Annotated in this window: 57 protein-coding genes and 1 pseudogene (2 of these 58 only partly in view); 30 read left to right on the top strand and 28 right to left on the bottom strand. The window is 62.2% G+C overall.

Going from position 1 to position 56263, the window contains the following annotated elements:
- The 5 genes and pseudogenes from A7X65_RS41710 to A7X65_RS43125 form a co-directional block, all read right to left on the bottom strand.
- On the bottom strand, positions 1 to 50 hold the beginning of the coding sequence (locus tag A7X65_RS41710; RefSeq protein ID WP_156527811.1) for a hypothetical protein. The gene continues 460 nt to the left of window position 1, outside the view; the window shows 50 of its 510 coding nt (coding positions 1-50); it begins with the start codon at positions 48 to 50; the stop codon falls past the left edge of the window.
- 4 nt (positions 51 to 54) lie between these two features.
- Positions 55 to 567 (bottom strand): SHOCT domain-containing protein, encoded by a 513-nt coding sequence (locus A7X65_RS14895; protein ID WP_167358247.1) that lies wholly within the window; start codon positions 565 to 567, stop codon positions 55 to 57.
- Positions 568 to 1263: 696 nt separating this feature from the next.
- A pseudogene (locus A7X65_RS14885) lies at positions 1264 to 1698 on the bottom strand (SOS response-associated peptidase family protein); the annotation flags it as partial.
- Positions 1699 to 1704: 6 nt separating this feature from the next.
- A complete protein-coding gene (locus A7X65_RS14880) occupies positions 1705 to 2301 on the bottom strand; it encodes a hypothetical protein (RefSeq protein ID WP_063685971.1) in 597 nt (198 codons plus the stop codon).
- A gap of 1 nt (position 2302) precedes the next feature.
- Positions 2303 to 2716 carry a hypothetical protein gene (locus A7X65_RS43125; protein ID WP_082884947.1) on the bottom strand — a complete coding sequence of 138 codons (414 nt, stop codon included), beginning with the start codon at positions 2714 to 2716 and terminating at the stop codon, positions 2303 to 2305.
- A gap of 270 nt (positions 2717 to 2986) precedes the next feature.
- On the opposite strand from A7X65_RS43125, the gene drt3a reads away from it, so the two are divergent.
- The 5 genes from drt3a to A7X65_RS40595 all read left to right on the top strand — a co-directional run bounded on the left by drt3a (position 2987) and on the right by A7X65_RS40595 (position 10275).
- Positions 2987 to 4150 (top strand): antiviral reverse transcriptase Drt3a, encoded by a 1164-nt coding sequence (drt3a, locus tag A7X65_RS40600; protein WP_167358246.1) that lies wholly within the window; start codon positions 2987 to 2989, stop codon positions 4148 to 4150.
- Between the two features lie 68 nt (positions 4151 to 4218).
- A complete protein-coding gene (gene drt3b / locus A7X65_RS14875) occupies positions 4219 to 6168 on the top strand; it encodes an antiviral reverse transcriptase Drt3b (RefSeq protein WP_082884945.1) in 1950 nt (649 codons plus the stop codon).
- 192 nt (positions 6169 to 6360) lie between these two features.
- Positions 6361 to 7158: a hypothetical protein gene (locus A7X65_RS41705; protein WP_156527810.1), complete on the top strand. Its 798-nt coding sequence runs from the start codon at positions 6361 to 6363 to the stop codon at positions 7156 to 7158.
- A 187-nt stretch (positions 7159 to 7345) separates the two neighbouring features.
- Entirely contained in the window at positions 7346 to 9004 is a 1659-nt protein-coding gene (locus A7X65_RS14870; RefSeq protein ID WP_082885003.1) for a recombinase family protein, read from the top strand.
- 446 nt (positions 9005 to 9450) lie between these two features.
- Positions 9451 to 10275, top strand: coding sequence for an outer membrane protein (locus tag A7X65_RS40595; RefSeq protein WP_082884944.1), 825 nt, complete (start codon positions 9451 to 9453; stop codon positions 10273 to 10275).
- Positions 10276 to 10469: 194 nt separating this feature from the next.
- Here A7X65_RS40595 and A7X65_RS14865 read toward each other — a convergent pair whose 3' ends face one another.
- The 3 genes from A7X65_RS14865 to A7X65_RS40590 all read right to left on the bottom strand — a co-directional run bounded on the left by A7X65_RS14865 (position 10470) and on the right by A7X65_RS40590 (position 14056).
- Entirely contained in the window at positions 10470 to 11135 is a 666-nt protein-coding gene (locus A7X65_RS14865) for an HK97 family phage prohead protease (protein ID WP_063685966.1), read from the bottom strand.
- Complete coding sequence (locus tag A7X65_RS14860) at positions 11132 to 11701, bottom strand: hypothetical protein (RefSeq protein WP_156527809.1); 570 nt, start codon at positions 11699 to 11701, stop codon at positions 11132 to 11134. Before A7X65_RS14860 ends, A7X65_RS14865 begins: the two co-directional genes overlap by 4 nt.
- Before the next feature lie 150 nt (positions 11702 to 11851).
- Positions 11852 to 14056, bottom strand: coding sequence for an AAA family ATPase (locus A7X65_RS40590; RefSeq protein WP_167358245.1), 2205 nt, complete (start codon positions 14054 to 14056; stop codon positions 11852 to 11854).
- A 163-nt stretch (positions 14057 to 14219) separates the two neighbouring features.
- On the opposite strand from A7X65_RS40590, the gene A7X65_RS41700 reads away from it, so the two are divergent.
- Positions 14220 to 14771: a hypothetical protein gene (locus tag A7X65_RS41700; RefSeq protein ID WP_156527808.1), complete on the top strand. Its 552-nt coding sequence runs from the start codon at positions 14220 to 14222 to the stop codon at positions 14769 to 14771.
- 543 nt (positions 14772 to 15314) lie between these two features.
- On the top strand, positions 15315 to 16097 hold the full coding sequence (locus A7X65_RS14850) for an alpha/beta fold hydrolase (protein ID WP_063685960.1): 783 nt from the start codon (positions 15315 to 15317) through the stop codon (positions 16095 to 16097).
- A 160-nt stretch (positions 16098 to 16257) separates the two neighbouring features.
- On the opposite strand, the gene A7X65_RS14845 is transcribed toward A7X65_RS14850, so the two are convergent.
- Positions 16258 to 16467 carry a hypothetical protein gene (locus A7X65_RS14845; protein ID WP_063685958.1) on the bottom strand — a complete coding sequence of 70 codons (210 nt, stop codon included), beginning with the start codon at positions 16465 to 16467 and terminating at the stop codon, positions 16258 to 16260.
- A gap of 94 nt (positions 16468 to 16561) precedes the next feature.
- Complete coding sequence (locus tag A7X65_RS14840) at positions 16562 to 17005, bottom strand: TspO/MBR family protein (RefSeq protein WP_082884942.1); 444 nt, start codon at positions 17003 to 17005, stop codon at positions 16562 to 16564.
- 43 nt (positions 17006 to 17048) lie between these two features.
- On the opposite strand from A7X65_RS14840, the gene dinB reads away from it, so the two are divergent.
- Together dinB and A7X65_RS14830 are read left to right on the top strand one after the other, a co-directional pair.
- Complete coding sequence (dinB, locus tag A7X65_RS14835) at positions 17049 to 18149, top strand: DNA polymerase IV (protein WP_063685956.1); 1101 nt, start codon at positions 17049 to 17051, stop codon at positions 18147 to 18149.
- Between the two features lie 106 nt (positions 18150 to 18255).
- The gene (locus tag A7X65_RS14830) at positions 18256 to 19668 is read left to right on the top strand and encodes a sensor histidine kinase (protein WP_063685954.1); all 1413 of its coding nucleotides are present in this window, start codon (positions 18256 to 18258) and stop codon (positions 19666 to 19668) included.
- Positions 19669 to 19715: 47 nt separating this feature from the next.
- Here the strand turns inward: A7X65_RS14830 and A7X65_RS14825 are convergent, their stop codons facing one another.
- The 3 genes from A7X65_RS14825 to A7X65_RS14815 form a co-directional block, all read right to left on the bottom strand.
- Positions 19716 to 20009 (bottom strand): hypothetical protein, encoded by a 294-nt coding sequence (locus A7X65_RS14825; RefSeq protein WP_063685952.1) that lies wholly within the window; start codon positions 20007 to 20009, stop codon positions 19716 to 19718.
- A gap of 205 nt (positions 20010 to 20214) precedes the next feature.
- The gene (locus A7X65_RS14820; protein WP_063685950.1) at positions 20215 to 20508 is read right to left on the bottom strand and encodes a DUF1330 domain-containing protein; all 294 of its coding nucleotides are present in this window, start codon (positions 20506 to 20508) and stop codon (positions 20215 to 20217) included.
- 25 nt (positions 20509 to 20533) lie between these two features.
- Positions 20534 to 21223: a DNA-3-methyladenine glycosylase I gene (locus A7X65_RS14815; RefSeq protein ID WP_063685948.1), complete on the bottom strand. Its 690-nt coding sequence runs from the start codon at positions 21221 to 21223 to the stop codon at positions 20534 to 20536.
- A 214-nt stretch (positions 21224 to 21437) separates the two neighbouring features.
- Between A7X65_RS14815 and A7X65_RS14810 the strand changes: the two genes are divergently transcribed.
- Entirely contained in the window at positions 21438 to 22265 is an 828-nt protein-coding gene (locus tag A7X65_RS14810) for a metallophosphoesterase family protein (RefSeq protein ID WP_063685946.1), read from the top strand.
- On the opposite strand, the gene A7X65_RS14805 is transcribed toward A7X65_RS14810, so the two are convergent.
- From A7X65_RS14805 to A7X65_RS14785, 5 genes are all read right to left on the bottom strand, one after another.
- Positions 22204 to 22689: a Crp/Fnr family transcriptional regulator gene (locus A7X65_RS14805; RefSeq protein WP_063685944.1), complete on the bottom strand. Its 486-nt coding sequence runs from the start codon at positions 22687 to 22689 to the stop codon at positions 22204 to 22206. The genes A7X65_RS14810 and A7X65_RS14805 overlap by 62 nt on opposite strands.
- 77 nt (positions 22690 to 22766) lie before the next feature.
- On the bottom strand, positions 22767 to 23309 hold the full coding sequence (locus tag A7X65_RS14800; protein WP_063685942.1) for a GNAT family N-acetyltransferase: 543 nt from the start codon (positions 23307 to 23309) through the stop codon (positions 22767 to 22769).
- Positions 23310 to 23430: 121 nt separating this feature from the next.
- Positions 23431 to 24171, bottom strand: coding sequence for a di-trans,poly-cis-decaprenylcistransferase (locus A7X65_RS14795; protein WP_063685940.1), 741 nt, complete (start codon positions 24169 to 24171; stop codon positions 23431 to 23433).
- Between the two features lie 30 nt (positions 24172 to 24201).
- Positions 24202 to 24576: a winged helix-turn-helix domain-containing protein gene (locus A7X65_RS14790; protein ID WP_063685938.1), complete on the bottom strand. Its 375-nt coding sequence runs from the start codon at positions 24574 to 24576 to the stop codon at positions 24202 to 24204.
- Positions 24563 to 25180, bottom strand: coding sequence for a hypothetical protein (locus tag A7X65_RS14785; protein WP_063685936.1), 618 nt, complete (start codon positions 25178 to 25180; stop codon positions 24563 to 24565). The genes A7X65_RS14790 and A7X65_RS14785 overlap by 14 nt, the downstream gene beginning before the upstream one ends.
- A gap of 202 nt (positions 25181 to 25382) precedes the next feature.
- On the opposite strand from A7X65_RS14785, the gene A7X65_RS14780 reads away from it, so the two are divergent.
- Positions 25383 to 26627, top strand: a complete 1245-nt coding sequence (locus A7X65_RS14780) for a S1C family serine protease (RefSeq protein ID WP_063685934.1) — start codon at positions 25383 to 25385, stop codon at positions 26625 to 26627.
- A gap of 207 nt (positions 26628 to 26834) precedes the next feature.
- On the opposite strand, the gene A7X65_RS14775 is transcribed toward A7X65_RS14780, so the two are convergent.
- The 6 genes from A7X65_RS14775 to A7X65_RS14750 all read right to left on the bottom strand — a co-directional run bounded on the left by A7X65_RS14775 (position 26835) and on the right by A7X65_RS14750 (position 30259).
- Complete coding sequence (locus A7X65_RS14775) at positions 26835 to 27569, bottom strand: DUF899 domain-containing protein (RefSeq protein ID WP_063685932.1); 735 nt, start codon at positions 27567 to 27569, stop codon at positions 26835 to 26837.
- 19 nt (positions 27570 to 27588) lie between these two features.
- The gene (locus A7X65_RS14770; protein ID WP_245323528.1) at positions 27589 to 27933 is read right to left on the bottom strand and encodes an SRPBCC family protein; all 345 of its coding nucleotides are present in this window, start codon (positions 27931 to 27933) and stop codon (positions 27589 to 27591) included.
- Positions 27933 to 28385: an ArsR/SmtB family transcription factor gene (locus A7X65_RS14765; protein WP_063685930.1), complete on the bottom strand. Its 453-nt coding sequence runs from the start codon at positions 28383 to 28385 to the stop codon at positions 27933 to 27935. Before A7X65_RS14765 ends, A7X65_RS14770 begins: the two co-directional genes overlap by 1 nt.
- A gap of 99 nt (positions 28386 to 28484) precedes the next feature.
- Complete coding sequence (locus A7X65_RS14760; protein WP_063685928.1) at positions 28485 to 28739, bottom strand: DUF3551 domain-containing protein; 255 nt, start codon at positions 28737 to 28739, stop codon at positions 28485 to 28487.
- A 125-nt stretch (positions 28740 to 28864) separates the two neighbouring features.
- A complete protein-coding gene (locus tag A7X65_RS14755; RefSeq protein ID WP_063685926.1) occupies positions 28865 to 29137 on the bottom strand; it encodes a DUF3551 domain-containing protein in 273 nt (90 codons plus the stop codon).
- A gap of 147 nt (positions 29138 to 29284) precedes the next feature.
- Positions 29285 to 30259 (bottom strand): Bug family tripartite tricarboxylate transporter substrate binding protein, encoded by a 975-nt coding sequence (locus A7X65_RS14750; RefSeq protein WP_063685925.1) that lies wholly within the window; start codon positions 30257 to 30259, stop codon positions 29285 to 29287.
- 124 nt (positions 30260 to 30383) lie between these two features.
- Here A7X65_RS14750 and A7X65_RS14745 point away from each other — a divergent pair, with 124 nt between their 5' ends.
- Together A7X65_RS14745 and A7X65_RS14740 are read left to right on the top strand one after the other, a co-directional pair.
- Positions 30384 to 30794, top strand: coding sequence for a VOC family protein (locus A7X65_RS14745; protein WP_063685923.1), 411 nt, complete (start codon positions 30384 to 30386; stop codon positions 30792 to 30794).
- 190 nt (positions 30795 to 30984) lie between these two features.
- Positions 30985 to 32562, top strand: a complete 1578-nt coding sequence (locus tag A7X65_RS14740; protein ID WP_063685921.1) for an AMP-binding protein — start codon at positions 30985 to 30987, stop codon at positions 32560 to 32562.
- A gap of 174 nt (positions 32563 to 32736) precedes the next feature.
- Here A7X65_RS14740 and A7X65_RS14735 read toward each other — a convergent pair whose 3' ends face one another.
- Entirely contained in the window at positions 32737 to 33831 is a 1095-nt protein-coding gene (locus tag A7X65_RS14735; protein ID WP_063685919.1) for an HD-GYP domain-containing protein, read from the bottom strand.
- Positions 33832 to 34152: 321 nt separating this feature from the next.
- Here A7X65_RS14735 and A7X65_RS14730 point away from each other — a divergent pair, with 321 nt between their 5' ends.
- The 4 genes from A7X65_RS14730 (at position 34153) to A7X65_RS14715 (ending at position 36760) form a co-directional block, all read left to right on the top strand.
- A complete protein-coding gene (locus A7X65_RS14730; protein ID WP_063685917.1) occupies positions 34153 to 34914 on the top strand; it encodes an alpha/beta fold hydrolase in 762 nt (253 codons plus the stop codon).
- 22 nt (positions 34915 to 34936) lie between these two features.
- Complete coding sequence (locus A7X65_RS14725; RefSeq protein WP_063685915.1) at positions 34937 to 35272, top strand: hypothetical protein; 336 nt, start codon at positions 34937 to 34939, stop codon at positions 35270 to 35272.
- 162 nt (positions 35273 to 35434) lie between these two features.
- On the top strand, positions 35435 to 36109 hold the full coding sequence (locus A7X65_RS14720) for a dienelactone hydrolase family protein (protein WP_063685913.1): 675 nt from the start codon (positions 35435 to 35437) through the stop codon (positions 36107 to 36109).
- Positions 36110 to 36280: 171 nt separating this feature from the next.
- Positions 36281 to 36760 (top strand): hypothetical protein, encoded by a 480-nt coding sequence (locus A7X65_RS14715; protein ID WP_063685912.1) that lies wholly within the window; start codon positions 36281 to 36283, stop codon positions 36758 to 36760.
- A gap of 1 nt (position 36761) precedes the next feature.
- On the opposite strand, the gene A7X65_RS14710 is transcribed toward A7X65_RS14715, so the two are convergent.
- The 3 genes from A7X65_RS14710 to A7X65_RS14700 form a co-directional block, all read right to left on the bottom strand.
- Positions 36762 to 37493: a polysaccharide biosynthesis/export family protein gene (locus A7X65_RS14710; RefSeq protein WP_063687699.1), complete on the bottom strand. Its 732-nt coding sequence runs from the start codon at positions 37491 to 37493 to the stop codon at positions 36762 to 36764.
- A 204-nt stretch (positions 37494 to 37697) separates the two neighbouring features.
- Positions 37698 to 38354, bottom strand: coding sequence for a peptide-methionine (S)-S-oxide reductase MsrA (gene msrA / locus A7X65_RS14705; RefSeq protein ID WP_063685910.1), 657 nt, complete (start codon positions 38352 to 38354; stop codon positions 37698 to 37700).
- Between the two features lie 176 nt (positions 38355 to 38530).
- Positions 38531 to 38848 carry a hypothetical protein gene (locus A7X65_RS14700; protein WP_063685908.1) on the bottom strand — a complete coding sequence of 106 codons (318 nt, stop codon included), beginning with the start codon at positions 38846 to 38848 and terminating at the stop codon, positions 38531 to 38533.
- A gap of 361 nt (positions 38849 to 39209) precedes the next feature.
- Between A7X65_RS14700 and rpsT the strand changes: the two genes are divergently transcribed.
- The 13 genes from rpsT to A7X65_RS14635 all read left to right on the top strand — a co-directional run.
- A complete protein-coding gene (rpsT, locus tag A7X65_RS14695; RefSeq protein WP_027563963.1) occupies positions 39210 to 39476 on the top strand; it encodes a 30S ribosomal protein S20 in 267 nt (88 codons plus the stop codon).
- Between the two features lie 1243 nt (positions 39477 to 40719).
- Positions 40720 to 42132 (top strand): chromosomal replication initiator protein DnaA, encoded by a 1413-nt coding sequence (gene dnaA / locus A7X65_RS14690; RefSeq protein WP_063685906.1) that lies wholly within the window; start codon positions 40720 to 40722, stop codon positions 42130 to 42132.
- A 268-nt stretch (positions 42133 to 42400) separates the two neighbouring features.
- Complete coding sequence (gene dnaN, locus A7X65_RS14685) at positions 42401 to 43519, top strand: DNA polymerase III subunit beta (protein WP_063685904.1); 1119 nt, start codon at positions 42401 to 42403, stop codon at positions 43517 to 43519.
- A gap of 108 nt (positions 43520 to 43627) precedes the next feature.
- Positions 43628 to 44764: a DNA replication/repair protein RecF gene (gene recF / locus A7X65_RS14680; RefSeq protein ID WP_063685902.1), complete on the top strand. Its 1137-nt coding sequence runs from the start codon at positions 43628 to 43630 to the stop codon at positions 44762 to 44764.
- 119 nt (positions 44765 to 44883) lie between these two features.
- Positions 44884 to 45627, top strand: coding sequence for a hypothetical protein (locus A7X65_RS14675; RefSeq protein WP_063685900.1), 744 nt, complete (start codon positions 44884 to 44886; stop codon positions 45625 to 45627).
- 136 nt (positions 45628 to 45763) lie between these two features.
- Positions 45764 to 47908 carry a hypothetical protein gene (locus tag A7X65_RS14670; protein WP_063685898.1) on the top strand — a complete coding sequence of 715 codons (2145 nt, stop codon included), beginning with the start codon at positions 45764 to 45766 and terminating at the stop codon, positions 47906 to 47908.
- A gap of 198 nt (positions 47909 to 48106) precedes the next feature.
- Positions 48107 to 48739 carry a hypothetical protein gene (locus A7X65_RS14665; protein WP_347336379.1) on the top strand — a complete coding sequence of 211 codons (633 nt, stop codon included), beginning with the start codon at positions 48107 to 48109 and terminating at the stop codon, positions 48737 to 48739.
- A 274-nt stretch (positions 48740 to 49013) separates the two neighbouring features.
- Positions 49014 to 51449, top strand: a complete 2436-nt coding sequence (gene gyrB, locus A7X65_RS14660) for a DNA topoisomerase (ATP-hydrolyzing) subunit B (RefSeq protein WP_063685894.1) — start codon at positions 49014 to 49016, stop codon at positions 51447 to 51449.
- Between the two features lie 226 nt (positions 51450 to 51675).
- Entirely contained in the window at positions 51676 to 52314 is a 639-nt protein-coding gene (locus A7X65_RS14655) for a phospholipid scramblase-related protein (RefSeq protein WP_145657403.1), read from the top strand.
- 105 nt (positions 52315 to 52419) lie between these two features.
- Positions 52420 to 52887, top strand: coding sequence for a hypothetical protein (locus tag A7X65_RS14650; protein WP_063685889.1), 468 nt, complete (start codon positions 52420 to 52422; stop codon positions 52885 to 52887).
- A 264-nt stretch (positions 52888 to 53151) separates the two neighbouring features.
- The gene (murA, locus tag A7X65_RS14645) at positions 53152 to 54447 is read left to right on the top strand and encodes a UDP-N-acetylglucosamine 1-carboxyvinyltransferase (protein ID WP_063685887.1); all 1296 of its coding nucleotides are present in this window, start codon (positions 53152 to 53154) and stop codon (positions 54445 to 54447) included.
- 211 nt (positions 54448 to 54658) lie between these two features.
- Positions 54659 to 56053, top strand: a complete 1395-nt coding sequence (locus tag A7X65_RS14640) for an MATE family efflux transporter (protein ID WP_063685874.1) — start codon at positions 54659 to 54661, stop codon at positions 56051 to 56053.
- Positions 56050 to 56263 carry the 5' portion of a DUF2867 domain-containing protein gene (locus A7X65_RS14635; protein ID WP_063685872.1) on the top strand. Its footprint extends 275 nt past the window's final position, so the window shows 214 of its 489 coding nt (coding positions 1-214); its start codon is at positions 56050 to 56052; the stop codon falls past the right edge of the window. The genes A7X65_RS14640 and A7X65_RS14635 overlap by 4 nt, the downstream gene beginning before the upstream one ends.

Raw genomic sequence — 56263 nt, 5'->3', positions numbered from 1 at the left:
GACTTTTCTTCTGTCAGCTTCTTCGGCGCTTGAATTTCCAGCCTCACCATCTTGTCATTCCATAAGCAGAAGCTTCGCCTTCTGTGCGTTAAACTCGTCTAGGGTGAGCAGGCCACGATCAAGCAATGCAGCCAGTTTCTCCAGTTGCTCGGCAACAGTAATCCGCCGCTCTACCGTCGGCGAAGCAGGAGGATGGCTCGTAGCCTCGATCTTTTTCTCTATAAACTGTCGTGCCTTTGCGAACTCAATTTCACTGGAAAACAGAACGGTATTCTCATCGTGAGCGCCAGACAAAACGCCACCCGTGCTCTCGACAGCGCCGCTAAGCGTGAACTGTATGTAGCCCTTTATAAGACCGGGCACCTTGAACTGGACAGCACTAATTGAAGAGAAAGGAATTCGCTTATCGCCCTTAATTCCGCTCTGAAAGACAAGTCCCCAAACCAGTCCGCGCCGGATGACTACGCTATCTTCGTAAAATTCCAGGTCTGCCCCACGTCCCCTGCAAACTAGAACAGACGCTCGATCTTGCTGCGCCGATTCCCGTTCTGTAGCCTTAGCTTCCAACGCAAGAATCTTCTGCCATCGTGGCTTGTTACTCTCAGACCTCAACTCTATTCCCCTAAGTTTCGGATATGGAACCGCGACGCCATGTTGCAGGCGTTATCTTTGCGCGGCTCGTCGCGCTTGCCGCCGTGCTTCTTCTCGGGCTTCATCTCGGGCGGCGTTTCGCGCCTCATCGGCGGCGGCGTCAGCTTGTCGTCGCGATCCCTCAAGCTGGGCCCGACAAGTAACATAGGCATCGGTGCCCGGCTTAGCGCCATAGGACAAGCAAGCCTGATCATCCTTGGCGTTGTTGGCGGCAAGCCTCTCCTCGCTACTCATGCAGCTTGCTAGCAGCAAAAGATTTAGCAGCACGATGCTTTTAGATACCTTCCCGGCCATTTGCCCCCCAGCAGACCTGTTCACACCGCTCCCAGCGTACAACCTAACAATGACCAGTTCAACTTCGCGCTGCACCTTGACCATCGTCCACGTCTCGACAGAAAGCTACGCATGATCGGCTGATGACGCCGGTGAATGTCCCCTCGGACGCCATTAACATCTGAAATACATCCGAGGCCAAAGCGGCATTTGCGGCGTCAACGTCTTAAGCAGCAGCACCATTGCCGTCACCGCGATCGCGCGCTTTGCGATTCTCTTCCGCGCCAATTGCGAACCATTCACGATCAAGCTCGCGTAGCCTTAACCCAGGTCTGCTCCCGGCTTGGATTTCGTCCCACGATTACCTTTGAAGGAGGTCCAGATCCCCGCAAAAACCGTGGGGGGCTTCTCTTCGCTGATGGCAAACCAAACAACGTCTTTCTTTTTGGTCTGAGGGTTTGGCTCGGGTGCATACTCCGCGAAGCTGTTGAACGGCACCAGACACCGGTTCTCAGGCTTCAACCAGCCGCGCCAATGCGGTGATGATGTGTTGCGAATGTTTGTGACCGGTGGGCCGCCTGTTCGAGGCGGAGGCGGCATGCCCCAGCGCATCAGTACAAGCTCAGTGCCATTATCAGTATTGCGCACCACCGGCGCTGGATAGTCGGGAAACACGCCCGGCATTGGAGCGAGATTGCCGACGTATCTGTTGACGACACGAAAGAGCGAAAGAATGGCAGCTTGGTTTGTCGTGATGCTGTAGAGGTTACACATATTAAGTCATGCATCAGTGCGATTTGATTGCCAAAGCATCAAGTCGAGCTTTTTCGTGCCCGTGAAATGCGTAAACTCTGGGAACGCCACGTTGAACTCGCCGGTCAACGCCGAGAACAAGGGTTCATCTTTCGCCAGATTATGGAAGCGGCATATTGCCCGGTATCGCTCAGCACCTCGTTCCATCCGAGCAGCTACGCTTCCTCCCGCATAACTTGATAATCGAAGCCGCTTCAGGACCTCGCGATCATATACGGGCAGATCGGCGTTCACGGTGGCCAAGAGCTTTGATGCAAAAGACGCGTGGACCTGGTTGCAATCATCCAAGATTGCCTGAAGGACGCGCTCGAAGTCGGAATTCTTTTCGGTCTTTTCCGTATTCAGCAAAGCGAAATAGCTCTTCCTGAAGCTCCGCGATCCGCGCAATCTATAGAAGTCAGCGAAATCGCGCTGGTATCCCTGATCTATCGAAACATCCGTTTCATAGAGCGTCTTTTGTAGCCTATCATATTGAGCAAGGCGCTTGACCGGCATTCTTTGGAATATCGCGGGCAAGTTGCTGCGCAGCTCCGTCAATATGTCAGCGACAATTGCAGCTTTCATCCTATCGCTTCCCCGGCCACCACGTTGACGGCGGATGGCTCGCCGAAATCTTCGTCGGCCTAAGCGCCACCAGGGCGCTTCGCTTATATGGATATCGTCGCACTGCCGAGCAGTCTTTGCAACGAAGGTAGCGCTCTAACTCATGAACCGGTGTCGTCTTCGCGCGCCGAATAATGTCTAGCGCCACTGTCTGGTTAGTATCGCACCCAAGACACCGAATTTCGAGATAGAGATAACCGGCATTTATTGCATCGCCGATTGTCGGTGAGGGTTGCGCCGGTCCCTTGTACCCAAGCATACGATAGTTCCACGCTTCGCAGGCCAACTTGTCGGCTTCCTTCCGCGCCTCTTTGGCGCGTTCGGCTGACATCTTGATTTGGGTACTGAACAGGTATTGGCGCGACTTGGTGGACATGCGAGAGAGAACCGCGCTCGCCGCATCGATGCAAATCGTCAATCCCTAGGGCACCGCGGCCAAGCTGGGCTACCTTCTGTCGTGGGTGTGCACAACTTTCATGACCGAAGCTTAGCGATACCGTCGATCCGTCGGCGCTCGCGTGATTCGTTGCCGTTATTGCAATGCAACTTTTGCCTGATGCCATTCTCCCACACAATTATTGATTTCGCTCGCTGGTTGAGCTTGGATGGTGATCAATGATCAACTCAAGAACATCTGGGGAAATCGGTGCTATCGGGGCTAAATAAGGACCTCCTGTCGCGGTGCATCACTTCGACTGATCTTCAAAACCCCGACATCCTCGCAAACCCCTGCGATGAAGAAGGCCTAGTTCAGCGGGCTGAGCTTGTTATCAAGTTTGGGTTCGCCAGTTTAAATATCGAGCCAATTTCAATCAGAGGAAATACTGCACATTGCATTCGATCAACGCCGCACACACTCGTTCTTCGCGGACTTAATCAAATACTGCGGAAAACGGCTAATATCCAACCCTCTGATAGAGACACAATTATAAGACGCCTCATCACCATTCTCGGAGAAGGTGTCCAGCACCGGGTCTATAAATTCGACATCAGATCGTTCTTCGAAAGCCTCGACGCGGGCTTGCTCCTAAAAGAACTATGGCTCGTTCCGGCGATTCCTCGAAACGCTGTAACTACATTGGCGAATTATTTCCAAGAACTGCATGATCGGGGTATCTCGGGTCTTCCAAGAGGGGTTCAATTGAGTGCCACGCTGTCTGAGTTTGCTCTCAGGCAATTTGATCGCGAGATTTCCTTACTTCCTGACGTGTACTTTCATGCACGATACGTTGACGACATCATTATCATCACAGGCGCACGCGAGAACGCCAATGACTTCACGCGGTCCGTCCGCGACCTGTTGCCCTATGGACTGAAATTCAACAACGAAAAGACTAAGCGGATCGATCTCCCAGCCTTCACCAAGGGCCAAGCAAATGGCTTAGTAGGACAGTTTGACTATCTCGGTTATAGTTTCCTGATGCACCCCGTGGAGAGGTCTTCCACGGATAATCGCTTTCATCGCAAAGTCGGGGTGACAATTGCCGACAAGAAGGTTCGAAGAATAAAGTCGCGCATTTGCCTTGCGGTCTGCCAATATTTGCAGGACAGCGACTCCGTCGCCCTCGAACAGAGACTTCAACTCCTAACCGGAAACCACAATCTGCAAGACTTTTCGACTGGCAGATCAAGAAATGTTGGTCTGTGGTCAAACTATAGGCGCGTCAATTCCTTTGAGGCGCTAGCTCAACTCGATTCTTTCCTCCGGTCAGTCTTGGTTGGAAACAAAAGCCATATCGCGGATCGATTTGCGCTTTCGCGCTCCTATCAAGGCGCGGCGATACCTGCTGCGCTACGGGTTCGTGGATAATTTCAAAACGCGTCCGTTCTACAATTTTCCCATGTACAGACTTTCAGAGCTTCGGCGATGTTGGCAGAATGTCTAAGTCAGTGAGGAAGCGAGGAAACATTCAACGCTCCGACTTCGACAGGGCGTTGCTTACGGACACCGCCCCTACGGACGTTCCAATCGTTTTCTCAAATGACGGCTACCACGTAAACCTGCGACGCAGGCCAGTTTCGGAAGGGCTTCGGCGCGTTCTAATTGCCTTGGTGAAAGAGAACGATCAACGATACACGATACCGTATCGATATCGCATTAGACTTTCCAATACGACCAGCCGCCAGCTAAGCTTGGCGCATCCGGCCGCTCAATATCGTGCGTGCGAGTTTTATCGAGAATACGCGCACTTGATTCCGTACTTTTGTCGTCACGAAGCTGTTTCCTTGCGAAGGCCGACCAAAGTCGGGAGCACGTTCTTCTACGTGAACTCGGGCGCGGAAAGAAAGCAGTATAAGGGCGCCGCCATCGACTTGCTCTTGCATGATCAGACCGTTCGCAACCCTGGCTCGTTCTTTGCCTATAAAGGGTACGACCGCTTCTATAAGTTCTTCAATTCGGAGGAGTTTATAGGCCTCGAAAAGACCTTCGCGATCATGCGGCTTACCGACGTTTCCAAATGCTTTTCGTCAATTTACAGTCACACACTCGCTTGGGCCGTCAAGGACGTTCAGCACGGCAAGGAGTCTACGCAGGCTGCGTCGTTCGCGAACGACTTCGATGCGTTGATGCAATTCTCCAATTACAATGAGACTAACGGCATTCCAGTTGGAGCGGAATTATCCAGGATTTTTGCCGAGATAATACTGCAATCTGCTGATGCGAGCGTACTTCGAAAGTTGGGGCCTGAGCTAGAACACGGCTCTAGCTATGCAATCCGACGATACGTGGACGATATTGTTATCTTTGCGAACAAGCATGACGTGCTTGATGCGGTGCAGCGCGCAGTTTCAGATTCGCTGCTGATGTTCAACCTCCACTTAAATGAGGCCAAAACGTTTACAAAATCGCGCCCTCTTCAAACGCGCAAATCGCAAATCACATCGGGGGCGACTCCTGCGGTTCAAAAATTCCGTGATGCAGTGCAGGAACGTGACTTAAACTACATATCCCGACCTAAACGCGTTCGCGATCCGAAGGCATTGGTGCGAGCCTTGGCCAACGATGTGAGAGTTGCTTGTACCAATGGCGAAGCAGGCTACGAAGACGTAAGCCAATTCATTATCGGCTCGATTGCTAACACCATAGAGTCTCTTATCGCGGGGTACGGTTCCACCCCGACCGAAATTCAGCAAGACAGTGAAAGGTACGCGCGTGCTTTTGAAGCGCTACTGTCGTCTCTTTACTATTTTTTCGTCGTACATGCGACCGTGGGCAGCTCTTATCAGGTCGCAAAGGCTACGGTCCTTTCGATTCGGTTCTTCAGGGACAACCTTCCGAGTGCGGCTGATCATATAAACGAACTCGTTCGGCTTCTCATTCAGGATGTAATCAGCAATCCAAGCTTGCTGAGCGTTGCGATGAGCGAATGCGTACCAATTGAGATGCTAAATATCATCCTAGCATCTACGGAGTTGCCGGAGCATTACCGAACCAATGTATTCCCAATTGGCTGGCGCGTTCTTCGGGAAGATAATGTCGATTACTTCTCAGTAGTGTCTCTTCTGTTCTACTTCGGTCGAGCAGATCGAGATTTCGCCTTGCAGGTCGAACGGAAGCTCGAGAAGCACTTTCTCCCGAAGGCCGCACCAATTAGAAACTCTCATGATGCGCACTTTCTTTTGGACCTCATTGCCTGTCCGTATTTGACCAATAGTTTTCGAAAGCAATGCGCGGAGACGTTATTCAAAGGTCTGAACCTCTCAGCCAATCGACTGTATTCATTGTTATTCTTGAAGGAAGTGGAGAAGTTTTCCTGGTTTGTGAATTGGAAGGAAATCGATCTCCTGAATCACCTGAGAAAGAAGGAGTTGAGCGCCGTTTACTAGAGCGCTAAGATGCAGGCGAGAGGGTTGCCAACAGAGCATCTTAGCGAAGCTAATCACTTCGCTACCACGGGCAAAACCATAGCAGGGAGAGTAATTACTCGCTGCCTTAGGTTCGTTCGGGCGAGCGCAAGCCGCACACACTTCATGCTTGAGGTGATCCTCTCACCCCCATAAAGTTTAGGCATTTCCGCTTTGGACGATCTGCACCAATCCATTTCAGACGCTCTTCATTCGCTAATGAGCAGCGCCGTCCGCGGCATCGGTCGCGCGGTTCGCCCAGTGTATTACGCTACTGGCAGTGGCAGGCCGGATCATCTTGGGTCGTGCATTCTCCTCAATACCGGCTCCAAGCGAATTCTTCTCACTGCCGCACACGTCATTGATGAGAACAAGGTTGCGTCGCTCTACATACCCGTGAACGGCACTCTGCAACGACTTGAAGGAAGTGGAATCATCACAGTTGCCCCTAAGGGAAAGCGCGATGACGATCACTACGACTTCGCTGCCCTTGATCTTCCTCCGAAGCTCGCAAATTCACTCGGAGCTGTTCGATATGTTGAGCCCCACGAGATTCAGATGACAATCGCGAGCCGAAAGCCGCACATGGCGCTCGGCTTTCCAACTTCAAAGAATAGGAAACGCATTGATCATCAGAGTCGCCGCGTTAATCCGCAGCGGTTTAGTCACGGCGGCCCCTTGTGGCTACCGAATATGGGCGAGACGGCCGAATATCTTGAGCCACATCTGCTGCGATTGATATACGAGAAGCAATCTCGTGCTTTTGACGGCAGCATCGTAAATTCTATAGGTCCGAAAGGCCTAAGCGGTGGAGGCCTCTTCTGCCTGGGTCAAATTGACACCACGGGCACCCCGCAAGAAGAAGCAAAGTTGGCTGGCGTTTTGATCGAGAAACGACGAGGCGAAAAATCGATACTTGCGACAGATATTAGCTTAGTTCTGGACATGTTAGAGGCGCCAGTTGGGCCTTAGTGAAGACTTCCCATTTTGTGGATACGTGAATTTGCCCATGAGCCGGTCTAGGAACTGTTTCGCTAAGGATTCCGCCGCCCCCTAGTCTGAAGGGTGCCCCAGCGCTCAGGGCGAAGGGCCGGACCGCTTTTCGCACTTGATCGAAGCCACACTCCAGCGTCTGATTGCGGGTCAGCGAGAGCATCTAATGGGCAACGAACTCGTCGTTCGAAAGTCCAGCCTTCCAGCGGCTCAGAGGGCCTGTCAAGCAGCGCAGTACGTCCGTATGTCAACGGACAGGCAGCAATATTCCATCCAGAACCAAGCAGCGGCGATTGCCGCGTATGCACACGCGCATAATTTGATCATCGTCCGCACATACCGCGACGAAGGCGAAAGCGGACTCAGGATCAAGAACAGGGCCGGCTTGTCTCGTCTCATCGAGGACGTACAAGCAGGAACCGCGGACTTCGGACACATTCTGGTTTACGACGTGAGCCGATGGGGCCGCTTCCAGGACATGGATGAGAGTGCCCATTACGAATTCGTATGCAGGCAGGCGGGCATCAAAGTTGCCTATTGCGCCGAGCAGTTCGACAACGACGGAAGCATGCTGTCGAGCATTCTGAAGAATCTTAAGAGAGTCATGGCGGCCGAGTATAGTCGAGACCTATCAACAAAGGTTCACGCGGGCGCTTGCCGGTTCGCTCGCATGGGTTTTACGCCTGGTGGTCCATCTATCTACGGACTCCATCGTATTTTGGTCGATGAGAATTGGAAGCCGAAGGGCGTCGTACTCAAACGTGGTGAGCGAAAGTATCTAACGACCGATCATGTCCGGTTCGTCCCCGGCGCAGACGAGGAAGTCGCTGTCGTAAAATGGATTTTCAATGAGTTTCTGAAAGTGAAATCCGAACTCGCTATCGCTCGAAGACTCAACAAGGCCCGAATCCCAACTGGAAATGGCGGTCTTTGGGACGGTACAGCCATAGGACGGCTCATCCGAGATGAACGCTATATAGGAAATCTCCTTTACAATCGAAGCTCGCACAAACTCGGTACAAAGTTAGGACCCAATCCTCCTGATGTTTGGATTAGGACGGAGGGCTGCATAGAACCTATCGTTGACAAGGACGTATTTCTTAAAGCCCGGCAGATTATTCTGCAGCGACGAATACACTGGTCAAATGAACAGATGCTGTCGGGGCTCCGTCGAACGCTGGCCAAGAAAGGCCGTCTGGGCCCGAGGATAATCGATGCGGCGCCGGGTATCCCATCTTGGAGTGTGTACCATCGACGCTTCGGCGGCCTTCGGAACGCTTACAAATTGATCGGCTATGCTGGAGAACGCAATTGCGACTATGTGGACTCGCGTCAGACATGGGAGAATCTAAGAGCCAAGCTCGTTTCCGACATCGTGGCTGAAATTGAGAAGATGGGCGGCCGCATCCAAACAAGCCAGATCACCGGGTGCATGCATGTCAAGGGATCAGCAAGCGTTGTTGTTCGGGTGGCACGGTGGTACAAAAAGCAGGGAACCTGTCCTATATGGTCGATTCAACGGCAATCGCTCCATCCTCTACCGCCGGGCTGGATCGCCGCCATCCGACTGGCGGAAGACAATAAGTCGGTTCAAGATTACGTGTTGCTGCCGATAACCGGACGCGAGAGACAACAAACAAGGTTCTCGGAGAAAGTACGAGTTAGGCGGGCGATAGAGCGGTTCGACACCGCCCTCGCCTTGGCTCGTTCGCTCAGCCGCCGCCTAACCAAGTCAAGCCGTGCTTCCCGAGCCATGCCAGCGCCGCCGAGCAAGCCACAGAAAAGAGGCCAGCCAAAAACCAAGAGCGGCCGCGTGCGGCGTTGATTGATCGCAAATACAGGAACGCACCGAGCAACGTCCCGTAGTTCCGTTTGAAATCCCCGTTCAGCCTCGCAATCTTGGACAGTTCCGAAGGTTCAGCGTCGTTCGACATAGGCTGGCTCCATTCACCAGCGCCCTATGAACCACTGTTTTGCCCGACGGAGCAAGAGACGACTTCGCTTAATCAGAACCATTTCCAGAATCGATCTTTTGAACTCAAAAGTGGTTGGCCGCGCTATCCCTTGTTCCGAACGACTGGTGGCGGCTTCAACCGCCCACCACCACAGCGTCGCAAGTAGCCGCAAAAGGCGCCAGGCGTCACTCGTCGGTTTATAAACCGCTATTCGCAAACAGCGTCGATTTTTTCTTGCTTTCGCCGCTCTCTTTGATGCTTCAGTTTCGGTACGTGGTCGTCGGTGCCGCAATCGGTTCAATGGGGAGCTTTTGAAATGAGATTTGTACTCACAACGCTGTCGATAGTCGCCCTCAGCCCAATTGCGGCCCAAGCGGCCGATCTTCCGCCTTTGCGTCCGACGACGGAGGTTGCCGCTCAGGCAGGGAGTTGGACCGGGTTCTATATCGGCGGCAACGTCGGCTATGCTTGGGGCCGCGATGGGGCATCGAACGGGACCGGAACTCTTGTGAACGTGAATGGCGGAACCGCTCCCTATATTTTCAACCCTGCGCTTGGCAATGGCAATGGGTTCACTGCTGGTATCCAGGCCGGTTATAACTGGCAGATCAAGCATGCGGTGGTCGGTGTAGAGGCTGATTGGCAGCATCTCAATTCAAAGGTCGCCTCTGGAGACTCAGCTATTGCGATTCTCCCTGCGATAGGCGCCAATTTCAGCGGAGGCACTTCGGTCAGCACCGACTGGTATGCGTCTTTCCGTGGCCGAGTTGGTTATGCGTTTGGACCGGCCTTGCTCTACGCGACTGGTGGTATTGCGTTGGCTGAAACAAAGGTGAGCGCGAACGTTGCGGGCAGTATCCCCACTAGTCTCTTCCCGCTAACCTATGGGCCACTTGGCTTTATGAATGCTTCCGAGCGCACCTTACTAGTTGGATACGCCGTAGGCGGCGGTCTTGAATACTCTCTGGGAGCTGGATGGTCCATAAAGGGCGAATATCTGCACATGGGTTTCGGCACCAATGGCTACAACCTTTCGGGCTCCCTCCAATCACCGACCGGGTTTACCGGCGTGATCACGACGCACGTGGATATCAAGCCCAGCTTTGATATTGCCCGGGTCGGAGTGAACTATCGTTTTTGAACAATGATCTGAGGCGTTCGGCTATTATCTCTTAGGAGCGCGTAAGGACAGTGTTCTCTGCGCCGAACAAATTACACTGTTACTGTCTCTGCTCCGATGGACAACCGGTGACGGGGTGTTGAACCCCGTCACCGTGCCGCCGCGCTCACATCGGGATGCTGCGAGCGCTAGACCGCCGCTGACTAAGGTCCGAATCAGTGGCGGTCATCCTTGAGAGATTCGGCGACTTTCTCAAGAGCACGCATTACGTCACGCGCGGCACCATCACTCAGTATTTTGAGCGTATTGGAGTCTGTCTCCAAAGATCGGGCTTCGTCGGCATCGACCAAACTACAGAATGCGGGCTTGCAAGCCCCGCTCCTTACCAAGCTGATTTCGTGCAGGGTGGCGCTCTTCACCATTTTGACGCGGATGCCATCAACTTCGACAAAGTCCCCTCGCATAGTCACTCCGACGGATAACGCGGTGCGTTCGCCACTCTTCACCGTGTCGTATGCTTTCCGCCGCGCCGGATCATTTCCAATCACAAGGCGCATTGCCAGGCCATGATCATCGCAGTGGAGCTGTAGACCGCTCAACGTTGTTGCAATTACCTCGCCTTCGTCGTGGTCAAACAGAAGGCGCTTAGGCTCACCCCACATCGGATTCCTAATCGCGTGGGGCAGGAAGTAGAAATACTTATCGCCCTGCTCGATTAGGGAGCGCCACCGTAGCGCATAGCCCTGCAAATGCTGCCGGGCCTCATCGCCCGGTGCGCTGATAGCGACCGACTTACCGTCAACAGCCGAAACAAACCCGCCGCCACCGTACTCCAGATCAAATGGACCGCCCGCCGCAATCTCGTAGTCCCGCTTGATCATCGCTCGAACTCCTTCGGCAGAGAACGAAGATAACCCGCGCCTACGCACTCACGGAGAAACGCAGCCAGATCGCTACTCGGATCATCAGGCAAGCCGAGGAAATCGGGCTCGATTTCGAAAATGCTATGCAGTTGAAGCCCTTGGCTCAGCATCGCACGCTTGATTGAAAAGATGTCGTTCCAGGCCGCGTGAACATCGCAGATTAATGGAGCGAGCTTCTTCATTCCTCGCTGGTAATGGGGTCGCATTTCATCGCTGATGGCTCGCGACGCCGCTTTGCGTTCCGCTTGAACACGCGCAAGCTGTGCTTTCTCAGCGTCTTCCAGAGCATGCAACTCTCTCAGAGCTTTCTTTAGCTCAGCGTCGAAATCCGGCAGTGCTTCTCCCCGCACAACCCGCTCAGCGTCGGCCGCGCGCTCCTCCGCGGTCGGCCCTGATCGGACACGGTCGTTAAGTTGACGCGCACGCCGTTCGGCTTCCTGCTTACGGCGCGTCATTTCCTCTGCACGCGCCATTTCTTCACGTAGCTGAGGGCTGTATTCGAGAACGTTGGGTACTTTGGTCACCGTTGTTAGTTCCTTTTGCGGTCATAGAGAAGCCGCTGCGACCGCTGCGCACGGTCACATCGATTTGCCTTAATGCTTGATACGATCGAGCCACCACACCACCACCATCCGCCTTATAGATATAAGGCGGTGGTGGGGTGTCGGGGTGGATTAGGAATCACCACTCCCCACCCCACCCTGTGGGTGGTGGGGCTCTGGTGCGACTTCGAACATGGGCCGCTGCCGTCCCTTGTCCGACTTCCGTTCGACCACGACGAAATGCCCGGCCTTCACTAGGGCCTTCATCAATCGTCCAATCTTGCGCTTGTCCCCCTTCGGGTCCAGTCCAAGAACCTCGCCGAAGACTCTCCCGGCCCAATCCTTCGCCTGGTGATTGTCTCCATGGGCAGCCAAGCCTATAAGCCGCTTGATATCATCCAATTGCTCTTTGGTGACCTCATCAGCCGTGGCCGCTTCGGACGGCCATTGCCATTTCTCCACGACGCCAACGCTGTCGCCTGCCGACCATTTCGTGCCGTTCCCAAGATCAACTGAAACGATCCGGTACCAGTCTGCCCGCCCCGACCGCTTCGACATGTTTGATTTAACGTTTGTCACCCGGAAGTAGGAGAACCGATCCTTAGGGTCGATGCCCGCCTTTTCGGCCTCCTTCTCGCTCATGGTGTTGATCGCCCGCACCGCACGCGCCTTATCCTTCAGCGCTCCAGCACCGCGACCGGAATCTGCCGTTACCTCGCTTTTTCCGTCCCCGGACGCTTTATTGATGTGATGGACTAGTTCAACCGAAGCATTCGCTTCGTTCGCGATACGAGCGAATTGATTCGCCACTTGCTGAATCTTATTGTTGTCGTTTTCCTCGACTTCATGAGTTGACACGAACGGATCAATGATCAGGACATCAATCCGTTTGTCCTTCATTTCAGCGATCAGCGATTTCACAACCGGCTCAACAATCCTCGTGTCCCTTCCTTGCTGAGTCATCACCACAAGCGGTTGGTCACGTCCCGAATCCATGAATAGGTTTTCATTCAGAATGCGTGGATCAATACCGTGGTGCAACGCGGCGGCTGTTACGCGCCGCTGCATCTCGTCGTAAGGGTCTTCGAGATTGAGGTACCAAGCTCTGAGCGGCGGACTTGCACAGATCATTCCCAACAAATCGGTCACTTCCAGGGACGATTTACCTCCTCCTCCACCCCCGAACGTTGCTGAAACGTATCGCCGAATGAAATGACCCCCGTATAGGTTATCACGGCGAGGCAGCGTCGCAGGGTCTTGATAAACAAAGGGCGACGCGGTTACGCCGTTTGAGCCTTCTCGCTTTTCTCGCCTTCTCCTAGCATTGTCTACAAACGCCTTTGCAGCGCGTGCGTTTTCTTCGCGCTCGGCCTCTCTCGGCAGAATGAATTTGTTCCAGCATCGCTCCGCATCGGCAACCAGCTCCGCCTCGCTGCGATATCGGTGTTTCCAAGCGCCACCGTGGCTGAGACATAGTGAAATCGTCTGGTCGAGAGTGAGTCCTTCAAAGGCGCAATGTTCGAACACGCTGGCTGCGTGTTCCGACCTGTCAGACCCTCCATCCGACACCACAGAAGCACGCAGAATATCGCTCGCGCGATCCCAAAGCGGGCCACTATCGACTTGACCGGAGAAGCGCTCGTCAAATATTGCCTCGGCCTGCGGCGCTCTTACGAAATCCGACAGGCTTTCTGATAGTTGAGAACCGCTGTAAACGCGACCTTGGAACGGTTCTTTCAGACGTACTGCGAATGGTTCAGCGCTGCGCCCTCGCGCGAGCTTCGTCTTAGTCGGCCAGTTCAGTGTGCCGGGGATACGCCAGACATGAGATATGTCAGCCGTCCCATGATCAGAGCCACTAGCCTTCTTCAGCGCGATAGCGAGCGGCTTAGCCTCTTCGGGCGATAGCGGCTCATCAAAAAGGATGACCTGTTGAGAATTGCCTGGTGAAGTCTCGACCACATAGCTCGGCTCAATCGGCATTTCGCCGATCTTGTTTGTGTCAGCGTCCATATCCGCAACCAAGCCAAGCACCGCGACCACGTCTGCTTCGCTACCCTTCTTTCCGCGTGGCAGACCACGGCGCATCACGCAAAGCGGCATGTAAACGTTGGCGCCCGGAGTTTCGGAGTGCGCCGCAATCGCTTCGATAGTGTCATTCACGTTCCCGATGTTGTGGTGTGTGACAACACCTGGTTGCTCTTCGTGGAAGGCAGAGACGACTAACTTTCCGTCTACCCCGCTGGCCATCTTATGAATCAACTTTACATAGGCGGCCGCAGCTCCGTCTTGAGCCGTGGTTTGGTTTGCGGAAGGCGATCTTTTGTTTTGGTTCATGGCCGCATGTCGCATCGCTTGGTTGTCTACGTCGCTCGAAATGGTTCTGAGCATCGCTCTACGAGCGCTTCATAAGTGCGGAAGCGGCAACTTGTTGGCTAATTCTGAATTGTCTGGCTTTCTGCGTTAGCTTGAAGGAAACTTTCGAAGCCAGCGAGGAACAATGAAGATTGAGGTCCCCGACGCTTTGCACTCCACCGTTAGCACAATGTTGATTGAAGCTATGGCTGGATGGCGCAATGATTCTAGGGCGGATGTTCGCCGCGTCTACCGGCTGTTGCAACGCGCTCTTATGAGTCGGCTCAAGCGATGGAAGGCCGACCAAGTTACTGTGATCGTCGGCATTCAAAGAGACTATCTCAATGAGCGCAATTCCGAAGTCATCCGCAGATTAGATTACTTGACGAGTAAACCATTCCGCGAGGTCGCCAAAGAACTCGCTGCGGGCAACAATTGGCGTATTGAACACGTCAAAAAGCCAAGAAGGGTCGAGCGAATAGCGATCTATCTAGGCAACGGGAGCCAACTTCTGGATGCCAATGCAGACCGCCCACTGTCGCGAACGAAGGCGTTCAACGTACTGGCGAGCCAATGGGGTCTTGGGACGTACAACGTTAAGCACATCAACTATCAAAGGCATATATCATGCAACATCAACCGCCCCGGTGAAGCGAAAGCTGCTAACAACCGAAGGAGAACAAGTGCCGCCGATTAGGATGCTAGCTTTAGCAGACAGCGCTACTCGTCTCGTTGGCAACGCCAGCATTTCGTTTTATCCGACTGTCTTCAGCCTTGTTGCCCCGGTCACACTCCTGTCACAGCACCGGCTGCGCAGCAGCCAGTTGCACGGAGGCGCCGTTTCCAGTATCATTGATTTTGCAGCGATTTTTCGTGTTGCTGGATAGAGCGTTGCCCTCCGAAGGCAAAGGTCACACGTTCGAATCGTGTCGGGTGCGCCACTTCGGTACAAAACCGGGCCCTCCAAAAATTTCCCAATTCTGCGTCGGGCGACGTCGGTCGCACCGCTGCTCGTTATTCGTCACCGCTTAGGCCTGGAGCAGGCACAGAGACCTCTCCGGCTGGCCTCGGCGCAGCAAAGAACCGCATGGGATCTCCGGCAGGAATGCTGCGTGGGGGGCCGCAGCATGATCGCTGCCGCGGCGGAGCCGTCGTGCCCATCTTTATCAGTCGCGCGGCGCCGGTTAGATTGAGCCTCGTCAGAGACGCCTGGACGTGTCCGTGAATATGGAGATGACCCATGAAGCTCGCGCATGACGGCATCCAGCTCTCCTTCGACACCGCCGGTGCGGGACCGCTTCAATTCCTGTTCGTCCATGGCCTTGGTGGGGATCGCACGCATTTCGCGCCGCAGATGGAGTATTTCGCCCGTCAAGGTCGGGCGTTGAATGCCGAGCTGCGGGGGCATGGCGAGAGCGACAAGCCCCAACAGGCGTATTCGATCGAAGGCTTCGCCGACGATCTCGTCTTTCTCTGCAACAGCCAGCAGATCACAAAGCCGGTCATCGTGGGGCAGAGCATGGGTGGCAACATGGCGCTCGAAATCGCCGCCCGCTATCCGGACTTTCCTGCAGGCCTGGTGCTGCTCGATTCAGGGGTGCTCTTCCCTGCTTCGGCAGGGGCGCTGTTCGCCGAATATCTGGAGGGTTTAAAGGGCGCGAATTTTACGGACGAGGTGCGGAAAATTGTAGCGGACTCCTGTCTGCCAACCGACCGATGCCGCCCGCATGTCGAACAGACCTTTCTGGCGACGCCACAGCACGTGCTGGTGTCCACGTTTACAAGTCTGTTTCCATGGGATGTGCATCGGGCGCGTGAGTGCGCCGAGGCGTGCCGGGTCCCGGTGCTCTACATCGAAGCGGCCCACCGGCTCGCGGATCTCGATCGTTTCGCGGTGCTTTGCCCGCAACTGGTCACGGCTAAGGCCGTCGGCTCCGGGCATTTCCTGTCGCTGGAAGTGCCGGAGCAGATCAACCCGATGATCGACCGGTTCATCTCGCTCTACGTGAGGGGCGGCCAGTAAGCTTCATCGTGGCCGGGCAGTGAATGGCAATTGGCGGCCTGACGTGCGTGCGGACATGTTCGCGTGTCGCCGAGTGCCATATCATGGTGCCACGGAAGCATTGGGGCCTATCTTCAACGTCCGTGGCACGCCAGTCCTCTCGCCGTATTCACACCGGCATCTATGTCAGCATCGAGATGATCGTCTGGATCTGGTCGGTGGCAACCGTCACCAGTCCGTCATATGACGTGTGGCCATGCGCGGCGGCGTTCAGGATGCATTCGGCGACAGCCGCTTTCAAGCCGAATACCGATTGATGGGCCGGCACGCTCGCCATCACGGTCTCGAGGGCCTGGCGCATCGTCTGAACGAGTTCGGAGCTGTATTGCATGGTCTGTCCTCCGCACACTCATATGGCGCTGCACGCGTGGACCTGCCACTCACAAGCCTGAGACTGTGCTTTGAACCAATCGAAACTCAAAACCTCAATTCAAACGCCAGATCGCCGCATTGAGCGTGCCGGCGAAGGCGACCCACGCCGCGTAGGGCACGAACAACGCGGCGGCCAGCTTGTCGCGTGACGTCTCGAGAAGGATGTAGGCCACGATCGTCATGAAGAGCCCGACGAGGATGACGAGCGCGGCTCCGATCTGGTGCATCGTGAACATCACGGGCGACCAGGCGAAATTGAGCGCGAGCTGCGCAAACCAGACCCACATCGCCTTGCCGGATGGGTCGCGACGGAAGGTCCGCCAGCCCGCAACGGCGATCATGATGTAGAGGATGGTCCAGGCCACCGGAAACGCCCAGTTCGGCGGCACGAAGCCCGGCTTGGCGAGGCTCGCATACCACGCCCCGGGAAGATTGGTCGCGCCGATCAGCCAGCCGATGCCGACCACGCCCACGACGAAGACCAGCAACTGAACCATCCATCACCTCGCGCATCTCGTTGCACAATTGTATCATCATTCCATGAGCGATTCCGGCACGGTCACGGGCGACGCCGCGCCCGTGCGCAAGATCATCCATATCGACATGGATGCCTTCTATGCGTCCGTGGAACAGCGCGACAATCCGGAGCTGCGCGGCAAGCCGGTCGCGGTCGGCGGCTCGGCGGAACGCGGCGTCGTCGCAGCCGCCAGCTACGAGGCCCGCAAGTTTGGTGTTCGCTCGGCGATGCCGTCGGTCACGGCGAAGCGGCAGTGTCCCGAGCTGATCTTCGTCAAGCCGCGCTTCGAGGTCTACAAGGCGATCTCCAGGCAAATCCGCGAGATCTTCGCCGAGCACACGCCCGTCATCGAGCCGCTGTCGCTGGACGAAGCCTATCTCGACGTGACGGAGAACCTGCAAGGCATCCCGCTGGCGCGGGACGTCGCATTGCGGATCCGGGAGAAGATCGAGGCCGAGACCGGCCTCAACGCCTCGGCCGGCATCTCCTACAACAAGTTTCTGGCAAAGCTCGCCTCCGATCACCGCAAGCCCAACGGCCAGTTCGTGATCTCGCCGGAGATGGGGCCGGCATTCGTCGAGACGCTGCCGGTCGGCAAGTTTCACGGCATCGGCCCGGCGACGGCTGCGAAGATGAATGCGCTCGGCCTGTTCACCGGCCTCGACATCCGCAACCAGACGCTGGAGTTCATGAACGCGAATTTCGGCAAGTCGGGTGCGTATTATTACTGGATCTCGCGCGGCGTCGACGAGCGGCCGGTCCGGGCCAACCGGATCCGCAAGTCGATCGGTGCGGAGACCACCTTCTCGACGGACCTCGACGCCTTCGACGCGCTGGCGGCCGAGCTCAGGCCTCTCGTCGACAAGGTCTGGCGCCATTGCGAGACCACCGGCAACCGCGGCCGCACCGTCACGCTGAAGATCAAGTTCGCCGATTTCGAGATCATCACGCGGAGCAGGTCCGTCACCTCCGCGGTCGCAGGCCGGGACGAGCTGGAGCGGCTGGCCTGCGGCCTGCTCGAAATCGAGATGCCGCTGCCCAAGCGCGTCAGGCTGCTGGGCGTATCGCTGTCCTCCCTTCAGGATGGGGACGATGCGGAGCCGCAGCTGACACTGGGCATTTGAACCGGCCCCTGCCGGCCCCGGCAAACGCGACATCTTTGTCCGCGACGCGGGCTGCCGACCTGTCGTAGAGACAGCGGATATCTTTTCTTTTGCCATTGATGCTGGAATGCTTGCCTTATTGATACGCTTGGGATTGCGCTTCGAAGACCGGATCGAGGAGCGGCGGTTCGTCGACCAATATGTCCGGGGCAGCCTCGGGTGGACGCAGATCGCGATGCTGCTCGGCGCCGCCACCTATGCCGGCTACACGCTGTGGGATTGGGTGCTCTACCCCGAAGTGGTCCCGACCACGCTTGCGATCCGCGGCGGCACCGCCCTGTTCATCCTGCTGCCGCTGACCGCGCTGCTGTCGCGGCGGTGGATGAAGCCGTGGGCGGAGACCATCTTCCTCGTCTATTGCGTCATTCCCGGCTGCATCCTGCCCAGCATCTACCTGGTGCTGCCGTCGGGCTTCACCTTCGCTGCGCCCGGCATGATGATGATCATCCTGTTCGTCTCGACCATGCTGCCGTTGCGGATCGGCTCGCTGGCGATCTTCTGCCTGCTGTCCTGGGTGGCGCTGATCGTCGCCGAGACGTTCGCGCCGGCGCTGCCGATGGGCCTGCGCTTCATCAACCACTCCCTGGTCGGAAACGCCTACGCACTGTCCCTCTATGCGGTGGCTGCGCGCGAGTACCGGGCGCGAAAGCAGTTCCGGACATCCGAGGCGCTGCAACGGGAAAAGGAGCGCTCGGAGAAATCGCTGCGCGATCTGCGTGCGACCCAGGAGCACCTCGTGCAGGCCGAAAAGCTCGCCTCGCTCGGGCAATTGGTGGCGGGCGTCGCTCACGAGGTCAGCACCCCGCTCGGGCTCGCACTGACGACCTCGACGACGATGCAGGCCGACCTGCAGGCCATGGCGGACGCATTGAATGGAGCGTCTGTGCGGCGGTCCGATCTCACCAGGGGAATTGACCGGCTGAGACTGGGGCTCGACCTGACCTTCGACAATCTGCACCGCGCATCCGAGATGGTGCACAGCTTCCGGCAGGTCGCAGTCAACCAGGCCGACGAGGACCGGCGCACGTTCGAGCTCAGGGATTGGCTGTCGGAGCTGATGTCCAAATTGGGACCGCTGCTGTCGCACCATGCCCTGGCGGTCGACGTCGCGTGTCCGCCGGGAATCAGGCTCAACAGCTATCCGGGTGCACTCGCGCAGGTGATCAGCAACCTCGCGCTCAACACCGCCGGGCACGCCTACCCGGACAAGCAAGGCGGCCGGTTTGCGATCGCGGTCAGCCAGCCAGAACCGAAATCGGTTCGCCTCCTCTGCACCGATGACGGCATCGGCATCCCCGACGAGTTGCAGGCGCACATCTTCGATCCGTTCGTCACGACTGGCCGCGAACGCGGCAACGCCGGCCTTGGTCTGCACATCGCGTTCAATCTGGTCGCGTCATCGCTCAACGGCCGCCTGCGGCTCGAAAGCAAGACGGGGCCGGGAACTCGGATCGCCATCGAGATCCCGGTCGAAGCGTGACAGTGACGGGCCGTTCAAGCCCGCCACCGGCAGTCCTAGCGGACCGCTCAATGCTTCATATGCTCGAACACCACGATCACGCCGGTCGGCTCGGGCTCGTGCGCCATCAGGCGCGTCAAATCCGCATCGCTCCAGTCGGCGAGACTGACGACCTCGCCGCTCTGGCGATCCACGCCCGGCGACGGAGTTGGCTCGAGGACCTTCAGTCCCATCTCGTCGACGAAGAAGGTGTGCTCGCCGAACATGCTGTGGAGCTGGGGCATCGCCGGATGCTCGTCGGGCAGCACCTGGGCGCCGAGCTGGTTGACGGTCTGCTTGACCTGTTCGGATGTAAGCTTCATGCGCTGCTCCGTTGCTGTCGTATCGGGTTTCATTGAGATGAGCCGGAGCGAGCGTTCCCTGCGCCCGTGTTCGCCTGGCTCAACTCCCGAACGGGTGCTGCGCACAAATGTTCCTGTGAAATGTTTTTCGTGATCGCGCGTTGCATCTGCCGCGCTCGCGGCACGAGATCGCCACACGAAGTGCACGATCTCGCGCCGTAGGACGCTATTCGGCGGCTTCGACGATCCGGATGTCGCGGTCGGCGCCGTCGCCGAGCAGATCGTGCGCGGCTTTGTAGGCCGGGCTCTCATAGGCCGCCCTGGCGCTCGCGACGCTGTCGAACTCGATGAGGACGACGCGTTCCATCTGGCCATGCTCGAAAGCAGCCGCCGGCATGCCGCGCGCGAGCACGCGGCCGCCAGCCGCTTCGATGGCCGGACGTGACAGTTTTGCGTAGGCCGCCATGGCGTCGGGATTCTTGATCGCGCGGTAGGTGGCAACCCAATAGGCTTTGGCCATTGTTGTTCTCCTGGTTTTTCGTGGCTTAGTGTTCGCTGCGGTTCTCGCCGACCGACAGCGCGCAGATCCTTGACAGATAGGTGTAGGGCAGACCGGTCTCCTCCGCCCAGGCGTTGAATTGCGCCTGCACTTTCGCGAGGTCGCCCTTGGACTTCACCTCTTCGGCGATATCGAGGCCGGCATCGCGCAGGCAGGCAACGACATCCCTGGAGGTGACGAAACCGTCCCAGCCGACGAAGCGCAGCAGCATCTGGCCGGTATTGCCTCCCAAGCGGCTGCCGCGCTTGGTGAGGAGGTCGAGCAGGCCGACCTCGTTGGCGGCCGGCCATTGCGCCAGAAATTTGCCGAAGCTGCCGTGCTCTTTGGCTATCTCCTGAATGAAGGCGGCATTGTCGCGCACCGACATGATCTTGGCGCCGTTGCGCACGATGCGGGCGTCCCGCAGCAGGCCTTCCCAATAGTCCTCGGGCTGGAAAGTCAGCTTGGCCGGCTGGAAACGCAGGAAGGCCGCTTCGAAGCCGTCCCATTTCGAATCGATCACGCTCCAGGCAAAGCCCGCGCAAAACACCCGCTTCGTCATCTCGGCGAGGATGCGGTCGTCGCCGAGCTTCGCCAGACGCTTCAGGTCGGGCTTGTCGGGCATCAGCTTTTCCAGCGCCTTGGGCCCGCCCTTGCGCTTCTCGGCACGGGCACGAATGGTCTTGAAGGAGGTCATGTGGACACGGCTGTTGAGGAGCGGTCACGACAGCAGAATTCGGCGATCCGGTCCAGCCTTCGCGGTTGCCGGGCCCCTCTTGCGCTCCACGACGCGCCGCAGCATGCTGCCGCTCGTTGGATTGACGCGACGGGGCAGCCGGGCTGGTCTGCTTCTTGCTTTATGTCGTTTGGAATTCCCTGACATTTTTTGATCTCTCGCCAACGGATTTCCAATGCGCTGCCTGGTCGTCGCCGACCTGCACTATTCATTGCCGCAGCTCGACTGGCTGGTCAGCGCGGCACCGCAATTCGACCTCCTGATCTTCGCCGGCGATGCCCTCGACATCGGCTCGATGGTCGATTTTCGCGCGCAGATCGTGGTGGTGAAAAAATACCTCGCGCTGCTGGCTGCAAAGACCCGCGTGATCCTCTGCTCGGGTAATCACGACCTCGACGAGCGCAATGCCGAGGGCGAGAAGATCTCGCGCTGGATCTCGGAGGTGCGCGACCTCGGCATCGCCTGCGACGGCGACAGCGTGACCATCGGCGACACCCTGTTCACGGTCTGCCCGTGGTGGGACGGACCGCTGGTGAAGCAGCGCCTCGTCGAGCAGTTGCGCGAGGCCGCAGCCATCCGGCCGCCACGCTGGATCTGGGCCCACCATGCGCCGCCGGCGGAATCACCGACGAGCTGGGGCGGCAAGCGCTTCTTCGGCGATGTCGAGCTGGTGCAGTGGATCATGCAGTACCAGCCGTCGATGGTGATCTCGGGCCATGTGCATCAATCGCCCTTCATCGCCAATGGATCGTGGTTCGACCGGCTGGGCCAGAGCTGGGTCTTCAACACCGGCCTGCAACCCGGCCGTCCCCCGACCTACATCGTGCTGGATCTCGATGCGGACAAGGCGTTCTGGCTGGCGGCAGGCGAAGCGCAGTGGATCGACCTTGCTGCGCCGCTGAAGCGGCCCGCCGCTCCGATCGAGACGCCGCCCGACTGGCTCACATCCTTGGATCAGATTGCCGATCCGAGCCTGGCGAGACCTCAAGTGGCGGCAGGTTGATCATGCTCTGAAGCACCTCGCCGACCATGGCCAGATGCGTGCCATGTCCGGCATATTGCCGCTTGAGGTCGGCAAGATAAGTGTTGGCGACGTTGAGCCGCTGCGCCAGCATTTTGGCAATCAGCAGCGCGATGCCCGGCTCGCGCTTGAGGAACGAGGCGGCGTCCTCGAACTCGTAGATGACGGCATCGGAGCAGGCCCGCACCGTCGCGGTATGCGGCTGGCCCAGCAGCACGGACATCTCGCCGAGGATCGCGCCGGGCTCGGTGACGGTGGCGACCACCATCTCGCCCTTGAGCACCTCGAGCTTGCCCTGCATCAGCACGTAGAGATGGCCGCTGGTGCCGCCCTCGGTGACGATGAGCGTGCCGGCTGCGACCTGCCGTTCCGTTCCGCCGGTGCAATAATCCAGGACTGCGCGCATCTTGCGAAAGCTCCAATCGCCGGGGATACCAGCGTAGAACTAGAGCACGATCCGTGCCAGGCGGCAAATCAACACCGCTACGGCTGGCGCGAGAGGCGCTTGGCGAGATGAACCGACTGCCAGTCGCCGAATCCGGTATCGCTGTATCCGGCTTTCCTCGCCAGGCCACGCATCTCCGCATTGGTCCGCGCCGTCTCGCCGGCGATCATCTCGTGGCCGAGATCGATCGCCCGCGTCTCCATCGCGTTCAGCATCTGCAAGCCGAAGCCCATGCGCTGGAAGGCATCGGCGACCGAGATGGCGAACTCGCCGTGCCGCGCGGCGGCATCGTAGGCATAGTGCGTCTCGCCGATAATCGTTCGCCGCCCCGCCTGCCTGAACTCGGCGAACAACGTGAAATGATCGGGACGATCGGTCTTCGCCAGGCATTGGGCCGCAACGACGGCGAGATCGGCACGCGCGCCCATGAAACGCTTGTTGCGCGATGTCGGCGACAAATCGCTGAAATAGACCGACAGGCTCTCCACATCGGATGCGCTGGCGGTCCTGATGCAGACCACACCGTCCGCTTCGGCCAGTTCAACCGGCCGGATGACGGCCTCCAGAAACAGCTGTGACATGCGTGACGCTCTCGGCAGGTTGCGGAGACCGCACACCTAACCGAGACCGCGCACTGCCGGCTTGGACATCGCTGCCAATCATGCGGCCGGAAACGAACAGATCGCTTCCCTGTGCCGTGCGTCACACACGGGAGAGCGACGGCACCTCGTCCGGCAGGATGGCCTGCAGGCCACCGAAGCGGCGCTCGCGATTGTGGAAGGCGGAAAGCGCCTCGGCGAGATCGCCGCCATCGAATTCGGGCCACATCCGCTCGGTGAAGTGCAGCTCGGCGTAAGCGCCTTCCCAGAGCAGGAAGTCGGACAGGCGCTTCTCGCCCGAGGTGCGGATGATGAGGTCGACATCGCGCAAGCCCGGTTCGCCCGTGACGAGCTGCGAGAACGCCTCGCGGGTCAGGCTGGTCAACGCCGCCGCCTTCGCCGCCGCGTTGAGGATGGCGTCGCGCGCGGAATAGTCGACGGCGATGCGCACATGCAGCGTGTTGCCCTGCGCGGTCGCCTCTTCGGCGCGCGCGATCGCGTTGGCGATACCGTCAGGCAGGCGGTCGCGGCGGCCGATCACGGACAGGCGCACGCCGTTCCTGACGAGGCTCTGCACCTCGTTGGCGAGATAGAAGCGCAGCAGGGTCATCAGCGCGGCGACCTCGGCCTTGGGCCTGCGCCAATTGTCGGTGGAGAAGGCATAGAGCGTCAGCGTGCCGATGCCCTGCTTCGGCGCGGCCTCGACGATGCGGCGGATGGTTTCGACCCCGGCTTCGTGGCCGCGCACGCGCGACAGGCCGCGCCGCGTGGCCCATCTGCCGTTGCCGTCCATGATGATGCCGACATGAAGCTTCTCGTTGCGGGACGTGATGTCACTTTGCATTGCAAAGTCTCCGGTCAAAAAAGGGGAGGATCAGGTCGAGACGATGCCGAGGCGGCCGAGCGGCGGCGCCTCGCGGCCGGCGGCCTTGGCGGCGTCGCGCACCAGCCGTTCGAGCACGGCGAGATAATCGAGGAAGCGGCGCCGGCCGGCCTTGGTCAGGCGGCAGGTGGTGTGCGGGCGATTGCCCTCGTAGCCCTTGGTGACCTCGACAAGGCCGGCCTCCTGGAGCACGGCGAGGTGCCGGCTGAGGTTGCCGTCGGTGAGGCCGCAGAGCTGCTTGAGGTCGGCGAACGCCAGCCCCTTGGGATGGGCCATCAGCGAGGTCAGGAGCCCAAGCCTCGCCTTCTCGTGGATCACGCGGTCGAGCCCTTCATAGGAGAAGGGTGCGCTCTCAGTCTTCGACATCGTTGTCTCCGGACGCGAAAAACAGAATGCCCGCCATCACCGACTGCCCGATCACGAAAGGCAGCCCCATGGTCCATGGCGACAGCGTATGGGTGCGGCTCGCGAGCACGACGACCGCGAAGCCGGACACGAAGTACCAGGCTCCGGCGAGCGCGACGGTGCGCGGCAGCGAACGGACCGAGGCGAAGATGCCGAGCGACACCAGAATCTGCCAGAGCCCTGGCAACAGCCACAGCGTCTCGCTCGCGAACTTCCACATCACCACCGCAAGCAGCACGCCGGCAACGCCCGCGGGCAGGAATTGCTCGACGGCCTGGTGGATCATGGCGTCGGCGAGGCCGGAATGATGACGACGCGAGCGCGCGCGCATCTCGATCCCGATCATCAGGCCGGACAACACGGCGGCGACGAGCCAGCCGAAGAAGAAGCCGACCGGCTCGCTGGTGGGATCGCCGAGCAGCCAGAATTGCAGGCTCGCGGTGAGCAGCGCGACGGCGCCGGTCGCCGCCATCGTGGCCGGGCCATAACCACGAAACGCGGTGCCGGCCGCGATCTGGCTGCGGATCGCCACGATGTCAGCCAGTGCCTTGTCGAGATCGCGCATCGGCAACGCCAAAACCTCGCTCCGCCACGTTTTTCGGCGGTCGCCCGCCCCGTCACTTTGTATCGCAAAGTATATAGGATCGCAAAGTAATGGCAAGCCGGAAAGTCGCGACAGGGAGCTCCGGCCCGACCGGACAACTGTCGGTTGCGCCGCACCTTGTCCCCCGGATAAGATGGATCGCGTATTCCGGGGGGAAGAAAGTATGTGGCTTAAGTCATTGGTCGTTGCGTCTCTGTTGCAGGTGGGCGTCGTCGGCATCGCGCATGCGAAAGGACCGTTCGGCAGCGTCAATGTCGGCAACTGGATCGGCGGCGCCTTCAGCAATGACGAGACGGGCACTTTCTCCCATTGCGCCGCGACGACGCCTTATGCGAACGGCGTCATCCTCGTCGTGAGCCAGAGTGCCGCCGGCACCTGGTCCCTCGCCTTTGCGAGTCCCAGCTACCGCTTCAACAAGGGCGAGAACGCCGCGATCGACGTGACCTTCGACGGGCAGGAGCAGGCGAGGCTCTACGCCACGGCGTATCAATCCAACATGCTCACGGCCGTCATGCCGGTGAATGTCGTGCGTACGTTCCAGAAGGCGAGCCTGATGGTGGCGACGGCCGGCCGCGCCGTTCTGAATTTCGACCTGACCTCGACCGGGCCTGTCATCGCAGCATTGGCCAATTGCGTGACCAAGGTGAAAGCCGACGGGCTCGACAAGGCCGGCGATTTCACAAAAGGCGCGGCCAAGCCGGCAGCGGCAGCGGAGAAGCAGGCGTCTCCGCCGGCCGGCGGCAAAGCTGCCCGGGCCAAGAGCGGCACCGGCTTCGTGGTGAGCGCCAACGGGCACATCGTCACCAACAACCATGTCATCGACGGATGCGTCGGCGACATCAAGGGCAACCTCACCGGCGAGGCTGCGATGGTGCTGCGCATCGTCTCGAGCGATGCCAACAACGATCTCGCTCTCCTGCAGGCGCCGTCGACGACGACGTTCAAGGACTTTGCGCGGATCCGTGACCGTTCGATCCGCTCCGGCGATTCGATCGTCGCGATCGGCTTTCCGTTCCACGGATTGCTCACCTCGGATTTCACCGTGACGACCGGCATCGTCAGCTCACTCAGCGGCATACGCAATGATTCGCGCTTCCTGCAAATCAGCGCGCCCGTGCAGCCCGGCAATAGTGGCGGGCCGCTGTTCGATACTACCGGTCAGGTCGTGGGCGTGGTCACCGGGAAGATCCCGGCATTGCGCATCGCCGCCGCGACCGGCAACATCCCCGAGAACATCAACTTTGCCATCAAGACGGGCGCGCTGCGCGACTTCCTCGACAATTCCGTGGTGCCCTATCAGACCGCCGAGCCGAAGGCCGAGCTCAAGACCACCGATATCGCCGGCAACGCGCGGCCGTACACGATGCTGATCTCGTGCAACGCGGCGGAGCAGGATGCGAAAAAGTAGGGGAGCGTTGCAGCTCGCCCCGTCATCCTGAGGTGCGAATGGCGCGATGCAGAAGCATCGCGCCGGGAGCCTCGAAGGATGAACGGCCCGGATGCAACCGCTTGGAAGGAGCCGGGCCGCCGCCCTTCGAGGGCCGCTGAAGAAGCGGCCACCTCAGGGTGACGGCGACGGTTCAGGGCTCGCGGAAGCGGCGCCTCCGCAGCCCCCTCACCCGTGGCAGCACGCCGCCTCCGCCTGCGGCTCGTACTGGTCGCGCAGGCGGACCCAGTCCATCGGATAGGGCAGGCGCTCCTCGTGACGGCCGAGCGGGGTCAGGTCCAGATATTGATAAGCGGCGTTCATCATGTCGAGGCCGCGGGCAAAGCAGGAATAGGTGTGGAAGATCTCGCCGGCCTCGTTGCGATAGAACACGCTGATGCCGGGCAGCTCGGGCCCATAGATCGGCGTCGTGCCGAAATTGTACATCGGCTTCCCGGTCGCGATCTCGTCGGATGAGAACGTCACGCCGTAGTCGCGGTTGAAATCGTTGCCGCCCGAGGAGACCCAGTCGAAAGTCCAGCCCATCCGCTTCTTGAAGGCCTCGAGCTTGGCGCTGGGTGCCAGCGAGACCGCGGCCATGGACGTGTCCCGCGCGGCCAGATGCGGCACCATCCGCTCATATCCGTCGGCCCAGAATGAACAGTTCTTGCAGGCGGCGTCCCAGTCGGGCGCGAACATCACGTGCTGGACAACGAGCTGCGGACGTCCCCTGAAGAGATCGCCCAGCGTCACGCTGCCGTCCGGTCCGGCGAATACGTAATTCTTGTCGACCTTGACCCAGGGCAATGCGCGGCGTTCGTCGGCAAGCCGTTCGCGGGCCTGCGTCAACTCCTTCTCATGGGCGAGAAGCGCCTTGCGCGCAGCGATCCATTGCTCGCGCGAAACGATCTGGTGTTGCGGCATCGCATGCTCCTTTCGGGATTCAGGCAACGAAGGCATCGAGCTTGTCGAGGAACGAGCTCCAGCCGCGCTGATGGTTGTCGCGCGCGGTCTCGTCGGCGAACTGGGCGTGGTGGAACACCATCAGGGTGCCGGCACTGTCCGGCTTGAACGAGATCGTGACCAGCGATTCCCGTTCCGGCGTCGAATGCCAGGCCCAGGTGAAAACCAGACGCTCGTTCGGGACGACCTCGCGATAGATGCCGCCGGCCTCGAAATACTCGCCGTCGCCGCCGATGAAGCTGATGCGAAAGCGGCCGCCGGTGCGGACGTCGAGCTCGGCCTGCAGGCTCGCCGGCTTCATGTTCGGCGGCCCGAACCACTGCATCAGCTGCTCGGCTTGCGTCCAGGCGGCGAAGACTTTTTCCGGCCGCGCGCGGAGCCGGCGCGTGAGCGTGAGGCTGGGGCGCTCCGCGGCTCGTTCAGTGGCGTTGACGGCTGGGTTGGCCATGTCTCTTCCTCCACAAAGGCGGCAAGACGGTCGAGATTGTCGGACCAGAACTGGGCGTAGCGATTGAGCCAGTTCATCGCCTGCTCCATCGGCTGCGCGGTGAGCCGGCAGGAGACCGTGCGCCCGGTCTTCTCCCGCACGATCAGCCCCGCATCCGTCAGCACGTCGAGATGCTTCATGATCGCCGGCAGCGAGACCGGGAACGGTGCGGCCAGCTCGCTGACCGACAGGCCATCCCGCTCGCCGAGACGCGCGAGCAAGGCTCGCCGCGTCGGGTCGGAGAGCGCCGCAAAGGTGCGGTCCAGCGTCTCTTCTCTATACTTAACCATATGGTTTAGTATAGGCGCGCGCGAAACCACGTCAAGCCGGAACCCGCGGGTGCGGGTCCGCACGACTGCGTGATCAGGCGGAAAGCGATCGGAGGCGGCTTAGTAGGGTGGAACGTGCCGTCCGCGCAGTGCCGGCGGAAGCGGCGGCCGCGTGACCACAGCAGGGTTCGGTCCGCAAAAGCCTTTCCGGCCGGATGCGCTCAGCTGGCATTGCTCGCGGGTCTGATAGGAGCAGTCGCCGGGATAGCCGTATTCCGAATCCTGAATGCACCACGCGTAATCCGCGCGCGCCGGACTGCCGCCGGCGAGCCATACGAGAGCTGTGATCCCGAGTACGAATTGCGCCTTCCGCATGACCGATCTCCCATGTTCGCCGCGCGACATGCGACCTCACAGAGACAAAGGCTTGCGGAGCCGATTTATTCCGGAGCGATCACGCGAAAAGGCAACTGCTGCGGTTTCGTGGCGTTCGCGCCCGGCTAGTACGGCGCGACGGGCCGCTTGCGCCAGTGCGACCGCGGCTGCGGCTGCGGCTGCAGGCCGTAGGCAAGGCGCGGATTGCGGTCGCAGAACAGCAGGCGGCCGGACACGCTGGCCTGGCACTGCTCTAAGGTGCTGTAAGCGCATTCGCCGGGGTAGTCGTATTCACCGCCTTGGGCGCACCATGGATAGTCGCGGGCCGCGGCCGGCGTGACAGTGACGAAGCCGGCGAGGACCCCCAGCGTCAGGAGCGCCAATTGCGTCTTGCGCATGATCCGAACTCCTTTTCACCGCGCGTAGCCAGGCGCCATCTCCATCAGGTTTCGTGGCGCCGTTTTATTCCAGATCGAGCAGGCAGCGTAGCAAAGAAAAAGCCCTGCCGAACGGCAGGGCTCCACTCTCGGGTCATCACAAGATCGCTACTCGACCTTCAGGCCGGCGAACTCGACGACCTTCTTCCACTTCTCGGTCTCGGCCTTGATCTCCTCGCCGAACGCCTCGGGCGTCTGCACGCGCGGCTCGCCGCCGAGCTCGACCAGACGCTTGGTCATGTCGGGCTCCTTCATCAGCGTGTTGATCTCGCTGTTGAGCTTGGCGATGATCTCCTTCGGCGTGTTCTTCGGCGCGCCCATGCCGAACAGCGCGCTGGCCTCGTAGCCCTTCACGGTGTCGGCGATCGGCTGCACGTCGGGCAGCTGCGACGAGCGCTCCGTGGTGGTGACACCGATCGCGCGCAGCGAGCCGGAACGGATGTGCTGGATGATCGAGGGCATGTTGTCGAAGATCACCTGCACCTGGCCGCCGAGCATGTCGGTGATCGCGGGCGCAGCCCCACGATAGGGCACGTGCTGCATCTTGCAGCCGGTCATCGCCATGAACATCTCGCCGGACAGATGCACCGAGGTGCCGTTGCCGGACGAGGCCATGTTCACCTTGCCAGGGTTGGCCTTCACATATTCGATGAACTCGGCGACGTTCTTGGCCGGCACGTCCTTGTTCACGGTCATCACGTTCGGCACGCGCTGGAAGGAGGCGACCGGCGCGATGTCGCGCACGAAGTTGAACTTGAGGTTGGTGTAGAGCGAGGCGTTGATGTAGTTGGCCGGATTGACCAGCTGCAGCGTGTAGCCGTCGGGCTCGGCGTTGATGACCGATTCGGTGCCGATGTTGTTGCCGGCGCCCGGCTTGTTCTCGATCACGAATTGCTGGCCGAGCCGCTCCGACAGACGCTGGCCGATCAGGCGCGCCAGGATGTCGGTGGCGCCGCCCGGCGGATAGCCGACCACCCATTTCACCGGCCGGGACGGATAGTCGGCGGCAAAAGCCTTCGACAGCGGGGTGGCTGCAAGCGGACTGGCGGCGAGCAGGCCCAGCGCGGTACGGCGAGTGATCATCTCAAGGGTTCTCCCAGTGTTGTTCTTGAAGGCCGGATAGCTTGAAAGTGGCGTCGGCGTGGTTGTAACAAAGCTTGCGGAGCGCGGAAAGTGCACCTGGCGCATCACGACGAAAGGATGAGGCATGCCGGTCAAGGTCGAAGCCCTCGATCATCTCGTGATCAATGTCACCGACGTTGCCGTGACCGCCGAGTGGTACGGCAGGATTCTCGGCATGGAAGTCAAGGTGTTCGACCCCGGCGGCGGCAAAGCGCCGCGGACTTCCCTTCAATTCGGTAACCAGAAGATCAACGTCCGGCCGCGCGATGCCGACAAGGTCGAGTGGTTCACCGCCGATCATCAGACCGCCGGCAGCGAGGACCTGTGCTTCCTCACCTCGGCGACGCCCGACGAGGTGGTGGCGCATCTGAGGGCACATGGCGTCGCCATCGAGGAAGGCCCGGTTCCCAAGCAGGGCGCCCGCGGCACGCTGCGCTCGGTCTATTGCCGGGATCCCGATGGCAGCCTGATCGAGATCTCGTCGTACGAGGATTGAGGCCGGAAGCGCGGCATATGCAGTGTCATGCCCGGGCTTGTCCCGGCCATGACGGAGGAGATCGTGCGAGCACCATGCTCGCCGTGACATCTCCCCTCCCCCGATTTGCGCCCCGCGTCCTCCGATGGCAGGAAGACGCAATAAACAAAACGCAGCCGCCAGCAAGATGCAGGCCGCAACGGGGGGAGCCATGCCAGTTCATCAATCCGCAGCCGGAATCGTGGGTCCGTTCGACGGGCTCGACGTGCCCTGGCTCCTGAGGATGCGCGCCGAGGTCCGGCGTGATCATCCGTTCCTGATCTGGGCGCCGTTCGACGCGCCGGCGCGGCGCTGGAGCTATGGCGAGTTTCACGAGCGGGTCGGCGCGCTCGCGGCGGGGCTGGCCAAGCGCGGCGTGAAGCCGGGCGAGTATGTGCTCATTCACCTCGACAATTGCATCGAGGCGCTGCTGGCCTGGTTTGCCTGCGTCGAGCTCGGCGCCATCGCGGTCACCACCAACACCCGCTCGGCGCCGGCCGAGATCGCCTATTTCGCCGATCATTGCGGCGCCGTCGCCGCGATCACGCAGCCGGCCTATGCGGAGATCGTCGCGCAGAACTGCCGTAACATTCGCTGGATGGCGGTGACCTCGCATGATGCCGGCGCGGCTGCGCAAGCGGTCTCGCGCGGCGACAGCTTTGAATCCCTGTTCGCCGACAGCGCCGATCGCCCGCGGCGCGCGACCGATCCGCTGGCGCCGTGCAGCGTGCAGTACACCTCCGGCACGACCTCGCGGCCGAAGGCGGTGCTGTGGACCCACGCCAACGCGCTGTGGGGCGCCAAGATCAACGCTGCGCATGAGGACCTGCATGCGAGCGACGTACACCAGGCCTACTTACCGCTGTTCCACACCAACGCCCTCGCCTATTCCATGCTGGCGACGCTGTGGGTCGGCGCCACCTGCGTGATCCAGCCGCGCTTCTCCGCGAGCCGGTTCTGGGGCGTCGCGCGCGAGCACGGCGCGACCTGGACCTCGACCATTCCGTTCTGCATGAAGGCGCTGCTCGAGCAGGAGATCCCGAAGGACCACAAATTCCGCCTGTGGGGCACCGCGATCAACGAGCCGCCGGCCTTCGCCGCGTTCGGCGTCAAGATGATCGGCTGGTGGGGCATGACCGAGACCATCACCCACGGCATCGTCGGCGAGGTCGACCAGCCCAACATACCCATGTCGATCGGCCGTGCCGCGCCCGAATACGAGATCCGCATCACCGACGACGACGGACGGCCGACCGAAATCGGCGGTACCGGCAACCTTGCAATCAAGGGCATTCCCGGCCTGTCGCTGTTCGCCGAATATCTGCACAACGAGAAGGCGACACGCGAAAGCTTCGACGAGCACGGCTTCTTCCTCACCGGAGACCGCGTCGACCGGCTGCAGAACGGCTTCATCAAGTTCGGCGACCGCGCCAAGGACATGCTGAAGGTCGGCGGCGAGAACGTCGCGGCGTCCGAGATCGAGCAGGTGATCGCGGTGGTGCCGGGCGTGCGCGAGGCCGCCGTCGTGGCGAAGAAGCATCCGATGCTGGACGAGGTGCCGGTCGTGTTCATCATCCCGCATGGCGGCGTCGCGGCTGCGCCGTTCGATTTCCATGACCGCGTGATGGAAGCCTGCCGCGCCGGTCTCGCCGACTTCAAGCTGCCGCGCGAGATCCATCTCGTCGACGACATGCCGCGCTCGACGCTGGAGAAGGTGGCGAAGGCGGAGCTGCGGAAGATGGTGGGGTAAAGATGTCGTCCCGGCGAAGGCCGGAACCCATACCGCGTGATCTATCGACTACGATCGGTCGTCGTACCGAACGACGAATCTTCGCCAAACTACTCCCTGGGGTGATGAGTCCCGGCCTTCGCCGGGACGACACCGAGGATGTGGCGCAGCGCCGTTAAATCAGTCGCATCTCGCCTAGAACGACCCCAGCGCCACCGGGCGGAAGGCCTGCAGCAATTGCTGGTCGAGCTTGCCGCCCATGCCTTCCATCATCGTGAACGCACGCGAGTGCGTGAACGGCATGCGGTAGGCGCGCTTCTCCACCAATGCTGCGTAGATGTCGACGATGGTCGTCAGGCGCACGATGTCGCTGATCTGGTTCGACGACAGGCCGTTGGGATAGCCGCTGCCGTCGAGGAATTCGTGGTGATGCAGCACGACGTCGAGCATCTCCGGCGGGAAGCCGCCTTGCGCGGCGAGCGCGTCATAGCCGCGGCGCGGATGCTGACGGACCTCGGCCATCTCCTCGTCGTTGAGCTTGCCGGGCTTGTCGAGCAGGTTCGAGGGAACGAAGGCCTTGCCGACGTCGTGCAGCAGCGCGGCACGGGTCAGGCGGCGCTGGTCGTCCTCGCGCATGCCGAGATGCTGCGCGAACGCGACCGCGAAGCCGGTGACGAAGAGACAATGGCGATAGCTGCCGACGTGATGGCAGCCGACCGTGGTGAGCCATTCGCGCAGCGAGGAGTGCTTGATCGCCTTCAGGATCTTGCTCTCGGCCGCGATGACGTCGTCGAAGGTCAGGGGCACGCCGAGCGGCAGCTTCTCGAACATCTTCGCCAGCACCGCATGCGCCGCCTCGACGCCGCGGTTGAGCGTCTTGCCGCGATCGGTCGCGTCATAGGTCGCGGTGTCCGGGAACGCGGCGCGGATGCGCTGCAGGATGTCCTCGGGCCGGAGCGGCCGCGAGATCGTATCGGTGGCGCCGAGCGCCCAGGCCTGCATGGTGCCGTGGTGCAGGGCATCCGCAAGCACGAACAGCCGCGGCATCGAACGATAGGCGTCGCCGCGCAGCTTGTTGCGCACGCGCTGCACGCTCTCGGGCGAGCGCAGGTTGATATCGACGACGAGACCGGAGAGATCGCGCGAGGGCTGCTCGGGGATGTCCTGCGTCGTCACCGTCGAGACGTCGCCGACCGCCTTCAGGATGCTGGCGAGCTCGGTGCTCTCGTCGCTCCGGTCGGAGGCGAGCAGAAGCCGGCGTTTGGCGGCGGATTTGACAGAGGCGTTCATGGCTTCCCCAAAGCACTGAGGGCACGGGTCGGGATTTGGCATCAGCCTAAGCCGGATCAGGTTCTCCGGGCCTTAAGAGGCGTACTCAATGGAACCCTTCGGAACTGCCCGCAATTTTAGGGATTTCGGCCTGCAGGGCCGGAATAGCAAAGTGCGAAAACAACCCCATGCACAGTAGGCCAATCATTGTAATTGCTGGGGTTTTTCGAGCGCCATGACAGGCCGAGGCCATCAAGCCTCATCCGGCCCATGCGCCGGGGCCAATCGCGCCATCGAAACGATCCCGGCTAGAATGAAAGCGAAAACAAGAAGGGTGGAAACATGCCAAGGGTCGAGCGGGACGGCGTCAGCATCTATTACGAGGTCCATGGCGAGGGGCCGCCATTGCTGCTCACCCACGGCTACTCCTCGACCTCGGCGATGTGGCACGGCCAGGTCGATGCGCTCGCGAGGGATCACAAGCTGATCCTGTGGGACATGCGCGGCCACGGGCAGTCCGATTACCCCGACGATCCCGGGGCCTACAGCGAAGAGCTGACCGTCGGCGACATCGCGGCGATCCTCGACGCGGTCGGCGCGACGCGCGCCATCATCGGCGGCCTCTCGCTCGGCGGTTACATGTCGCTCGCCTTCTATCGCGCGCACCCGGAGCGTACCCGCGCGCTGCTGATCATCGACACCGGCCCCGGCTTCAAGAAAGACGATGCGCGCGAGGCCTGGAACGCGCGGGCGCTGACCACCGCGGGCAAGCTCGACCAGGAGGGGCTCGCGATGCTGAAATCCGCGACGCGCGAGCGCGCCACCGCGAGCCATCGCAACGCCAAAGGGCTGGCGCTGGCCGCACGCGGCATGCTGACCCAGCGCGATGCGCGCGTGATCGAGCTGTTGCCCGACATCAGGGTGCCCAGCCTGATCGTGGTCGGCGCCGACGACACGCCGTTCCTCGCCGCTTCCGACTACATGGCGGCAAAAATTCCCGGCGCACAAAAGGTCGTGATTCCCGCCGCCGGACACGCCGTCAACATCGATCAGCCGCAGGCTTTTGTTGACGCGGTGGTGCCTTTCCTGAAGAACTTGCCATAGGCTGGCAGAAGGATCCCAGGCAATGAAGCGAGCGATGGTGGTTGCGGGCGCAATGATGCTGTCGATGCCCGCGCAGGCCGAGCCGTTCGGCGCGCCGCCGCCGCGCCAGCCCTTCGTTACCACGCTGTCGAACAACACGCCGCTTGCCTACGGCATGGATGCCGAGCAGACCGCGCGCGCCCTCGGGCAGACGCTGCAATATGTGCGCGGGCGGCCCGGCAACGAGATCTATCTCGCGCTCCGCAACATCGGCGGCAGCGGGCTGATCCCCTACCGCCACCGCCTGTTCCTGCAGTTCCGTCACGGACGGCTGGCGGGATGGAAGGAGGATTACGGCGAGAACTGGATGTGGGAGTAGGTGCCGCCCCTCATCCTGAGGAGCTTGCGCAGCAAGCGTCTCGAAGGATGCAGGCCCCGCTGCTGCATCCCGGCCTTTCATCCTTCGAGACGCGCGCGAAGGGCGCGCTCCTCAGGATGAGGGGAAACGTTGAGTTCGCAACAACCAAAAAGGACAACCCGCGTGGGACAAGACATCAAGCTGACGGCTTCCGATAATTTCCAGCTCGGCGCCTATCGCGCCGATCCCGTGGGCACGCCGAAGGGCGCGGTCGTGGTGATCCAGGAGATCTTCGGGGTCAATCACCACATCCGCTCGGTCTGCGACCGCCTCGCCAAAGAAGGCTATGTCGCGATCGCGCCGTCGATCTTCGACCGCACCACGCCGAACTTCCAGTCCGGCTATACGCCCGACGAGATCGCCGAGGCACGCAAGTTCGTCGCCAATCCGGACTGGGCCGCGATGCTGCGCGACACCCAGGCCGCGATCGATGCGGTGAAGACCGTCGGCCCGGTCGGCATCATCGGCTTCTGTCTCGGCGGCAGCGTCGCTTTCGTCGCCGCGACGCGATTGACAGGCCTGAAGGCCGCGATCGGCTATTACGGCGGTGCCGTCGTGCGCTTTGCCGATGACAAGCCGAAAGTGCCGACGCAGCTGCATTTCGGCGAGAAGGATGCCGGCATCCCGTTGACCGACGTCGAGACGGTCAAGGCAAAGCGCCCGGACGTCGAGGTCTTCGTCTATCCCGGCGCCCAGCACGGCTTCCATTGCGACGAGCGGCCGAGCTACGACAAGGCGAGCTCCGACATCGCATGGCCGCGCAGCATGGAATTTTTCGCGAAGCATTTGCAGAAGTAGCGCCTGACGTCATGCGCGGGCTTGACCCGCGCATCCATCAAGCGAAGCTTTGCCCATGTCGATGGATTGCCGGGTCAAGCCCGGCAATGACACCTCGGAAATCGGGTGGCTGCAGCCTGACACCCGGCGATAGAGCTGGCCGAACACGCCAACTCACGCCGGGAGATCGTCATGCAGCAGGCCAATACGAACATCGTCATCCGCAATCCGTTCGGAACCATGGACGTCCCGGAGCCGAACGATCGAGACGTCATGGACTATGCCGCAACGGCAACGCTTGCCGGCGATGCGGCCGATCTCAATGCGGCGGCGTGGGCTTCCATCGCTACGCCGTCCGATCGGCTCGAAGGCGTCTGGGCCAGCCGCTGGAATGGCGGTGCGGATCCGACGATCGCCGGCGATACGCCGGAAGCATGGAAGGACGGACGCGCCGAGGTGCGGGTTGCGGGCGAGCGGATCTATCTGCGCTTTGACTGGGACCATGGCCGCCGGCACGGGCTGATCGATGCTTCGCGCGAGGGCACGCGGCTGGTCGGCAAATACATCAACCTGACCAATCCCGCGATCATGCGGCCATGGGTCGGGCGCGTAATCGATGCCGGCAGGATCGACGGACGTTTTCCGAACGGGCGGCTGGATTTCAGGCGGTGAGCTAGAACCAGCGCTCGCCGACGAACACGGTGTCGCCCGGCGCCAGGGGAGTGCCGAGCGGCACGACGGCGCGCATGGAGCCGCCGGCTTCGGTGTGCGTGACGGTAACGACATCGCGCTTGGCGCGCGGCGAGAAGCCGCCGGCGATGGCGACGGCGCTTTCGACTGTCATGTTCGGCACATAGGGATATTGCCCGGGCGCGGAGACTTCGCCGAGGATGAAGAACGGACGGTAGGTGTCGATCTCGACGGCGACCGAGGGTTCGCGGATGTAGCCGTTGCGCAGGCGCGCGGCGATCTCGCCGGCGAGCCCTGCAGTGGTGCGGCCGCGCGCGGGCACCGCGCCGATCAGCGGCATGGTGATGGAGCCGCCGGCATCGATGGCGTAGCTGTTGGTGAGACCTTCCTGGCCGTAGACCACGACGCGGAGCTTGTCGCCGGCATCGAGATGGTAGGAGGCGTCGTAGCGCGCCGGCCCCGCCATCGGCCCGGCGTAGCCGACCGGCATCGGCGAGGCGGCGAAGGAGTTGCTGAGCGCGGCGATGGCACCGCCGCCGCTATTGGCGACGACGACGGGTTGCGGCGCGCCGTAGGGCTGGCCATAGGCCATGGAGTCGAGATCGGGGCGGGGCTGGACCATCGCGACGGGGCCGGTGGTCTGCATGCAGCCGCCCAGGGCCAGCGCGGCGGACGCTGCCAAGATCGACCATCGAAACGCGCGTGCAACCGGCACAGGACCCATCCCTCGAAACGAGATGCCCCAGTGATGCACCGGTTATGGTTAATAAAGCGTTGAGGGGGGCGATGGGGCGAGGTGACGGCGGCCTCTCCACATCGTCATGGCCGGGCTTGTCCCGGCCATCCACGATCTTCGTGCAGCACCAAGAACGTGGATGCCCGGGACAAGCCCGGGCATGACGACGAGTTCGTGGCGAGCTTACGCGCTCACACCGACGCCGATCGGACAGGACACGCCGGTGCCGCCGAGGCCGCAATAGCCGGCGGGATTCTTCGCCAGATATTGCTGATGGTAGTCCTCGGCGAAATAGAACTCGCCGGCCGGCGCGATCTCGGTGGTGATGGCGCCGAGACGTTTCGCTGCAAGCGCCTTCTGATAGAGCGCCTTCGACTCATCGGCCGCCTTCTCCTGCGCATCGCCATAAGTGTAGATCGCGCTTCGGTACTGCGTGCCGAAATCGTTGCCCTGGCGCATGCCCTGCGTCGGATTGTGGCTCTCCCAGAACGTCTTCAACAGACGCTCGTAAGAGATCTTCTTCGGATCGAACACGACCAGCACCACTTCGGTGTGGCCGGTGCGTCCCGAACAGGTCTCTTCATAGGTCGGGTTCGGCGTGTGACCGCCGGCATAGCCGACGGCGGTCGTATAGATGCCGTCGCCGAGCTCCCAGAACTTGCGCTCGGCACCCCAGAAGCAGCCGAGGCCGAACACCGCCTGCTCGAGGCCGGCAGGGTAAGGCGGCTTCAACGTGTTGCCGTTGACGAAATGGAAGGTCGCGGTCGGAATGGCTTGCGCACGGCCCGGCAGCGCTTCCGCTGCGTTCGGCAATGCGGTGGTCTTGCGCATGAACAGCATGATGGGTCTCCGCAACGAGCGGTCCGTCGCGTGAGCCAGTTGCTCAGGCGGCGCGCTCGCGATCAGGTGGGAATATAGGTGTCTACGGAGGAACCGGCAGCGTTGTTACGCCGCGCTCGGCGCGAGGCTCAATCCCGGCGGGAATTGAAGTTCAATCCCGGGCGAGAATTGAAAGTTCAATCTCGGGAATAGCCGATCAGCGGCTTGCGCGGCCGGAACAGCAGCATCAGCAGAATGCCGAGAATGCCGAGGACGGCGAACACCGGCTGGTCCAGAACGAGGCGGATCACCGAGGTCCAGAGCCAGGGCGCCTTGGCCTCGACCCAGGTCCGGAACGCGGTCTGGCTGGCCTGGTTGATGTCGTTCCAGAATTGGCCGAACCGGGTGAATTTGAGGGTCTGGTCGGCAACCCAGCGGGCGCCGTCATAGACCATGAAGATGAACCCGCCGGCCAGCAGCAACAGCCCGATCAGTCGAAAAAAGCCGCGGATCATGCCCCACCCTATACGGCCGTCCGATCGGACGCGCCCTGGAAATGCCGCCAGCCAATAGCCGCAAGGCGGCAGAAATTCAACCTCTTCAGGACGTTACGGCGCCCGTCCAACCCGCTAAAGGGCGGTTTTCCAGCCCGGAAAGCGTTGACGGTGCCACAGACCCTCTCTATAAGGGCGCCAACTGGCGGCGGGCGCAATCCTGCCGCCGCTGTTCTTTGAGCAGTTGCAGGCTGTTTAGGCCTCATGTTCCGGGGACGGCCCAGCAACCGAACACCCTAAATCCGAGCGTCGATTCCGCGGTCAAGCAAGCCGGCGCTACCCGACCAAGACGCGACCGGTACCCGCAAAGGATATTGAGACCATGGCCAATACCACTTCCGCCAAGAAAGCGACGCGCAAGATCGCCCGCCGCACCGCCGTCAACAAGTCGCGCCGCACCCAGATGCGCGGCGCCGTGCGCACTGTCGAGGAAGCCATCGCGACCGGCGACCGCGCTGCCGCCGTCAAGGCGCTGGCGAATGCCGAGCCCGCGCTGATGCGTGCTGCGCAGCGCAACATCATTCACAAGAACAACGCCAGCCGCAAAGTCTCGCGCCTCACCGCGCAGATCGCCAAGCTCGCCAAGTAAGTTGCGACATCATCTGATCGGTTGATCCGGTCGGCACGACAAAGAGCCCGGCATCGCGCCGGGCTTTTTTGTTGCCTGTCATATTCACGCAAGCATCCATCCGCCTCGCAATCTCCGAGTGGAAGATTTGCCTCGTCCGCATTATGATGCGCTCCGTAGTTTTACTGCGGGAGTTTTTGCAACAGCGGAAACCTTCACTGCGTTGCGAAAAACCCCTGCGGCGCGGGGCTAAGATGAATCCTAGCGGGCAGAAGTTCTGCACACCGTAGATTCACCGGAACACTACTGCCGGTGGAGTTACCCTCCGAAACGAGACTCAAAAAGCGATGTCTCGCTAATCACTTATCGACATAGCAATCACAAGCATTTGGAAAATTCCCCCGCGCGTCGCGCGCGTGACGCTTTTGTAAAAATTTTTTGGCGACGAGCGAGAATTGTCACATGAGACACGCCGTTTTCGAATCTGTGCACGAATCCAAAAACTTGCTTCGTAACCTGTGAACAAGTCCCGCGCGGCGTTAACGCTGGTCAAGTTTTTAGATGCCTCAAGTCTGAATCAATTTCGTTGCGAGTCTTTCCGCATAGTGTATTCCTTAAGTCGTCAGCGGCGCCCACGATCTTGAGACCAGCGCGGTATCGGAAACGGGGCGAGCGTGCAAATCGGCGGCGGTGTGCACGTTGGCGACGCATCAACAAGCGATAGTCGGTTCACAACCCACATCACGTGGGAACGGTAGATCTTTGTCTGAATGTCTCCAAGCAGGATGTTTCGCATCCTGCTCGCGCCAGGCGCAAACGAGAGACGTCGCGAAGCTACCCCGGCACGCATGAGGGCGAAGTCGAGCGGACGACACGTACACGGGCAGGCATCCGCGAGACCAAGACAACCGCGGATGTCTTATGGACACGCAGGACCTTGCCGTGAGCAATCACGGCAGGACGGGGAGGTATCATGTCTTACGGACTCAACGCGGTATTGAAGCACGTCGCCCATTCGACCGATGCCGGTTTAATTCAGTCCGACCTCCAGCCTCCCGTGTGTGACGGAGCGCCGAGTACGCGCTGACCTCGCGAACCCTCCATCTCTGACATCGCTGACCGGACGCGGCGTTCTCGCCGAACGGCCGAGCCATGCCTGACGATGGGCTCGCTTTGAGGTCGCTCCATGCCAGAAACCCTGATGGCAGGAACTCTGCATGGCGCTCACCACGCAACTAAATCTCTCAAGAGAAGTTTTTTGACGATGAACACATCGGAACAGGATCGCTGGTCGCGCGTGAAGAACCGGCTGCGCTCGAACGTTGGCGAAGACGTCTATACGAGCTGGTTTGCCCGCATGGATCTGGAAGGCGTGCAGGATGAGAGCGTACGGCTCTCGGTTCCCACGCGCTTCCTGAAGAGCTGGATCCAGGCTCATTATGCCGAGCGCGTGCTGTCGTGCTGGCAGGCCGAGATGCCCGAAGTGCATCGCATCGACCTCACCGTTCGCTCCGCGGTGCGCCCTGTGGTGCAGCCGAAGGAAGCGCCCGCGCCGGTCGAGGCACGCCGCGTGCCTGCTCCCGAGCTGCGTTCCACCGCGACCGCGCCGGTCTCGGCCAATCATGATGCGCTCGGCGGCTCGCCGCTCGATCCGCGCCTGACCTTCGCGAGCTTCGTCGTCGGCCGCTCCAATACGCTGGCCCATGCGGCCGCGCGTCAGGTCGCCGAGGGTCGCCGCGGTGATCCCGTCATGTTCAACCCGCTCTACATCCATGCCGGCGTCGGCCTCGGCAAGACGCATCTGCTCCAGGCCGTGACCTGGGCCGGCAATTCCGGCAACGAGCGCAAGGTGCTGTATCTCACCGCCGAGAAGTTCATGTACGGCTTCGTCGCCGCGCTGAAGACGCAGACGGCGCTCGCCTTCAAGGAAGCGCTACGCGGCATCGACGTGCTCGTGATCGACGATCTGCAGTTCCTGCAGGGCAAGTCGACCCAGGCCGAGTTCTGTCACACGCTGAACGCGCTGATCGACGCCGGCCGCCAGGTCGTGATCGCGGCCGACCGTCCGCCGTCCGATCTCGAGAGCCTGGACGATCGCGTCCGCTCGCGGCTTGCCGGCGGCCTCGTGGTCGAGATGGGCTCGCTCGGCGAGGAGCTGCGTCACGGCATTCTCAAGTCGCGCGTCGCCGCCGCCCGCGCGCACCATGCAACCTTCGACGTGCCGGAGGAGGTGCTGCATTATCTCGCCCGCACCATCACCCATAACGGCCGGGATCTCGAAGGCGCCATCAACCGCCTGCTGGCGCATTCCAAGCTCAACAACCAGCCGGTGACGCTGGAGATGGCCGAGCGCGAGGTGCGCGACCTGGTCCGGCCGCAGGAGCCGAAGCGGATCAAGATCGAGGACATCCAGCGCGTCGTGGCACGGCAGTACAATGTCAGCCGCTCCGACCTGCTCTCCTCGCGACGTACCGCCAACGTGGTCCGCCCGCGCCAGGTGGCGATGTACCTCGCCAAGACGCTGACCCTGCGCTCGCTGCCGGAGATCGGCCGCCGCTTCGGCGGACGCGACCACACCACGGTGCTGCACGCGGTCCGCAAGATCGAGGCGCTGGTCTCCAAGGACACCGCGCTGTCGGAGGAAGTGGAATCGCTGAAGCGCCAGCTTCAGGAATAAAGGCCTAGGCCTCCTGCCATTCTCCCGCCGCCCCGGCCACGCCTGGGCGGCGGTTTTCGTTCGGGCGGTAAATCGTGGGAATCGTGCGGAACTGACCCCCGATCCCTTGAATCCGGGGGCCATCCGAGCCACCTTGCGCGACCCTGACGGCTTTGGTCATATCGGCTGGATGATCCGGCCTGTCGGGGTCATCGGTGCCGCGGCGGGCTTTTTGGGGCGCCCGGCTTTTCCAACGTTAGGTTTCCTTGGGGATCGGGCGAGTAGTGCAATGAAGGTTACGGTCGAACGCGCGCAACTCCTGAAGTCATTGGGCCATGTCCACCGCGTGGTCGAGCGCCGCAACACGATCCCGATCCTCGGCAACGTGCTGGTGCGGGCCGAGAATGCCAAATTGTCGCTGAAGGCGACCGACCTCGACCTCGAGGTGACCGAGACGCTGGCGGCGGAAACCGCGACCGCGGGGTCCACCACCGTGCCGGCGCACATGTTCTACGACATCGTGCGCAAGCTGCCCGACGGCTCGCAGATCGTGCTGGAAGCCGACGGCGACCGCGCCGTGCTGGCGATCCGCGCCGGCCGCTCGCGCTTCACGCTGCAGACGCTGCCGGAGAACGATTTCCCGGACCTGGCCGCCGGCGACATGTCGCATTCGTTCTCGCTCGCCGCCAAGGACATCAAGCGGCTGATCGACCGCACCCAGTTCGCGATCTCGACGGAAGAGACGCGCTACTACCTCAACGGCATCTATCTGCACGCCGCCGGCACAGCGAAGGCCGCAACCCTGCGCGGCGTCGCCACCGACGGCCATCGCCTCGCCCAGCTCGACCTCGTGCAGCCCAAGGGCGCCGAGGGCATGCCCGGCGTCATCGTGCCACGCAAGACGGTCGGCGAGGTGCAGCGCCTGATCGAGGACACCGACGCCGAGATGACGATCGAGCTGTCGCAGGCCAAGATCCGCTTCACCATCGGCAACGTCGTGCTGACCTCGAAACTGATCGACGGCACCTTCCCGGACTACGGCCGCGTCATCCCACAGGGCAATGACAAGGAGCTCGTCGTCGACAAGAAGGATTTTGAGAACGCGGTCGACCGCGTCTCGACGATTTCCAGCGAGCGCGGCCGCGCGGTGAAACTGTCGCTGTCGGCGGGCAAGCTGGTGCTGTCGGTGACCAACCCGGATTCCGGCAGCGCGACCGAAGAGCTCGAGGTCGAATACGCCTCCGACGCCCTCGATATCGGCTTCAACTCCCGCTACCTCCTCGACATCGCCGCCCAGATCGAAGGCGACGTCGCAACGCTCAGGCTCGCCGACCCCGGCTCGCCGACGCTGGTGCAGGACAAGGACGACAAGAGCGCGCTGTACGTGCTGATGCCCATGCGGGTGTGAGACCTACCGGCATCCATACCTATCGACTACATCGTCATGGCCGGGCTCGTCCCGGCCATCCACGTCTTCGGAGCCAGGAACGTGGGTGCCCGGCAATGACAGAGTGACATGACCCCCTCCCGCATTCATCGCCTGACGCTGACGCATTTTCGCAATTATCGGGCGGCGGGGCTCGAGACGGCGGCTGACATGGTGGCGCTGGTCGGGCCGAACGGGGCGGGCAAGACCAATTGCATCGAGGCGATCTCGTTCCTGTCGCCGGGCCGGGGCTTGCGCCGCGCTACGCTGGAAGACGTCGCGGACAACCAGGGCGACGGCTCCTGGGCGGTGTCGGCGCAGGTCGAGGGCGCGCTGGGGCTGGCGACGCTCGGCACCGGCATCGAGCCGCCGCGCGCGGACAGCCCGGTGAGCCGGCGCTGCCGCATCGACCGCGAGCCCGTGAATTCCGCGGCCAGCTTCGGCGACCACATCCGCATGGTGTGGCTGACGCCGGCGATGGACGGGCTGTTCATGGGCGCAGCCTCCGAGCGCCGGCGCTTCTTCGATCGCCTGGTGCTCGCCATCGACAGCGATCATTCCAGCCGCATCAACGCGCTCGAACGCTCCCTGCGCTCGCGCAACCGCCTGCTCGAGACCCGCAATTACGATGACCATTGGTGTGACGCGATCGAGCGCGAGACCGCCGAGCTCGCCGTCGCGGTCGCCGCCACGCGCGGCCAGACCGCCGCGCGCCTGACCGGCATGCTGAACGCGCGCGCGCAGGCCTCGGCATTTCCGTCCGCGCACATCGCACTCGACGGCTGGATGGAGAACGCGCTGCTGAGCGAGACCGCGACGTCAGTCGAGGACCGCTACCGCCAGATCCTGCGCGACAACCGCGCGCGCGATGCCATCGCCGGCCGCACCACCGACGGCCCGCATCTCACCGATCTCCAGGTCGTCTATGCGCCGAAGAGCATGCCCGCGCGCGACGCGTCCACGGGCGAGCAGAAGGCGCTGCTGATCGGCCTTGTGCTGGCGCACGCCACGCTGGTCGCCGAGATGACCGGCATCGTGCCGCTGCTGCTGCTCGACGAGGTCGTCGCCCATCTCGATCCCAACAGGCGCGCCGCGCTGTTCGACGAGCTGCGCAAGCTCGGCGCGCAGGTGTGGCTGACCGGCGCGGACCCGGCCGCGTTCGCCGAGATCGGCGCGGGCGGCGAAGTCTTTGACGTCGAGAGCGGACGGGTTTCGGCGCGGCGCTAGACTTCGCATTGAACCCGAGCGTTTTCCGTCGCGACTAGCTGCCAGAGGCCGCGCCGACGGTGTCGCAGCCGTTGCTATCGCGACGTCCTTGAAGCGCGCGATTCCCTTGGAGAGTGACAATGCGAACGGTAAGGACCGGGGCTCGCGCCCCGGCACGATGGCGGGCGTTTGCGTGCGGCCTCGCTTTCCTCGGCATCTGCCTGTTCGCGGCAAGCAGCAGCGCCCTGGTGCCGCATCTGTCGGCGCTGTTCTCGGGCGAGCTCACGCCGGATCCCGAGGCCAAGCTGCCCGCGCCGACCCGCTTCAGCTACAGGGGTACCCACACCACCGTGGTGAGCGGCATCGAGGCGCCACTCCGCACCAGGCTCGAGGCCACCGTGCCGGCCGAGCTCGGCGACGTGCTGGCCTTCTACCGCACAGAGCTCGGCAAGCTCGGCTGGCAGGAGACGCACGACGGCGCGGTGATCGCCGCCGACCGCGTGCAGCTCACCTTCGCTTCTCCGCTGGGACCGGCGCTGCTGGAGCTGCAGCGCAAGGACGGCAGCACCGCGGTCGAGCTCGTGCAAAAGAATGCGGACACGGCGACGAAGGCGAACGTCATGCCCGAACCCGGCCAGGCCAAGGTGGTGTTCAGCAACATCGCCGAGACGGAAGCCGTCCTCACGATCGATGCGCGGACCGTCACGCGCGCCCGCGGCACCAATGCCGTCGCGCTGGATCTGCCGCCCGGCAAATATCCGTACGAGGTGACCGTGCCGGGCCATCCGGCCCAGGCCAACACCCTCGTCATTGCGGCCGGCGACACCTGGGAGCTCACGGTGGGACGCGACGGCGACGCGTGGTCACCGCTTCATCTGTATTAAGCCTCCCGCGATCGGCCCCTACCCGGTTGAACCTGCCCGGTTCCTGCCGCGACTTCTGATCTGAGGCCGCGCCGACGGTGTCGCAGCCTGCGAATGCGCGAGGGATCGACCCCGCGCGAAATCCAGGAGTTTTGCGATGTCGATGATCAAGCGCGGGACGCAGGTCCCGGCTCGCTGGCGGCCGCTTGCCTGCGGGCTTTTCCTGATGGCGAGCTGCTCGATTGCGGCCGCCGCCGACGAGGGCATCGTCGACGTCCATGCGCTGCCGCAACTCGAGGGCGCCGTGGAGGACACATCGCGCCCCGATCCCTACCGCGTCGAATATCGCATGCCGACGCCGGAATCGGTGACGTCGCCCGCGGTGAAGAAGATGCTCAGCGCGGCCGGCTGGGTGCCCTATGTGCGCCCGCTGGAAGAGAAGAGCACCACGCTGAATTTCAAGAAGGGACGGCAGGGCCTGTCGGTCCATTTCACGCAAGCGCTCGGCCGGCCCGACCAGTCCGTGGTCTATTACTCGACCGACCGGATCTACGGCAACGTGCCGTTCCCCGACGGCGCGAGCGAGATCATGTTCGACGGCACGCGGCCCTATCTCGGCTGCATCGCCGCGACAGCGCTCGATGCGACGGCGGACTTCTACAAGAGCCAGATGGATGCGATCGGCTGGCAGAAGCTCACGCCGGAAACGGCGGCGCGCTGGACCACGAGCCTCGACGAGACCGTGCCGAACGGCGTGCGCGCGTTCTACGCGCATCCCGACAGCGAGGTCACCGGCTTCTACAGGCAGAAGCCCGTCATGCTGACGCTGACGCGCCGTGACGACGGCCGCACCAATGTCGACATCCGCGTCGCGCCCTTCGCGCTGCCCGCCGAGCTCAAGGCCGACAGCGATCTGGCCGGCCTGCCGCGGCCGAATCCGACCAAGTCGGCCAAGAGCCTCGGCGGCGCGTCGTCTGCCAAGCGCGAAATGTCGGCCGCGGTGATGGCCGATCTGCCCGCCGTGCTCGCGTTCTACCATCGTGAGCTCGCCGCACGCGGCTGGCAGGTGAATGGCAGCGTACCGCTCGCCGCCGGCGACGAGGTCGCCATCAAGGTCTCCAACGCCGAGGAAACCGGCGTGCTGCGGATCGGCCGCAAATATGATTTCACCATGGTCAGCATGGCGACCCAGCTGACGGAAGCCGCGCTTGCGGCCCGGCTCAAGGCCAAGAAGGAAGCCGACGAGAAATTCTTCAGCGATGCCCTGGGTGCGGCCAAGCAGCTCATCACCGCCGACGAGGCGCGGCGCAAGGTGCAGGCGGCCGCGCTGTCCGATGCGCCGCTCAATGCGCTCGCCGACAGCAAGACGCCGGTGCCGCTGCCGGAGAACGCCGAAGGTGTGAAGTTCGAAGGCGGCGACGGCAGCCTCGAATTCTCGTCGGCCTCGAGCGTGAAGGCGCTGACCGCGTTCTACCGGGCCTCGCTGAAGCCGATGGGCTGGAACGAGCGGCCCTCGGTCATCAACCAGCCCAACATGGCGATGCTGGAGTTTGCCAAGAGCGGCAAATCGATCTCCTTCACGGTGATGCAGATGGGTCCCAAGGTGCGGGTCAGCGCCGAGGGATCGGGCCTCAAAATGGCCGTCGCCAAACCCGCGGAGGTGCAGGCCAAATCGTCCGAGCCGCTCAAGCCCGACACCGAGTCCCAATTGCCCGTTCCGACGCAGCGCTCGTCGACCTCGCTCGCCACCACCAAGCTGCCGGGCACGGAGATGCCGTTCCGCCGCGAGCTGGAAGCGAGCATCCCGGCCCCGCTCGGCGACGTGCTGGCGTTCTACCGCACCGAGCTTGGAAAGCTCGGCTGGCAGGAAAAGACCGACGGCGCGGTCGTGTCCGCGGAACGCGCTCAGATCGACTTCACCTCGCCGCAAGGCCCCGCCGTGCTCAAGCTCGGCCGCGCCAAGGGCGAGACCACGGTCAACCTGGCGCAGAAGAATCCGGAGGCCGCGACCAAGGCCGACATCATGCCGAAGCCCGGCCAGGCCCGGGTGATGTTCGGCAATATCGGACCGAAGGAAGCCTCGCTCACGATCAACAAGCAGACCATCAAGATCGCGGCCGGCGCCGGCGGCCCGCAATCGCCGAAGGGCCCGATGCTCGACCTCGCACCCGGCACCTACCAGTACGCGCTGCGTACGCCTGGGCGTCCGGCCCGCAGCGAGACCCTCACGGTCGCCGCCGGCGATGCCTGGGGCCTGATGGTGGGCCCGAGCGGCGACGTGCTGCCGTTGCAGATGTACTGAACCGTACCCCAGCACCTGTACTGGCCGGGTTGAACCTGTCCGGTTCGCGGGGCGACTAGTGATGGCGGCGGCGACCGTATCGCAGCCACTGCCTCGCGCGAGGAGCGCGAGGCGCGACATCCCCGGAGAGCGGATATGGCGACGGCAGGGCGAGGGGCGAAGGTCCCGGCACGATGGCGGCTGTTGGCGTGCGGCCTCTTGCTTCTTGCAAGCTGCTCGCAGGAGCCGCTGACCGCAGCAGATTCCCACGCCGACATGCCGGTGCCGAAGCGATCCAGCCACGGAAATCTCAGCACCACGAAGGTGGACGGCATCGAAGTCCCGCTCCGGCTCGAAGTCAAAGCCCAGGTGCCCGCAGACCTCAGCGACGTACTCGCCTTCTACCGCGCAGAGCTCGGAAAGCGCGGCTGGCAGGAAAAGCCTGAGGGCGCGATGGTCGCCGCCGATCGCGCTCGGCTCACCTTCGCCTCCCCCAAGGGGCCGGGCACGCTGAAGCTTGGCCGCGCCAAGGGCGAGACCACGATCGAGCTGGTGCAGCGGAATACCGAGGCCGCGGCCAAGGCCAACTTCCTGCCGATGCCAGGACAGGCGCGGCTGATCTTCGGTTATCTCGTGCCTGATGTGGCTTCGCTGACGATCAACGATCAGACCATCGAAATTGCAGGTGGCGTCAATCACCCGCAAATGCTGGATCTGCCGCCCGGCACGTATCCCTATGCGCTGCAGGTGTCCGGCCATCGGCTGCGCTCCGACACCATTACCGTGGCCGCAGGCGAGACCTGGTCGCTCAGGTTCGATGACGACGACAGGAAATCGGACCAGATCTACTGAGCCCGGCGCCCTGTTTCCGGGCACTCCGGAACAGCCCTCCGCACCCCGCAAAATCCACGCCTTCGAGGAGGCGAAACCGCCTCTCGAATCGGCCTTTTTGCGGGGCCCGAAATCGGCCTTCGGACGCCTTGAAAACCGGCCCAAAAACCCCATTTAGTCAAAGGGTTGCCGGGAGATACTTTGCGCTAGGCGCAAGCCCTCTTTCGTGGCACAAATAGCTCGCAAATCAGCGCCTTTTGCGCCGCTGATTCGGGCGACATTTCGAAGGCCTCTCATGACAGAACCTGCTCGGCAGCCCGCTGCCGAAAACGAGCCCTCCAATCCGAGCGAATACGGTGCGGAATCGATCCGCGTGCTCAAGGGTCTCGATGCCGTCCGCAAGCGCCCCGGCATGTATATCGGCGACACCGACGACGGCTCGGGCCTGCACCACATGGTGTACGAGGTCGTCGACAACGCGATCGACGAAGCGCTGGCGGGCCACGCCACGCGCGTCGATGTCGTGCTCAACGCCGACAATTCCGTCACCGTGCGCGACGACGGCCGCGGCATTCCTGTCGACATCCACAAGGGCGAAGGCATCTCGGCGGCCGAGGTCATCATGACCCAGCTCCACGCCGGCGGTAAGTTCGACCAGAACTCCTACAAGGTTTCCGGCGGTCTGCACGGCGTCGGCGTCTCCGTCGTCAACGCGCTGTCGAGCAAGCTCGGCTTGCGCATCTGGCGCGACGACAAGGAGCACTACATCGAGTTCGCCCATGGCGATGCGGTCGCACCGCTGAAGGTGGTCGGCGACGCGCCGGGCCGGCGCGGCACCGAGGTGACGTTCCTGGCCTCGACCGAGACGTTCAAGAACGTCGAATATGATTTCGCTACCCTCGAGCATCGCCTGCGCGAGCTCGCTTTCCTCAATTCCGGCGTCAACATCATCCTCTCCGACATGCGCCATGCGGTCGAGAAGCGCGAGGAGATGCACTATTCCGGCGGCGTCGAGGAGTTCGTCAAATATCTCGACCGCAACAAGAAGGCCCTGGTGCCCGCGCCGATCATGGTGCGCTCGGAAGCCAATGGCATCGGCGTCGAGGCCGCTCTGTGGTGGAACGACAGCTACCACGAGAACGTGCTGTGCTTCACCAACAACATCCCGCAGCGTGACGGCGGCACCCATCTCGCCGGCTTCCGCGGCGCGCTGACGCGCCAGGTCAACGGCTATGCCGAGGCCAATGCGAAGAAGGAAAAGATCGCGCTGACCGGCGACGACTGCCGCGAAGGCCTCACGGCCGTGCTGTCGGTGAAGGTGCCCGATCCGAAATTCTCGTCGCAGACCAAGGACAAGCTGGTGTCCTCGGAAGTGCGTCCCGTGGTCGAGAACGTCCTCAACGAGGCGCTCCAGGCCTGGTTCGAGGAGCATCCGAGCGAAGCCAAGATGATCGTCGGCAAGGTGATCCAGGCCGCCGCTGCCCGCGAAGCCGCGCGAAAGGCGCGCGAGTTGACGCGCAAGAGCCCGCTCTCGGTCTCCTCGCTGCCCGGCAAGCTCGCCGACTGCCAGGAAAAGGATCCGGCCAAGTCCGAACTCTTCATCGTCGAGGGTGACTCGGCAGGCGGCAGCGCCAAGCAGGGCCGCAATCGCGAATTCCAGGCCGTCCTGCCGCTGCGCGGCAAGATCCTCAACGTCGAGCGTGTCCGCCCGGACAAGATGCTGTCGTCGGAGCAGATCGGCACGCTGATCACCGCGCTCGGCACCGGCATCAGCGACGAGTTCTCGGTCGACAAGCTGCGCTACCACAAGATCATCGTGATGACGGACGCCGACGTCGACGGCGCCCATATCCGTACGCTGCTCTTGACCTTCTTCTACCGGCAGATGCGCGACATCATCGACGGCGGCTATCTCTATATCGCCCAGCCGCCGCTCTATAAGGTCAGCAGAGGCAAGTCCGAGCAGTACCTGAAGGACGAGCGCGCGCTGGAAGACTATCTGATCGATGCCGGTCTCGACGACTGCGTCTACATCCCCGGCAACGGCGGCGACCGCTCGGGGCGCGATCTGCGCGCGCTGGTGGACGATGCCCGCGTGGTCCGCAGCATCCTGCGCAATCTGCACAGCCGCTATAACCGCAAGGTGGTCGAGCAGGCCGCGATCACCGGCGTGCTGAACAAGTCGGTTTACGGCAACCCCGAGAACGCCACGGCCGCCGCGCAGTACATTGCGACCCGGCTGGACAGCCAGGCCGAGGAGGTCGAGCGTGGCTGGGTCGGCCAGTTCGTCGAGGGCCAGGGCTTCCTGTTCGAGCGCACCGTGCGCGGCGTCAAGGAAGCCGCCATTATCGACGACGCGCTGCTCGGCTCGGCCGAAGCCCGCAAGCTCGACGAGTACGCGTCCAAGCTCCAGGACGTCTACGCCCGCTCCGGCAAGCTGCGGCGCAAGGACTCTGAGCACGTGGTGCACGGTCCGTCCGACCTGTTCGAGGCGGTCACCGATTCCGGCCGCAAGGGCATCACGCTGCAGCGCTACAAAGGCCTGGGCGAGATGAATCCCGAGCAGTTGTGGGAGACCACGCTCGACACCGAGGTGCGCTCGCTGCTGCAGGTGAAGGTCAAGGAGGTCGACGAGGCCGACGACATCTTCACCAAGCTGATGGGCGACGTGGTCGAGCCGCGCCGCGACTTCATCCAGGAACATTCGCTGAGCGCGACGATCGATATCTGAGGCCACGCCGCTTCGGCAGCGTCATGGCCGGGCATAGCCGTCCGAAGGACGGCGTCGCTTCCGCTTGCCTATGACCCGGCCATCCACTCCGTATTTCGCGGAACAAAGAGCGTGGATGCCCGGGACAAGCCCGGGCATGACGACTGGGGCAACAGCGCCCCCTGAACCTCCCCACCTGCCATCGCGACAAAATGGCGTAGCCGGCACCGGGAGAGGGTCCGAACGCATGTTGTCGACTTTAGCTGGCCAGCGCCAAATGTACGTGCAGCAGGCCTTCGAACTGGCCGAGCTGTTCGGTTTCGAGACCCGCAACAAATACCGCATCCGCGACGAGAACGGTCGCGATCTGCTCTATGCGGCTGAACAGCAAAAGGGACTTCTCGGTTTCCTGTGGCGCCAGGCATTCGGGCATTGGCGCTCTTTCGAGATCCATTTTTTCGACAACACCCGACAGCCGGTCATGCGCGGGGTTCATCCCTTCCGCTGGTTCTTTCAGTGCCTGGAGCTGCATTCGCGCGACGGCCGCCTCATCGGAACCATCGAGCGTCAGTTTTCGATTCTCACCAAGAGCTTCCATGTGATCGATGCGCAGGGGAGAGTGGTGCTCGAGGTCAGTTCGCCATTCTGGCGCGTGTGGACGTTTCCGTTCATGCGCGGAGCGCAAGAGCGCGCGCGCGTTGCGAAAAAATGGTCCGGCCTCGGCTCTGAACTGTTTACGGACCGCGATAGTTTTCTCGTGGAATATTTGGAACCCGGCCTGACCGAAGATGAGCGAGCGCTGGTTCTCGCGGCTGCGATCTACATCGATCTCATGTTCTTCGAAGTCAAAGGCGAGGGCGGCGCAATCAATTGGCTGCGCAATTGAAGCGCCTCGCGGCAACACCAGGCGTTCCCCTGAACCTCGCCAGCCGCCAACGCGACGAAACGGCATGACCCCGCAAGGCCAATTCCGGCCGGGGAGTGTCACGCCATGACCGCCTCTGCAACGACCAACTCCGCCGTGCCATCCCGCCGTCTCGGGATCATCGGCAGCATGGTCGGTGTGCTGGCGCTGATGGCGGCGGTGCTGCCGCACTGGGTCGTGCCCATGGTGTTTCCGCCGCCGCCGGCGGACCAGGTCATCGTCGACACCGGGCATCGTATCAAGGACCGCGTGATCGCGCGCGTGAAGGGCGTCGAGTACCAGGCGCCGAAGGTCGAAAAATCCGCAGGCCGAAGCTGGAGCGAAGCCGCGTCCGCCACCGCGATCTCGCTCGGCCTGCTCGCCATCCTGCTCTCGGTGCTCTCGCTGATTTTCCGGGAGGAGCGCCTCCTCGCCGGTGTCGCCGCCCTGCTCGGCACCGGCGCCATCGCGATCGAAATCTCCTTCGTCATGATCGGCGCGCTGATCCTGATCGCAATCCTCTACGTGGTCGGCAATATCATCGGCCTGCTCTGAGGGGGCTTGCCACAAGCTCCCGTCCTCATCCTGAGGAGCCCGCTGAAAGCGGGCGTCTCGAAGGATGGCTTCAGGCGAGAGCCGGGCCTTTCATGGTTCGAGACGCGCGTTCCGCGCTCCTCACCATGAGGGGTTGGCAGTGTCTTCCGGAGCCGGCAGGCCGGCCCTCGGCCCCGCCCAGCGCAATTGCTACCGCGCGCAATTCCCTATAGTTTCCGCCCGAAACAGGCCCCGCCCCACCCCATCAGGACAGCGAGAATCCATTTGGCGCCCATCCAGTACATCGTCGAGGGCGGTCACCGGCTCTCGGGCTCGATCGAGCCGTCCGGCAACAAGAATTCGGCGCTGCCGATCATCGCCGCCGCCCTGCTCACCGAGCACCCGGTGACGCTGGAGAACGTGCCGCGGATCCGCGACACCGAGACGCTGGTCGAGCTGATCCGCTCCGTCGGCGCCGCGGCGGAGTGGACCGCCCGCAACACGCTCCATATCCACGCCAAGAGCATCAGCGCGGCCGACCTCGACCCCGAGTTGTGCGTGCGCATCCGCGCCTCGATCCTGCTCGCCGGCCCCCTGCTCGCCCGCTGCGGCGAAGTGATGCTGCCGCCGCCCGGCGGCGACGTCATCGGCCGGCGACGGCTCGACACCCATGTGCTGGCGCTGGAACAGTTGGGTGCGAAGGTCACCGCGACCGACCGGCTCGAATTCCGCGCCGCCAAGCTCGCGGGCGCCGACGTGTTCCTCGACGAGCCCAGCGTCACCGCGACCGAGAACGCGCTGGTCGCGGCGGTCGCCGCCGACGGCATCACCTATCTGCGCAACGCCGCCTCCGAGCCGCATGTGCAGGACCTCGCCAATTTCCTGGTCGCGCTCGGCGCGAAGATCGAGGGCATCGGCACCAACACCATGATCATCCATGGGCCCGCGACGCTCGGCGGCGCGACCTACCGGATCCAGCCCGACCATATCGAGGTCGGCTCGCTGATCGGCCTTGCCGCCGTGACGCGCTCGCCCTTGCGCATCACGCGCGCCGGCGTCGAGCATTTGCGCTCGATCCGCATGGGCTTCGAGCGTCTCGGCATCGTCTGCCGGGTCGAGGGCGACGATCTCATCGTGCCCTCAAACCAGACATTGAAGATCCAGGACGATTTCGGCGGCCACGTGCCGAAGCTGGAAGACCAGCCCTGGCCCGCCTTCCCGGCCGACCTGATGTCGATCGCGATCGTCACGGCCACGCAATGCGAGGGCGTGATCCTGATGTTCGAGAAGATGTTCGAGTCCCGGATGTTCTTCGTCGACAAGCTGATCGCGATGGGCGCGCGTATCGTTCTCTGCGACCCTCATCGCGCCATCATCGCCGGCCCGAGCCGGCTGCACGGCGCGACCATGACCTCGCCCGACATCCGCGCCGGCATGGCGATGCTGCTCGCGGCCGTGTGCGCCGAAGGCACCTCCACCATCAACAACGCCGACCAGATCGAGCGCGGCTACGAGCGCATCGAGGAACGGCTGAACGCGCTGGGCGCGAAGATCAAGCGCGTGCCGGAGCGGAAGGGCTGAGGCGCTTTCTTCCTTCTCCCCTTGCGGGAGAAGGTGGCGCGAAGCGCCGGATGAGGGGTATCTGTCCGCGCATTCAGTGAGAGCTGGACTCGCGGATAGAGACCCCTCACCCGTCTCGCCGCGATGCGGCGATCCACCCTCTGCCACAAGGGGAGAGGGTAAGAGAGCGCAGGCCATGTTTTCGTCGCCCGGCTGTGCTAATGAGCCCGCCATGCTCGACACCGTCCAACATCAATCGCAGCCGCAAGCCGGCGTGCCACGGGGGCTTCTCGCCGAAGAGTTCGTCGAGACGCTGCGGCTGGCCGTGCCGATGATGCTGACGCAGCTCGGGCAGATCGCGATGATCACGACCGATCTCGCGATGATCGGCCACCTCGGCGAGAGCGCGGTTGCCGCGGCGGCGCTGGCGCATACGGTGTATTTCGTCAGCTTCACTTTCGGGCTCGGCCTGATGTCCGCGGTGTCGCCGCTGGCCGCGCAGGCGTTCGGCGCCGGCGATGTCAGGCGCATCCGCCGTTCCTTACGCGTCGGGCTGTGGGCCGCGCTGCTGATCTCGCTGCCGATGATGGCTTCGCCGCTCTATGGCGAGCAGATCCTGCTCGCGCTCGGCCAGGCGCCGCAATCGGCTGCGCTGGCGCAGCGCTATCTCAACGGCCTCGCCTGGGGCATCGCGCCGGCGCTCGGCTTCATCGCGCTGCGCAGCATGATGAGCGCGGTGAACCGGCCGCAGGCGCCGCTGTGGATCACGGTCGCCGCGATCCCGGTCAACGCCGTGCTGGTCTATGCGCTGATCCACGGCCTGTTCGGCCTGCCGGAGCTCGGCCTGTTCGGCGCGGGACTCGGGACCACGCTGGTCAATCTCGGCACCTTCCTCGCCGCGCTCGCCATCGCAGCGATGCGCAAGCCGTTCGCCGACTATCATCCGCTCGTCCATCTCTGGCGGATCGACTGGCCGCTGATGCGCCAGCTCGTCGCGGTCGGCGCGCCGATCTCGTTTTCGCTGCTGCTGGAATATGGCCTGTTCTCCTCGGCCGCGCTGCTGATGGGATTGATCTCGACCACGGCGCTCGCCGCGCACCAGATCGCGCTGCAGGTCACCGCCGTGCTGTTCATGGTGCCGCTGGGTATCGGCATGGCGGCCACGGTGCGCGTCGGCCATGCCTTCGGCCGCGGCGACATGGTCGGCTTGAGGCGCGCGGGCCTCGTCGCGGCCGTGCTCGGGATCGCCTTCGTCTCCACCCTGACCGTCGCCATCATCCTCGGGCGCTACCAGCTGGGCCGGCTGTTCTTCGGCAGCAGCGAGGCCAGCGCGGCAACGGTCGAGCTGACCGCGACATTGCTGCTGGTCGGGGCGACCTTCTTCATCGCCGACGGCCTCCAGACCATCATGGGCGGCGCGCTGCGCGGCATCAATGACACCACGATGACGCTGGTGTTCGCGGCGATCGGCTATTGGTGCGTCGCCTTTCCCGTCGCCTGGCTGCTGGCCTTCAACGCCCATCTCGGCGCGGTCGGCGTCTGGATCGGGTTCTCGGTCGGATCGTTCGTCTATGCCGGGCTTCTGATCTTGCGCTTCCGGATGCTGGCGCGCAGACTGGCGGCATGACCGGACAGGTTCGCGAAATCGCCCCCAATGTCGACGCCGGCGCGGTGCTGGCCGGCGCGCAGTTCATCGACGCGTTTCGCGTCGACATCGGTGCCGCGGCGGTCAACGCCCGCGAGGCCTGCACGCGGATGGTCTTGAACGAGGCGGGCTGGATCAGTGCGCTGGTGCGCCTGCGCAACATTCTCGTCACGCCCTTCGGCCTGAAGACAT

Origin of the sequence: Bradyrhizobium stylosanthis, assembly GCF_001641335.1 — a bacterium.
GTDB classification, from domain to species: Bacteria; Pseudomonadota; Alphaproteobacteria; order Rhizobiales; family Xanthobacteraceae; genus Bradyrhizobium; species Bradyrhizobium stylosanthis.
Note: the sequence above shows the minus strand (reverse complement) of the source record. Positions and strands in the feature narration are given on the sequence as shown.

Bases quoted from the DNA above. Each gene is read 5' to 3' on its own strand.
- A7X65_RS14730 (WP_063685917.1), top strand. From the start codon at position 34,153: ATGCCAAGGGTCGAGCGGGACGGCGTCAGCATCTATTACGAGGTCCAT.
- A7X65_RS14650 (WP_063685889.1), top strand. From the start codon at position 52,420: ATGACCGCCTCTGCAACGACCAACTCCGCCGTGCCATCCCGCCGTCTC.
- A7X65_RS14655 (WP_145657403.1), top strand. From the start codon at position 51,676: ATGTTGTCGACTTTAGCTGGCCAGCGCCAAATGTACGTGCAGCAGGCC.
- A7X65_RS14880 (WP_063685971.1), bottom strand. From the start codon at position 2,301: ATGAAAGCTGCAATTGTCGCTGACATATTGACGGAGCTGCGCAGCAAC.
- A7X65_RS14785 (WP_063685936.1), bottom strand. From the start codon at position 25,180: ATGCGCGATCTCGACAAGGCACTGGCTGACATCGTGGCGATCCGCAGC.
- dnaN (WP_063685904.1), top strand. From the start codon at position 42,401: ATGAAGGTTACGGTCGAACGCGCGCAACTCCTGAAGTCATTGGGCCAT.
- dnaA (WP_063685906.1), top strand. From the start codon at position 40,720: ATGAACACATCGGAACAGGATCGCTGGTCGCGCGTGAAGAACCGGCTG.
- A7X65_RS14670 (WP_063685898.1), top strand. From the start codon at position 45,764: ATGTCGATGATCAAGCGCGGGACGCAGGTCCCGGCTCGCTGGCGGCCG.
- A7X65_RS14760 (WP_063685928.1), bottom strand. From the start codon at position 28,739: ATGCGGAAGGCGCAATTCGTACTCGGGATCACAGCTCTCGTATGGCTC.
- A7X65_RS14750 (WP_063685925.1), bottom strand. From the start codon at position 30,259: ATGATCACTCGCCGTACCGCGCTGGGCCTGCTCGCCGCCAGTCCGCTT.
- A7X65_RS14815 (WP_063685948.1), bottom strand. From the start codon at position 21,223: ATGACCTCCTTCAAGACCATTCGTGCCCGTGCCGAGAAGCGCAAGGGC.
- A7X65_RS40590 (WP_167358245.1), bottom strand. From the start codon at position 14,056: ATGAACCAAAACAAAAGATCGCCTTCCGCAAACCAAACCACGGCTCAA.
- A7X65_RS14640 (WP_063685874.1), top strand. From the start codon at position 54,659: ATGCTCGACACCGTCCAACATCAATCGCAGCCGCAAGCCGGCGTGCCA.
- A7X65_RS14755 (WP_063685926.1), bottom strand. From the start codon at position 29,137: ATGCGCAAGACGCAATTGGCGCTCCTGACGCTGGGGGTCCTCGCCGGC.
- A7X65_RS14765 (WP_063685930.1), bottom strand. From the start codon at position 28,385: ATGGTTAAGTATAGAGAAGAGACGCTGGACCGCACCTTTGCGGCGCTC.
- A7X65_RS40595 (WP_082884944.1), top strand. From the start codon at position 9,451: ATGAGATTTGTACTCACAACGCTGTCGATAGTCGCCCTCAGCCCAATT.
- A7X65_RS14725 (WP_063685915.1), top strand. From the start codon at position 34,937: ATGAAGCGAGCGATGGTGGTTGCGGGCGCAATGATGCTGTCGATGCCC.
- A7X65_RS14735 (WP_063685919.1), bottom strand. From the start codon at position 33,831: ATGAACGCCTCTGTCAAATCCGCCGCCAAACGCCGGCTTCTGCTCGCC.
- A7X65_RS41700 (WP_156527808.1), top strand. From the start codon at position 14,220: ATGAAGATTGAGGTCCCCGACGCTTTGCACTCCACCGTTAGCACAATG.
- A7X65_RS14675 (WP_063685900.1), top strand. From the start codon at position 44,884: ATGCGAACGGTAAGGACCGGGGCTCGCGCCCCGGCACGATGGCGGGCG.
- A7X65_RS14795 (WP_063685940.1), bottom strand. From the start codon at position 24,171: ATGCAAAGTGACATCACGTCCCGCAACGAGAAGCTTCATGTCGGCATC.
- A7X65_RS14850 (WP_063685960.1), top strand. From the start codon at position 15,315: ATGAAGCTCGCGCATGACGGCATCCAGCTCTCCTTCGACACCGCCGGT.
- A7X65_RS14820 (WP_063685950.1), bottom strand. From the start codon at position 20,508: ATGGCCAAAGCCTATTGGGTTGCCACCTACCGCGCGATCAAGAATCCC.
- A7X65_RS14865 (WP_063685966.1), bottom strand. From the start codon at position 11,135: ATGATCAAGCGGGACTACGAGATTGCGGCGGGCGGTCCATTTGATCTG.
- A7X65_RS14745 (WP_063685923.1), top strand. From the start codon at position 30,384: ATGCCGGTCAAGGTCGAAGCCCTCGATCATCTCGTGATCAATGTCACC.
- A7X65_RS14840 (WP_082884942.1), bottom strand. From the start codon at position 17,005: ATGGTTCAGTTGCTGGTCTTCGTCGTGGGCGTGGTCGGCATCGGCTGG.
- drt3b (WP_082884945.1), top strand. From the start codon at position 4,219: ATGTCTAAGTCAGTGAGGAAGCGAGGAAACATTCAACGCTCCGACTTC.
- A7X65_RS14740 (WP_063685921.1), top strand. From the start codon at position 30,985: ATGCCAGTTCATCAATCCGCAGCCGGAATCGTGGGTCCGTTCGACGGG.
- gyrB (WP_063685894.1), top strand. From the start codon at position 49,014: ATGACAGAACCTGCTCGGCAGCCCGCTGCCGAAAACGAGCCCTCCAAT.
- A7X65_RS14830 (WP_063685954.1), top strand. From the start codon at position 18,256: ATGCTTGCCTTATTGATACGCTTGGGATTGCGCTTCGAAGACCGGATC.
- A7X65_RS14800 (WP_063685942.1), bottom strand. From the start codon at position 23,309: ATGTCACAGCTGTTTCTGGAGGCCGTCATCCGGCCGGTTGAACTGGCC.
- A7X65_RS14770 (WP_245323528.1), bottom strand. From the start codon at position 27,933: ATGCAGTGGTTCGGGCCGCCGAACATGAAGCCGGCGAGCCTGCAGGCC.
- A7X65_RS14790 (WP_063685938.1), bottom strand. From the start codon at position 24,576: ATGTCGAAGACTGAGAGCGCACCCTTCTCCTATGAAGGGCTCGACCGC.
- recF (WP_063685902.1), top strand. From the start codon at position 43,628: ATGACCCCCTCCCGCATTCATCGCCTGACGCTGACGCATTTTCGCAAT.
- msrA (WP_063685910.1), bottom strand. From the start codon at position 38,354: ATGCTGTTCATGCGCAAGACCACCGCATTGCCGAACGCAGCGGAAGCG.
- A7X65_RS14700 (WP_063685908.1), bottom strand. From the start codon at position 38,848: ATGATCCGCGGCTTTTTTCGACTGATCGGGCTGTTGCTGCTGGCCGGC.
- A7X65_RS14810 (WP_063685946.1), top strand. From the start codon at position 21,438: ATGCGCTGCCTGGTCGTCGCCGACCTGCACTATTCATTGCCGCAGCTC.
- A7X65_RS14780 (WP_063685934.1), top strand. From the start codon at position 25,383: ATGTGGCTTAAGTCATTGGTCGTTGCGTCTCTGTTGCAGGTGGGCGTC.
- A7X65_RS14805 (WP_063685944.1), bottom strand. From the start codon at position 22,689: ATGCGCGCAGTCCTGGATTATTGCACCGGCGGAACGGAACGGCAGGTC.
- A7X65_RS14715 (WP_063685912.1), top strand. From the start codon at position 36,281: ATGCAGCAGGCCAATACGAACATCGTCATCCGCAATCCGTTCGGAACC.
- A7X65_RS14825 (WP_063685952.1), bottom strand. From the start codon at position 20,009: ATGAAGCTTACATCCGAACAGGTCAAGCAGACCGTCAACCAGCTCGGC.
- rpsT (WP_027563963.1), top strand. From the start codon at position 39,210: ATGGCCAATACCACTTCCGCCAAGAAAGCGACGCGCAAGATCGCCCGC.
- A7X65_RS14870 (WP_082885003.1), top strand. From the start codon at position 7,346: ATGGGCAACGAACTCGTCGTTCGAAAGTCCAGCCTTCCAGCGGCTCAG.
- A7X65_RS43125 (WP_082884947.1), bottom strand. From the start codon at position 2,716: ATGTCCACCAAGTCGCGCCAATACCTGTTCAGTACCCAAATCAAGATG.
- dinB (WP_063685956.1), top strand. From the start codon at position 17,049: ATGAGCGATTCCGGCACGGTCACGGGCGACGCCGCGCCCGTGCGCAAG.
- A7X65_RS14845 (WP_063685958.1), bottom strand. From the start codon at position 16,467: ATGCAATACAGCTCCGAACTCGTTCAGACGATGCGCCAGGCCCTCGAG.
- A7X65_RS14775 (WP_063685932.1), bottom strand. From the start codon at position 27,569: ATGCCGCAACACCAGATCGTTTCGCGCGAGCAATGGATCGCTGCGCGC.